Source organism: bacterium (assembly GCA_023150945.1).
In the GTDB taxonomy this organism is placed as follows: domain Bacteria; phylum Zhuqueibacterota; class Zhuqueibacteria; order Zhuqueibacterales; family Zhuqueibacteraceae; genus Coneutiohabitans.
Genome location: JAKLJX010000003.1, coordinates 57,672 through 100,504 on the forward strand (window position 1 = coordinate 57,672; position 42,833 = coordinate 100,504).

At 60.2% G+C, this 42,833-nt stretch carries 35 protein-coding genes (1 of these 35 only partly in view); 27 read left to right on the top strand and 8 right to left on the bottom strand.

What is annotated here, in order from left to right; translation table 11 throughout:
- A protein-coding gene (locus tag L6R21_05545; GenBank protein ID MCK6558644.1) for a DEAD/DEAH box helicase crosses the window boundary here: on the bottom strand, window positions 1-635 show its 5' portion. It extends 616 nt beyond the left edge of the window; only the first 635 of its 1,251 coding nucleotides appear in the window; it begins with the start codon at window positions 633-635; its stop codon lies beyond the left edge, outside the window.
- A 694-nt stretch (window positions 636-1,329) separates the two neighbouring features.
- Between L6R21_05545 and L6R21_05550 the strand changes: the two genes are divergently transcribed.
- The gene (locus tag L6R21_05550) at window positions 1,330-3,645 is read left to right on the top strand and encodes a hypothetical protein (protein ID MCK6558645.1); all 2,316 of its coding nucleotides are present in this window, start codon (window positions 1,330-1,332) and stop codon (window positions 3,643-3,645) included.
- 377 nt (window positions 3,646-4,022) lie between these two features.
- Here L6R21_05550 and L6R21_05555 read toward each other — a convergent pair whose 3' ends face one another.
- Window positions 4,023-7,118 carry a T9SS type A sorting domain-containing protein gene (locus L6R21_05555; protein MCK6558646.1) on the bottom strand — a complete coding sequence of 1,032 codons (3,096 nt, stop codon included), beginning with the start codon at window positions 7,116-7,118 and terminating at the stop codon, window positions 4,023-4,025.
- A 328-nt stretch (window positions 7,119-7,446) separates the two neighbouring features.
- Between L6R21_05555 and L6R21_05560 the strand changes: the two genes are divergently transcribed.
- Window positions 7,447-7,788, top strand: a complete 342-nt coding sequence (locus tag L6R21_05560) for an MGMT family protein (GenBank protein MCK6558647.1) — start codon at window positions 7,447-7,449, stop codon at window positions 7,786-7,788.
- Window positions 7,789-7,800: 12 nt separating this feature from the next.
- On the opposite strand, the gene L6R21_05565 is transcribed toward L6R21_05560, so the two are convergent.
- The gene (locus L6R21_05565) at window positions 7,801-8,532 is read right to left on the bottom strand and encodes a hypothetical protein (protein MCK6558648.1); all 732 of its coding nucleotides are present in this window, start codon (window positions 8,530-8,532) and stop codon (window positions 7,801-7,803) included.
- Window positions 8,533-8,587: 55 nt separating this feature from the next.
- Window positions 8,588-9,523 carry a DMT family transporter gene (locus L6R21_05570; GenBank protein MCK6558649.1) on the bottom strand — a complete coding sequence of 312 codons (936 nt, stop codon included), beginning with the start codon at window positions 9,521-9,523 and terminating at the stop codon, window positions 8,588-8,590.
- A 546-nt stretch (window positions 9,524-10,069) separates the two neighbouring features.
- On the opposite strand from L6R21_05570, the gene L6R21_05575 reads away from it, so the two are divergent.
- The 5 genes from L6R21_05575 to L6R21_05595 are packed head-to-tail and all read left to right on the top strand — an operon-like array spanning window position 10,070 to window position 13,893.
- Window positions 10,070-11,026, top strand: coding sequence for a cysteine synthase family protein (locus L6R21_05575; protein MCK6558650.1), 957 nt, complete (start codon window positions 10,070-10,072; stop codon window positions 11,024-11,026).
- Entirely contained in the window at window positions 11,016-11,468 is a 453-nt protein-coding gene (locus L6R21_05580; protein ID MCK6558651.1) for a M67 family metallopeptidase, read from the top strand. The genes L6R21_05575 and L6R21_05580 overlap by 11 nt, the downstream gene beginning before the upstream one ends.
- A gap of 2 nt (window positions 11,469-11,470) precedes the next feature.
- Window positions 11,471-11,749 (top strand): MoaD/ThiS family protein, encoded by a 279-nt coding sequence (locus L6R21_05585; protein ID MCK6558652.1) that lies wholly within the window; start codon window positions 11,471-11,473, stop codon window positions 11,747-11,749.
- Entirely contained in the window at window positions 11,746-12,906 is a 1,161-nt protein-coding gene (moeB, locus tag L6R21_05590; protein MCK6558653.1) for a molybdopterin-synthase adenylyltransferase MoeB, read from the top strand. The genes L6R21_05585 and moeB overlap by 4 nt, the downstream gene beginning before the upstream one ends.
- A gap of 57 nt (window positions 12,907-12,963) precedes the next feature.
- Window positions 12,964-13,893, top strand: a complete 930-nt coding sequence (locus tag L6R21_05595) for an alpha/beta hydrolase (protein MCK6558654.1) — start codon at window positions 12,964-12,966, stop codon at window positions 13,891-13,893.
- A 58-nt stretch (window positions 13,894-13,951) separates the two neighbouring features.
- Here the strand turns inward: L6R21_05595 and L6R21_05600 are convergent, their stop codons facing one another.
- The 3 genes from L6R21_05600 to L6R21_05610 form a co-directional block, all read right to left on the bottom strand.
- The gene (locus L6R21_05600) at window positions 13,952-15,379 is read right to left on the bottom strand and encodes a UDPGP type 1 family protein (protein ID MCK6558655.1); all 1,428 of its coding nucleotides are present in this window, start codon (window positions 15,377-15,379) and stop codon (window positions 13,952-13,954) included.
- 397 nt (window positions 15,380-15,776) lie between these two features.
- Window positions 15,777-16,448 (bottom strand): hypothetical protein, encoded by a 672-nt coding sequence (locus L6R21_05605; protein ID MCK6558656.1) that lies wholly within the window; start codon window positions 16,446-16,448, stop codon window positions 15,777-15,779.
- Window positions 16,449-16,609: 161 nt separating this feature from the next.
- On the bottom strand, window positions 16,610-16,810 hold the full coding sequence (locus L6R21_05610; protein MCK6558657.1) for a hypothetical protein: 201 nt from the start codon (window positions 16,808-16,810) through the stop codon (window positions 16,610-16,612).
- Window positions 16,811-17,350: 540 nt separating this feature from the next.
- Between L6R21_05610 and L6R21_05615 the strand changes: the two genes are divergently transcribed.
- From L6R21_05615 to L6R21_05690, 16 genes are all read left to right on the top strand, one after another.
- Window positions 17,351-18,130 carry a class II aldolase/adducin family protein gene (locus tag L6R21_05615; GenBank protein ID MCK6558658.1) on the top strand — a complete coding sequence of 260 codons (780 nt, stop codon included), beginning with the start codon at window positions 17,351-17,353 and terminating at the stop codon, window positions 18,128-18,130.
- Between the two features lie 325 nt (window positions 18,131-18,455).
- Window positions 18,456-20,525 carry a protein translocase subunit SecD gene (secD, locus tag L6R21_05620; GenBank protein ID MCK6558659.1) on the top strand — a complete coding sequence of 690 codons (2,070 nt, stop codon included), beginning with the start codon at window positions 18,456-18,458 and terminating at the stop codon, window positions 20,523-20,525.
- A gap of 40 nt (window positions 20,526-20,565) precedes the next feature.
- On the top strand, window positions 20,566-21,495 hold the full coding sequence (secF, locus tag L6R21_05625) for a protein translocase subunit SecF (protein MCK6558660.1): 930 nt from the start codon (window positions 20,566-20,568) through the stop codon (window positions 21,493-21,495).
- Window positions 21,496-21,545: 50 nt separating this feature from the next.
- Entirely contained in the window at window positions 21,546-21,884 is a 339-nt protein-coding gene (locus tag L6R21_05630; GenBank protein ID MCK6558661.1) for an STAS domain-containing protein, read from the top strand.
- Window positions 21,885-22,010: 126 nt separating this feature from the next.
- Window positions 22,011-23,285 carry an adenylosuccinate synthase gene (locus L6R21_05635; GenBank protein MCK6558662.1) on the top strand — a complete coding sequence of 425 codons (1,275 nt, stop codon included), beginning with the start codon at window positions 22,011-22,013 and terminating at the stop codon, window positions 23,283-23,285.
- A gap of 58 nt (window positions 23,286-23,343) precedes the next feature.
- Window positions 23,344-23,664 carry a heavy metal-binding domain-containing protein gene (locus L6R21_05640; GenBank protein ID MCK6558663.1) on the top strand — a complete coding sequence of 107 codons (321 nt, stop codon included), beginning with the start codon at window positions 23,344-23,346 and terminating at the stop codon, window positions 23,662-23,664.
- A gap of 85 nt (window positions 23,665-23,749) precedes the next feature.
- A complete protein-coding gene (locus tag L6R21_05645; GenBank protein MCK6558664.1) occupies window positions 23,750-24,316 on the top strand; it encodes an HD domain-containing protein in 567 nt (188 codons plus the stop codon).
- A 372-nt stretch (window positions 24,317-24,688) separates the two neighbouring features.
- The gene (locus L6R21_05650) at window positions 24,689-24,958 is read left to right on the top strand and encodes a hypothetical protein (protein MCK6558665.1); all 270 of its coding nucleotides are present in this window, start codon (window positions 24,689-24,691) and stop codon (window positions 24,956-24,958) included.
- Complete coding sequence (locus tag L6R21_05655) at window positions 24,939-25,346, top strand: type II toxin-antitoxin system VapC family toxin (GenBank protein ID MCK6558666.1); 408 nt, start codon at window positions 24,939-24,941, stop codon at window positions 25,344-25,346. The genes L6R21_05650 and L6R21_05655 overlap by 20 nt, the downstream gene beginning before the upstream one ends.
- A 246-nt stretch (window positions 25,347-25,592) precedes the next feature.
- Complete coding sequence (locus L6R21_05660) at window positions 25,593-27,554, top strand: tetratricopeptide repeat protein (GenBank protein ID MCK6558667.1); 1,962 nt, start codon at window positions 25,593-25,595, stop codon at window positions 27,552-27,554.
- Window positions 27,551-28,405 (top strand): DUF4292 domain-containing protein, encoded by an 855-nt coding sequence (locus tag L6R21_05665; protein ID MCK6558668.1) that lies wholly within the window; start codon window positions 27,551-27,553, stop codon window positions 28,403-28,405. Before L6R21_05660 ends, L6R21_05665 begins: the two co-directional genes overlap by 4 nt.
- Window positions 28,402-29,559: a glycosyltransferase family 2 protein gene (locus L6R21_05670; GenBank protein ID MCK6558669.1), complete on the top strand. Its 1,158-nt coding sequence runs from the start codon at window positions 28,402-28,404 to the stop codon at window positions 29,557-29,559. Before L6R21_05665 ends, L6R21_05670 begins: the two co-directional genes overlap by 4 nt.
- Before the next feature lie 54 nt (window positions 29,560-29,613).
- On the top strand, window positions 29,614-30,558 hold the full coding sequence (locus L6R21_05675; GenBank protein ID MCK6558670.1) for a glycosyltransferase family 2 protein: 945 nt from the start codon (window positions 29,614-29,616) through the stop codon (window positions 30,556-30,558).
- Window positions 30,559-30,654: 96 nt separating this feature from the next.
- A complete protein-coding gene (locus L6R21_05680; protein MCK6558671.1) occupies window positions 30,655-31,263 on the top strand; it encodes a sigma-70 family RNA polymerase sigma factor in 609 nt (202 codons plus the stop codon).
- The gene (locus L6R21_05685; protein ID MCK6558672.1) at window positions 31,253-31,933 is read left to right on the top strand and encodes a zf-HC2 domain-containing protein; all 681 of its coding nucleotides are present in this window, start codon (window positions 31,253-31,255) and stop codon (window positions 31,931-31,933) included. The genes L6R21_05680 and L6R21_05685 overlap by 11 nt, the downstream gene beginning before the upstream one ends.
- A gap of 150 nt (window positions 31,934-32,083) precedes the next feature.
- The gene (locus L6R21_05690; GenBank protein ID MCK6558673.1) at window positions 32,084-33,259 is read left to right on the top strand and encodes a hypothetical protein; all 1,176 of its coding nucleotides are present in this window, start codon (window positions 32,084-32,086) and stop codon (window positions 33,257-33,259) included.
- A gap of 37 nt (window positions 33,260-33,296) precedes the next feature.
- Here the strand turns inward: L6R21_05690 and L6R21_05695 are convergent, their stop codons facing one another.
- Complete coding sequence (locus tag L6R21_05695; protein ID MCK6558674.1) at window positions 33,297-33,668, bottom strand: DUF4430 domain-containing protein; 372 nt, start codon at window positions 33,666-33,668, stop codon at window positions 33,297-33,299.
- A gap of 294 nt (window positions 33,669-33,962) precedes the next feature.
- Here L6R21_05695 and L6R21_05700 point away from each other — a divergent pair, with 294 nt between their 5' ends.
- From L6R21_05700 to L6R21_05715, 4 genes are all read left to right on the top strand, one after another.
- Complete coding sequence (locus L6R21_05700; protein MCK6558675.1) at window positions 33,963-34,568, top strand: biotin transporter BioY; 606 nt, start codon at window positions 33,963-33,965, stop codon at window positions 34,566-34,568.
- A gap of 11 nt (window positions 34,569-34,579) precedes the next feature.
- Window positions 34,580-35,569: a hypothetical protein gene (locus L6R21_05705; GenBank protein ID MCK6558676.1), complete on the top strand. Its 990-nt coding sequence runs from the start codon at window positions 34,580-34,582 to the stop codon at window positions 35,567-35,569.
- A gap of 627 nt (window positions 35,570-36,196) precedes the next feature.
- A complete protein-coding gene (locus tag L6R21_05710; GenBank protein MCK6558677.1) occupies window positions 36,197-40,855 on the top strand; it encodes a S8 family serine peptidase in 4,659 nt (1,552 codons plus the stop codon).
- 266 nt (window positions 40,856-41,121) lie between these two features.
- On the top strand, window positions 41,122-42,327 hold the full coding sequence (locus L6R21_05715; protein MCK6558678.1) for an anhydro-N-acetylmuramic acid kinase: 1,206 nt from the start codon (window positions 41,122-41,124) through the stop codon (window positions 42,325-42,327).
- Window positions 42,328-42,833: the final 506 nt, after the last annotated feature.

A 42,833-nucleotide genomic window follows, 5' to 3' on the forward strand; every position in this document is an offset into this window, starting at 1 on the left:
GCAGGCGCTGCCTGCCGGCCGACCTGCACCGTGGCCGGGTCGCGCAAAATCTTGCGGCTGAGCTCGAGAATTTCTCTGGGCATGGTGGCGGAAAACATCATGGTCTGGCGCTGCTGCGGCAGGCGGGCGATGATGCGGTTGACATCGGGCAGAAAGCCCATGTCGAGCATGCGATCGGCCTCGTCGAGCACGAGCACTTCTAGGCCGTCAAACCGGCCCACGCCGTTCTTCATGTGATCCAGCAGCCGGCCGGGCGTGGCCACGATGACGTCGGTGGCCAGGCGCAAAGCGCGCTGTTGCGGCGGAATGCCGACGCCGCCGTAGATCGCGGCCGTGTAGAGTTTGGTGTACTGAATAAGGCCTTGCATGACTTCATTGATCTGCGCCGCCAGCTCGCGCGTGGGCGTCAGAATCAGCGCGCGGATTTTGCCGCTCATGATGGGATGCAGCCGGTTCAAGATCGGCAGGGCAAAGGCCGCGGTCTTGCCGGTGCCGGTTTGCGCGCAGCCGATGAGATCCTGGCCGGTGAGGGCAACGGGAATTGCCTGTTCTTGAATCGGAGTCGGCTCATGATAGCCCAACTGGTCGAGCGCTTTGAGCAGATCGGCATGCAAGCCGAAACGGTGAAACGACATGATTGTCCTTGAAAATTGGTCGCGGCGGGAAAGTGCAAAGAGATCACTCTCTTCCGGAAGCGATTGAATGGAGAAATGTTACCGTGGCCCGGGAATCTCTTTGTCTTCAAGTCAGCTCTTGACTTCTTCCACCAATGCCAACGGCAGCAGGGCAGGGGGCTGTGCGGAATGCAGCAGCACAGAAGAGATGAATGCGAAGAATTTCGGCAATAACCACTGAGTGTTTGGGGTGGGATCACGCGCGGATCGACGACAACCGAGGCTCATCACCACCTGTGTTGCGTATCAACTCTATGCCGCCGCTCTGAGGCGAACCTTTTGATCTTCGCCTTTCGCAGCCCGTTTGTGATACGCGGGGCCAACATACGAATAACTTGCGCCGAATACAAGCACGAATATGATTATTTCCAACTTGTCAAACACTGTCACTCTGATCACCCCGTTCGCTCCTCCAGCGACCTGCTCTCGCACGCGATAGCGGCAAAAACTGCGGCCGGGAGGTTTGCCGTGTGAGTATTGCCTGCCGAATCCAATCGGTGCGACCGCTTTTCAGCCGCACGCCTCATCGCACTTCTGGGGAAGCGATATCCCTGAGCTCGTGGATTTGGAGTTGATTTTCTGCGCTGAAACGCATTCATTGCGAATCAAAAATCTGGTTGCAAACCAACGCCGGCGCATGCCGCTGCGCTTTCCTATGAAAACAATTCGCCTGACTCATATTCTTCCTTTGATCATCCTGCTGTCCAGCTTCTACTATCTCGGCAACACTCCCCGCCAACAGGAGGATCGCCACCGCTGGCCCGCGCGCGAGCAAATTCTCGACAATCTCTTTTCCGGCCGGCGGCTGCTTTTCGTCTACGGCACCGGACGGCCGGAGCGGGTGGCGCAATATCGCGCCTGGGCCGCAGAGTACCAGAAGCGCACGCGCCGGCTGCAAATCTCCATCAAAAGCGATCGCGAGGTGACGCACGCGGAACTTGCCTCACAAGCCGTCTATCTCGCCGGCACCGTCGCTTCCAACTCCTGGCTGGCCTATTTCTCACCGCAACTGCCGGTGAAATTCAATCGAGACGGGTTTCAGTTCTTGGGCAAGGACTACCGCGAACCCGGCGATCTCATCGCGCTGTTCTACCCCAATCCGGCAAACCCGCAACAGCCGTTGTTGCTGCTGGCCGGCAATCGTGATGAAGAAGTGTTGCGCTCGGAGCTGTTTCGGCCGGGCGGCGATTATCGCGTCTTCCGCAACGGCGAATGCCTGGTGTTCGGCAATTTCTCACAGGCCGCGGATCGGCGCTGGGCTTTCGATTCCGCCGGCCACCATGACTTTGCCGCGGAAATGCGGCTGGCGAAGGAAACCGAACACTTTCGCTTTTACACGCATGGCGCGGTGTTGCCGGCCGCCGAGCTGGAGCAGTTTGCGGCGGAACGTGAGCAGCACTATGAGCGTCTCACGGCATTGCTGGGCAGGCGCGCGCGCGGCATGCTGATCAACTTTCACCTCTATCCCAATTTTGAAGAAAAGGGTTTGATCACCGCCAACACCGAAATCGCGCATTGTGATCGCGAGCGCCAGGCGGTGCATGTGACGGTCAATCACTGGGTACGTGGTGAGACCGAAGGCTGCGAAGCGGATCTGGTGATTGCCCGAGCGTTGGGTGTGCCCCGGCACGCGTTGCTGGCAACCGGCTTGCGCGTGTCATTCACGGACAACTGGCGCAACCACGGCTACGAGTATTGGGCCAGCCGGCTTTATCTCTCCGGCAATGTACCGGCGCTGGCAGAGATGCTCGACAATGCCAAATTCGAGCGCGAATCCTACTTGATGATGCAGCCGCTGGCCGCGACCTTCACCAATTTTCTGGTCCAACTTTGGGGCCACGAAAAATTTCTGGCAAACTTTGCTGACTGGTCGCCGGCTGCTGCAGAGGTCCCGCGCCTGGATCAGGAATGGCGGGCCTACCTCGAGCAACTGGCGCAGAGATTCCACGCGCAAATCGCGGACGACATTACGCGCTTTCCCCAGGCGGATTCGTTTCAAAAAGGCTTCTGCCACGCCCATGAAGGTTATCAAATTTACAACGGTTATCTCTCGCGCCGCTCCGACGAAGCGCTGACCAAGTTGGCGGACCTGGGTGTGAATGCGGTCTCCATCACACCTTTTACTGCGATCACCGATCCGCAGCGACCCGAGTTTTTTGGCTTTTGGCGCAGCGCCGGCAGCGAGAACGATGAAAGCGTGATCCATGCTGCGCACACGGCGCAGCGATTGGGGATGGCCGTCATGCTCAAACCGCATATCTGGGTGGGACACGGCGGCTGGCCGGGCGACATCAAAATGGCCAGCCCGCAAGACTGGCGGCAGTTCTTTGATTTCTACTACCGTTGGATTCGCCACTATGCCCTGCTCGCGGAGATGTACGGCATGGAGCGATTCTGCATCGGTGTGGAACTGGCACAGACGACGCTCGGCCATGAGCAGGAGTGGCGCGATTTGATCGCCAAAGTGCGGCGGTTGTACAGCGGCGAGCTGGTTTATGCCGCCAATTGGGGAGAGGAGTTCGAAAACATTCGCTTCTGGGATGCGCTCGACTATCTCGGCCTCAATTGCTACTATCCGTTGAGTGACCAGGAAGAGGCGAGTGCTGCCGATCTGCGGCGCGGTGCGGCAGCGGCCATGGCAAAGGTCGCGGCGGTGGCCTGGCGTTTTCGCAAACCGGTGCTGCTCACCGAAGTCGGCTTCACCAGCACGGCCGCACCCTGGCAGCAGCCGCACGCTGAGGGCCGCGGCCGGCCGCTGAATCTGGCGGATCAAGCGCGCTGCTATGAGGCCGTGTTTCAGGCGGTTGCCGGCAAGTTTTGGTGCCGTGGCCTCTATTGGTGGAAGTGGCCGAGTGATCTCGCGCAAGGCGGACCGCTGGACACCGAATTCACGCCCAACAACAAACCGGCGGAGCAGGTGGTGGCGCGGTGGTATCGCAACGGCTTGGCGCCGGCCCTGGGTTCGCGGTAGTGAGGGAAGAGTACTCTGACAGCGCAACGAGAGTGACAGCCCTGTGCAGTGGCATCAAGATGTTTCGGCTGTTTCTTCCCGGACGATGGATCCGCCTGGTTGCCTGGCGACAGTCACCGCATTCAGTACCCACGAAACTTGCAGTATGCAATGGAAATCCTTCTTGCACCACCCAAGCAAGTCCGCGGCTCCGAAGTTGTCCTTCTGAAGCATCTTGTGAAGCACGCGGCGCCCAAATCATCACAGGATCCATTCTGGATAGCATGAGGCGGCGAGACGTCTTTCTCAGGCACTGCGCGCTTGAATTCTCCTGCCGATGAGCAGATGCCGCGCGGCAGCAGACGCGATGCGATTACTTTCATTCAGGCCAAATGACCTTATTTCGCCAGCAACATCTTCCGCACCGCCACTTCCTCGCCGGCTTCCACGCGCAGCAGATAAATGCCGGTGCTTGCCCGGCGGCCGGCGGCATCCTTGCCCTGCCACAGCAGCGTGTGCGTGCCGGCCAGCTGCAAGCCGTCAAACAGCGTCGCGACTTCGCGGCCCAGCACATCGAAAATGCGGATGATCACGCGCTCGGGCTGCGGCAGATCATAAACGATCTTCGTCGTGGGATTGAAGGGATTGGGAAAATTCTGCTGCACGGCAAACACCTGCGGCAGACCGCGGCTGGGATTCTCCGCCACCGAGGTAATCGGCGGCAACTGCAGCCGCTCCCGTTCTTGGGAGATCACGAAAATCGCCGAGCCATAAGCCGGCAGCGTGACGGCCACGGCGCCCAGGGCCGCGCCCGTCGCAGTTTGATGGGTGTCGCTGTAGAGATTGTTCAGAAAATAGGTTTGATCGCCAGCCAGCCCGCCGGTGAACTCGAGCAGATTGGCGCCGGTCAAATCCAGGGTCACGGACTTTTCCGAGGCGGCGAAGTTGACCACGGTGAGGCCGTTGTGGTCGGGATAGGGCCGCACGAAGGCATACACCAGGCCGTCGCTGGTGTTCACGCGAATGAAGTCAGGTTCGTCACTGGCGTTGACGTTGAAATCGCGGTTGGTGTCCTGCTTGTGCTGGCGAAAGGCGGGGAATTGCGCGCGGATTTGCACGATCTTTTGATAGTGCGGCAGCAGCAGGGCGCGGCCGCTGAAGTTGAAATCCACCACGCGCCGCACGCGATCTTCCTTGTCGCCCGAGATGCCCTTGCCGTAGCCCACTTCCTGGCCCTGCATGATGCCGGGGATGCCGGGCGCGGTGAACAGCACGCTCGCCATCGGCAGGGTTTTCTCGAAGGAATCGTAACGGTAGGTGATGCGATCCTCGTCCTGCGTTTCCATGAAACGGAAATAGTGGGAGTTGGTGCCGGGATAGAACTCGCCGTTGATCAGGTCATTGTGCAGATTGGTGACGGCGGTGGCGCTAAAGCCGAAATTGCGGATTTGGTTGAAATAGAGCTTGAAGTCATAAGCCGCGTCCACACCGCCGTCGCGATCGGCGTAAATCACTTCGGTGCCCGCGCCGGTGCCGTCGTCTTCACCGAGCAGCAGAATATCCGGTTTGATTTTCTTGAGCGCGGCGCGCACCGGCCGGTCGAAAAAGGCTTCCCCGTAGCGGCGATGCGGACCCCAGTAAACATCCAGGCGGTAGCCATCCAGCCCGAATTCCAGCAGCCAGTGCTGCATCACTTCGAGCATGTAGGTGCGCGCATCGATGTCGGTCCAATCCCAATTCAACAACTGCTCGCTGAAACCGCTGTAGTAGTAGAAGCCGAAGGCATCAGCCGACTGCCCCAGGCCGTTGGTGTTGTGCGGAATGTTGCTGTGCTGATAGAACGGCCAGTAGGGGGAATCAATGCCGTGCAGCCGCGCATGCTCGGCAAAGGGATGAAAGCGGCTGCTGTGATTGGGCGTGAAATCGAGAATGACTTTCAGGCCCAGCTCGTGCGCGTGGGCAATGAAGTCTTTGAAATCTTGATTGCTGCCGTATTCCGGCGCGACGTTGTAAAAGTCCACGATGTTGTAGCCGATGCCGTAGCGATTGTCGATGGTGAAGGCATTGTCCATCACCGGCAGAATCCAGAGCACGCTGAAACCCAGGGCTTTGATCCTTTCGAGAAACGGCCGGGCCGCCTTGATCGTGCCGGCGGAAGTGAGGCCTTTGAAGAACATGATGTAAATGCGGGCCTCACGCACCCAGGCGGGGTTGTTGCGCACCGTGTTCAGTGTGATCACGCCGGAGGGCGCCACCGTGACGAACTGCCGGCTCCAATCCTGGTTGCCGTCCGGGTCGCGCGCCGTGAGTGTGAAAAAGTATTCGCCCGCCAGCACCGGCCGGGCCACGGTCACCACTGCGCCGCTTTGGCCGTTGGCGCCGAGCGGCGCCGGATTGTCGGCATCTTCCTGCCAGGTGAATTGCAGCAGTGCGGCCTGGCCAGGGTCAGGATCCACGCTTTGAAAACCTTGCAGCCGCAGCTCGGTCCGGCTGGTGTCAAAGGTGATCACCGCCACGGGATCGTGATCGACTACGCGTTTGATCAACACCGGGCTTGAGACTTGGGTAACACCGCCCGGCGTGGCCTCGAAGCGGAAGCTGTTATCTCCTTCCAGCAACGCCAGGGTGGTGTCGAATTTGCCGGCGTTCACGCGCACGCGCCAGGTGAGGTCATTCTGCCGCAACACGCCGCTGGTCAGAGTGTTGTCGAGTTCGCCATCGGATTTGTAGACTTCGCCGCGCACGCGCCAGCTTGGTTTGCGGGTGGTCGCCGGCTGCGTGAGAATCTGCACCGGATCGCCCTGCACCTCGAAAGTCGTGCTGTCGGCCGAGAGGCTGCCGGCGGCATTGCGCACCGCGAGTTTCAGCGTATGCCGGCCGTTGCTGAGCGGCGTGGCCGGTGTGAAACTCAGCAGCTTGGTGTTGGGATCGTAGAAGGATTCGAGATTGGTGTAAGCCGTGCCGTCAATCTCCAGGCGCAGGCTGGCGAGATCGATGGCCTGCTGGCGCGAGGGGAAGAGGTACGCCGTGATGCGCGGCAGTTGCGCCTTGACCACGCTGGAAACCGAATTGGGCAGGAGGTAGTGAATCGTCGGGCTCTTGGTATAGAGAATCGAGTTGTTGTTGTCGGAAGGATTTTGCCGCGGGTTGAGCGGGTCCGGCCGCCATCCCGAGCTGACGCCGTTCTCGTTGAATTTGTATTGATAGGCGCCCGGCACGCGGCCGCTCACCGGTCCGCCCACGCGCAAGCGCACGGTTTTTTCCCACTGGCCGGTGGCGGCGTTGAAAGTCATGCGGGAGGGCGCGTTGGCTGAGATGCTGCCGCCGCTGTTAGGGCCCCAGTTGTTGAATTCACCGGGAAGAAAAACCGTGGTGGGATTGCCGGTGGATTTGTAGTAGAAGAAGACATCAACGCTGTCGGATTGGGCGCGGCCGGCGGCCGACAGCAACAGCAGGAAGGCGGCGGTCAGGGTCAGCAAACGAAAACGGTACATGAGTTCCTCCGAAAGGATTGGCATACCAACAAGCGCGGCAAAACACGAGATCTATCACGACAAGGCCAGGCCGGGCACCCTGCAGAAGGGCTGCTCCGGTGCTTGGCACAAATCCCACATGAGTAGAGTTAGGTTTCTGTACACTCCAGAAACGAAGAAACCGCCTGGGCGCTTTGCCCTAAAGCGTGCACAAGTGGAAGCAAAAGTAATTTCGTTCATGACGGAGCGCCCGGGCGGTGGAAACTCTGATGGTTTTTGATGCAACGGCCAAGCCGTTGCAGAACACTGGATTCACTGCCCGTCACATCGCATTCGCCGAAGTGCAACCATGCCGAAACCCAACCTCGCCTCATTCACCGCGCGCGTGAAGCAATTGCTCAAAAAAATTCCGCGCGGCAAAGTGGCCACCTACGGCCAAATCGCTGCGCTCGCCGGCATGCCGCGTGCGGCCCGCCAAGTCGCGTGGATTTTGCACGCCTCCGCAGAAAAAGAACGGCTGCCGTGGCATCGCGTCATCAACCGCAACGGCATGATTTCGCTGCCGCGCCTGCAGGGTTACGAACTGCAGCGCGAGCTGCTGCGCCGCGAAGGCGTCGCGTTCGGTCTGCGCGACGTCATCGACCTCGAACGCTTTCAATGGCGGCCGCAGCCGGCCCGATCACGCCGGTGAAAATCGGCGGGTTCACTCCGCTTGCAAGCGCACCCGGTCAAACCAAATGACGCGCTTGCCGTCGTCGGACACGCGGCGCAGCGGCAAAGTCACCGGGCCGAATGATTTGTAATCCTCCCACGAGTAACCGCCTTCGCGACCGCTTTCCAATTTATAGCGCCACCTTTGAATGCGAAAACTGGCGGGATCCACGTACAGCCAGTACTGATCGCCCGGGGTCAGGCCTACGCCCGCGAAAGAAAGATGCAGCACGCGCTGGCGCACGCCGCCCTTCTTCTCTGCCGGCATTTCCTGCAGCTTGACGCCGGGGTCGAATAGCTTGAACGGCATGATCAGCCAGTATGTGTCGTTGATGAACAGCGCGTAGCCGCGTTCGAGCATCTGCTGCGTGGTGGAATCCGACGGCGGCTGGCCGTCGATCAACACCCTGCCGGTTTTTTGATAAATGTCACTGAACTCGATGCGGTGCGCGCTGCCGTTGCGGCTGTCATTCCAGGAGAGAACGTAGCCATTGGTACGGCGATTCCACACGTGACTGCGGCGGGTCACCTCCGCGCCTTCACTGGCGACCACAAAATCAAAGGCAAGCTCGGTCGTCTTCTCCCAATTCTGCAAGCCACCCAGCGCGTTCATCACCTGCTCGGCCAGTTCACGCGCGGCGCCCGCCGGCGCTTGCGCGAAGCTCTCAGGGGCGGCCACCCAGATGGCCGCGCCGATGACAAACTGCAACACTGCTTTTTTCATAATCCGATTCTCCTCGACCAGTTCGATTTGCCGCGTTCGTTGCGGCGCGTCCGCCTCAACGGCGCCGTGCCAGCACAATGCCGGCGATGACACAGACCGCGCCGCCGGCTTGCAGCAGCGTCATGCGTTCGCCCAGAAACAAAACACCGGTGAGCACTGCTACCACCGGCACGAAATTGGAAAAGATCGCGGTCTTGTTGGCGCCGAGGCGGGCGATGCTGTGATTCCAAATCACGTAGGAAAGCGCAATGGAAAAAATGCCGGAATAGCACACGCCCAGCCAGCCGATGCCATCGATGCCCAGCCAATCCTGCCGGTACAGCGCGGGGCCGCTCCACACCAGCATCGGCGCGGTGCCGAAAACGGTCGACAACACCGTGAGCTTGAGCGGCGAGAAGCGTTTGAACGTGGGTTGCGCCAGCACGGTGTAAGCCGACCAGCAGAAAACCGCGGCCAGCGTGAGCAGATCGCCCCAGACGTTGCTGCCGGAAAATTCCAGGCCGTGGCTGCCGCCGCCGATGACGCTGGCCAAGCCGAGGAAGGCCAGGGCCACGCCGAACACGGCAGGCCGGCGCAGGCGTTCCGAGCCGCTGGCGTGGCTGGCCATCACCACCAGCGCGGGCGAGGCCGCGAGAATCATGGCGGAGTTGGCGGACGTCGTGCGCGCGATGCCTTCGATGAAGAAAATTTGATAGAGCGTGATGTAGAGCAGGCTCAAGCCCGCGATCGGCGCGGCCTCCTGCAGCGTCACGCGCAGGTCGAGGCGGCGCCGGAGTGCCAGCAGAAGCAACAGGGCGCTGGAAAGCACAAAGCGCACGGCATTGAAAGCGAGCGGCGAAAACTGGCGCAGGCTGGCTTTGATGATCGCATAGTTCGTTCCCCAAATCAAAATGACCAGCAGCAGAAGCAGCTCCGTCATGTGGGAAGCGAGGCTGGAGTGATCGGAGGGCGGGGAAACGCGGCCGATCGTCGCCGTTTGCGAGTTGTTCACGCGGGAGTAACAGCTCCTTTCCTGAAACCGGCAGAGATACTGCGGCTGCAACCCTTGCGGTCGTGTCCTGGAGAGTATTCGGCAGTGCGATGACGCCGGCGCAAGCTGCGGCCGGCCGCACTGGAATTTTCTCGCGCTGAATTGTGTTGGGCAATATAACAAGGGCCGGTAGTGGAGTCAAGGTTGGCAGCGGTTGAACTCCAGAATTTGCCGGAAAACACTGCGCGGCCGCCTTGAACAAATGTTGGCGTAAATGCGTCTTGCATTTGTGAGCGTGAGCGTTTATCTTGGCGCCAATTTCTGTGGACATCGACTATGAAAACGCCGTTCCATAAATTCCTTCCCCCGTCTTCCTGCTTGCGCTGCTTGTGTCGCAGGCGGGGAGGCTCAGTCGTGCGGTAACCTCGACCTGCCCCGCGATTTTCCGGCTTGCCTTGGCAAGCGCCGCGGCCTCCTCGCCACCCTCAACGTCCCACAATTCACGCGCAACATCATCACCTGCACCGGCCTGTTTTTGCCCGGCCGGAGCAAAGGATTTTCATACCCATGTCGAATGGATTCGCAACCTCTGCACGCCGCCGTAATCGTTTGCCGGGGCGCGCCGCCGCGCGTTCCGTCTTTGCCCTGGTGGGCAATACCCCCTTGCTTGATTTGTCGCATTACTCGCCGCGCCGCCGCGTCAAGATCTTTGCGAAGGCGGAATGGCAAAACCCCGGCCGGTCGATCAAAGACCGCGCCGCCAGCCGGATGATACGCGCGGCGCTGCGCTGCGGCCGGCTCACGCGCGATCAGATTCTGTTGGATTCCACCTCGGGCAACACCGGCGTGGCTTATGCTCTCTTCGGCGCGGCGCTGCAATTGCGCGTGCGGCTGGTGGTTCCGGAAAACGTGAGCCGCTATCAGAAAAATTTGCTGGCGGCTTATGGTGCGGAGGTGATCTGGACCAGTGCCAGCGAAGGCTCGGACGGCGCTATTCGTGTCGCGCGCGCCCTGCTGGCAGAAGCACCGTCGCGCTATTTCTACATCAACCAATACAACAATCCGGAGAACTGGCGGGCTCATTTTCTCACCACCGCGCCCGAACTCTGGCGGCAAACCCGCGGCCGCCTCACCCACTTCATCGCCGGCTTGGGCACGAGCGGCACGTTCGTCGGCACCGGCCGCCGCTTGCGGCAATTGAACCCCGCGCTGCGCCTGATCTCGGTGCAGCCGGATTCGCCGCTGCACGGTTTGGAAGGTTTGAAGCACATGCCCACCGCGATCGTGCCCGCGATTTATGATTCCGATCTCGCTGATGAAAACCTCGGCATCGCCACCGAGGAGGCGCATGAATTGGTGCGGGATGTGGCGCGGCGCCACGGCTGGCTCATTGGCCTCTCCAGCGGCGCGGTCCTGGCAGCCGCCCGCCGCGTTGCAGAAAGAATCGAACACGGCGTCATCGCCACCATCTTTCCGGACGGCGGTCACCGTTATCTCGAGGAGCGCTTTTGGCATGAAGAATGAAAAAGCAGTGATCGCTGCGGACGACCTGGCTGCCCTCGTCAAGCAGGCGGAAGTGGCTTTCCCGCAAGAATGCTGCGGCTTGCTGCTCGGCACACGCGCGGCTGACGGCTGGCACCTCGCCCGCGTGCAGGCCATGCGCAACGCCAGTCCCACGCCGGAACAAGGCTTCGAGTTTGACGCCGTCGAACAACTGCGCGCGTATCGCACCGCCGAGGCCGCGGGCTGGGAAATTCTCGGGCATTATCATTCCCACCCCAACGGCCGCCGCGGACCTTCGCCTACGGATTTGCAGCTCGCCACTGAGCGTTCGGATCATGGCCTTTGGCTGATACTAGCGGTTGCGCGCGGACGCTTTCTCGCAGCGAGTTTGTGGCAGTTGCCCGGCGAGGCCGCTGCGTTTCAACGCGTGGCAATGGAAACGAAACCATCATCAGGAGAATAGTCATGGCATACGTCGTCATTCCCTCCGCACTGCGCGGATTGACCCAACAACAATCCCGCTTTGAAGTCACCGGCAACACCGTTGGTGAAGTGCTCGCTCATCTCACCCAACGTTACCCGGATTTGCGGCGCCACTTGCTCAGTGAGCAGGGCCAACTGCGCAAGTTCGTCAACGTCTTTGTCGGTGAGGAAGACATTCGCCATCTGCAACAAGAGGCCACGCCGGTGGCGGACAGCGATGAAATCAGCATCGTGCCGGCGGTGGCGGGAGGCGAAGCATGAAGAACGGAGCACCGGTTACCTTTGACCGCGAAGAGATTCAACGCTACAGCCGGCATTTGATTCTGCCGGAAGTGGCGATGGCCGGGCAAAAGAAACTCAAGGCCGCCAGTGTGCTGCTCATCGGCACCGGCGGCTTGGGTTCGCCGCTGGCGATGTATTTGGCCGCCGCGGGCGTCGGCCGGCTGGGCCTGGTGGATTTCGACGTGGTGGATGCCTCGAATCTGCAGCGCCAGGTGATTCATTCCACCGCCTATGTCGGCCGGCCCAAATTGGAGAGCGCGAAAAACTTCATCGCCGGCATCAATCCGCACGTGCAGGTGGAAACTTATGAAACCCGCTTCAGCGCGGAAAATGCGCTGGCTATTGCCCGCGATTATGATGTTATTATCGACGGCACCGACAATTTTCCCACCCGCTATCTGGTGAATGATGTATGCGTGCTGCTGCGGAAGCCGAATGTTTACGGCAGTATCTTCCGCTTCGAGGGCCAGGCCAGCGTGTTCTGGGCGGAGCAGGGGCCCTGCTACCGCTGCCTCTATCCCGAACCGCCGCCGCCGGGTCTGGTGCCGAGTTGCGCGGAAGGCGGCGTGTTGGGCGTGTTGCCGGGCATCATCGGAACGATTCAGGCGAATGAAGCCCTCAAGCTCATTCTCGGCGCCGGCGAGCCGCTGGTGGGCCGCCTGCTGCTTTTCGATGCGCTGGCGATGCGCTTTCGCGAGATGAAGCTGCGCAAAGATCCTGATTGCCCGGTGTGCGGCGTGGCGCCCACCATCACCGCGTTGATCGACTACGAGCAATTCTGCGGCATGCCGGTGGTGAGCGATGAACGCGGCGGCAGCCACAGCTTTGACATTTCCGCCACCGAGCTGGCGCGCAAGCTGCAGACGGAAGCCATTTATTTGCTCGACGTGCGCGAGCCATATGAATTCGAGATCTGCGCGCTGCCCGGCGCTCACCTCGTGCCGCTGGCGCAGTTGCCCGAGCGTCTCGCGGAGATCGACGGCAGCCGGCCGATCGTGGCGTACTGCCGCACCGGCAAGCGCAGCGCGCAAGCCGTGACGCTGTTGCATCAGGCCGGCTATCCCTCCGCGAAAAATCTGGCCGGCGGCCTTCACGCCTGGTCGGAGGAAGTGGATGCCACCGTGCCGAAGTATTGAGCCTGAGGCCGGCACCGGTTTCTGATTGCTTGAATGAGTGAGGAAGGAGTACGCCGGATGAGTCTGCAAACCAGAGTCATCAGGTTGATCGTGCGGTTGTATCGTTTCATGGCGTTGCGGCCGGGCCGCACGATTGCCGACCAGCGCGCGGCCCTGGAGAAGTTCGCCACGCGGTTTCAGGCGCAGCCCGCCCTGACCTATCAGCGCGTTTTCGCGGATGGTGTGCCGGCGGAGTGGATCGTCCCTGCTGCGCGCGACAGCGTGGCGGTTGTGCTCTTCTTGCACGGCGGCGGCTACAACCTCGGCTCGCTCGCCACACATCGCGAGTTGGCCTCACGTCTTGCCCAAGCCTGCCGTTGCCGCGTGCTCGCGGTGGCCTATCGCCTCGCGCCCGAGCATTTGTTTCCCGCGGCATTGGAAGATGCCATGCGGGCTTATTGCTGGCTGCTTGCCGAGGGCGTGCGGCCGGAGCAAATCGCGCTGGCGGGCGATTCTGCCGGCGGCGGCCTCGCCCTCGCTGCGCTCGTTTCCTTGCGCTATCATGGCGAGCCGCTGCCGGCCGCGGCCGTGTGTCTGTCACCCTGGGTCGATTTGGAATTGACCGGCCATTCGATGATTGCCAAGGCCAGGCAGGATCCGGTGTTGACGCGCGAGGTGTTGCAGGAGTGGGCGCGAAATTACCTCGGCGGCAAAGGCCCGCGCACACCGCTGGCCTCGCCGCTGTATGCGGATTTGTCCGGTTTACCGCCGTTGTTGATTCAGGTGGGTTCCGAAGAAGTTTTGCACGATGATGCGGTGCGCCTGGCCGAGCGGGCGCAGGCTGCCGGCGTGCCGGTTGAGCTGGAGGTCAGCGCGGAGATGATGCACGGCTGGCATTTCTTTGCCGGCAAATTGCCGGAGGCGCAACGGGCGATTGCACGCCTGGCTGCCTTCATTCGCATGCGCTGCCGGGAAAACGACATGCCCGCTTCAGCCCAACGCGCTTGATCCCGTTTGCACCGCGCAGCAATCTGAAGCGAAGAGTGCAATACCAGAAAAGCGAGCTTTAACGCAGGTAAACTTCCTCTCCGATCTTGAAATCCGGCCGAATCTTTTGCGCCAGTTCGGCAGGATCCAACGCAAACAACGGGCTGATCTCGATTCTCGCCCGGGCATTCCCCTCACCGTCGCGCGGCACCGGCACGCCACATTGTTCCAGCCATCCCGCATAGAAATTGTAGAAATCGCGCCGCGCCGTTTCCGGAGAATCGACGCCGCTGGCATTCTTGATCGGACTGAATTCCTGGTGGCGATCCACTTCCAGCACCACACTGCCCCGCGCCTCACCCAACGCGTCAAAAATGAAGGTTTCGAATTTATAGCCATTGGGCTGGGAGGGATTGATCAGCTCGCCGGCCTGATTGAGGAATGGGATTTTCTTGTGCGCGATGTGCCAGGGCAGGGAGGGGCCGCTTTGCACCAGCCGTGCGACGAAATCAACCTGCAGCACGTGAATCGCAATGCTGCCGCTGTTGTACTTGAGCGTGCCGTCGGGATTGCGCATTTCCTTGTCGGCGTTGCTCATGTCGCTGTACTCGATCACGGCCAGGCGGCCGCCCTGCTTGCCGATCACGCCGATCTTTTCGTGCGCATCGCGCTTGCCGCACACCTTCGCGCTCATCTCCGCGCCGGCGGTGGCGTGATACCCGAGAAAAAGCGGATCGCACATTTTGATCAAAACATTGTCGACCTGAAAATAGAAGAGCTGCGCAATACCGCGGCGGCGCATGTCCGCCAGCGCGCCGCTTTTGGCGAGCGCGGCCAGGGTTCCGCCATGGCCGTCGGGATTCATGAAAATGTGGTCGGGCGCATCGAGAATGATTTTGCCTTCTTCATCAATCGCCGGCATCATGCCTTGTTGAAAGAAGAAAACGTCCTCCGGCGGCAGGCCAAAGAACGCTTGCGCTTGGAAGAATTCCTGCGTCGCCACGTGATTGGCTTCACTGGTCATGATGTACCACGGAATCGCAGCGCCAAAGCGCCGCGCGGTGGCCCTGATTTTCTCGGCATGCAAATGAAAAAGGCTCTTGCCGCCCGGGGTGCCGAAGACGAATATCCCCTTGGGGCCTTCGAATCCCAAACGCGAGCCTTGGCCGCCGGCGACGAGGACGGCAGCCACCATGCCGCGGCGCAACAGCTCCGCGCCCGCCGCGTTCATGGCCGCACATTCCTCGGGGTGGTCGCGTTGCTGCGTGAGTGAAATCACCTCCGCGGGTTCGAGAGACAAGCGATTGGGGGCCGCGCGGTCCTTCAGGATCAAGTCGGTATAGATGCCGGATATTTGTGGGAAATCGATTTCTGCGACTTGCGCCAACAGCCGCAGGCGGCTCTCTGCGTCGAGCTGGCGCCAGTGGCGAAAAAGATGGCCTTGCCCGGCAGCCTCGGCTGCCTGCTTGAGAGAATCAAAATTCAATGGTGGGCGCGTCATCGCCATGATGCAGAATCTCCAGTTGCAGGTCCATGTGTTCCCCGGGTTCCACGGGCACCTCCGGAAGGGCGGCTGCAACCAATCCCAGTGGCGTGACAGCAAGCCAGGGGGCAATTCAGGTTGAATGGCAAGCGGGACTTCCGGCGACGTGCCGAGCAGAGTCTATGGGTGGCGGCAATGTACGAAAAAAAAACGCGCAGGCAAAGAGGCGGCGATCACGGGAATCTTAAAAAAAAGAAATCCTGTTCTGCCGGTGGCAGGGGAAAGTGGGGGTCGGAGAGAGGCAGTGCTGGAGGGCGATGAAGTCGTTTTGAAAAAATAAACCGCCTGCGCCTCGATTACTGATGAAAAAACGAGGCGTGATTGCTGTGCAAATGGCCCGGTGATGAGCGATCCAATCTTCCTATCGAGTTGTTGTGGCCAGATAGCCACCCGCTTTTTGTTTTTCTTCCTTTCGGGGTTTCTCAACTGAAGTCGGTGCCGGTTGAGCGGTGAATTTTGCCGAAGTGGTCAGGCCGATCAAAGCCTTTTGCACCTGGTTCTCCAACTCGGCTGCCCGCCGCAGCACTTCCGGGAAGTTTTGAATCTGAATCAAAGCCAGCATGGATTCGATATCCCTGTGGTACCGCCGCAAGCGATAGACATGGATGTCATGCCGGTTTTGATCGACATAGGTTTGGCGGGGCAGGCCGGCAATGGCTTTTTCCAGAACATCGAGCTGGGAGCTGAGCAGTTGTACACGCTGCCGGCTCGCGGATTCCGCCAGCCGCCGCAATTGCAGGAATACGACGCTGCAACTGTCCAACTGTTGGCAAACGCGGAAGAGATAGGCACCGGCGCGCTCGCTGTTGTTTTGGCGAATGAACTTTTTCGCCTCTTCGATTCCTCGCCGGGCCTCGGCCAGCTCGTAAGTCAGGTATTGATCGGCGCCCTTGGACTCCAGCCCACTGAGCAACTTCTCCGCTCGAACGAGTTGCTCAGTCGGTGAAGTCGAGCAGGCGACCAGTGCCAGCGCCAAGAGAATGAACAATCCACCTGGCAACTGGCGAGCGACAACACGAAGTTTTGCTCGCATCGTTTTGACCTCCGTACCTCATGTTTGGTTTTTCCTCCATGTTCCTACCCTTTCAGTAAATGATGTTTCATATTGGCGGCCGGCACACGGCACATGCGCCGGTTTGCCATTGGTGAAACATCAGGATCCGGCACCGCGAGAGATTTCCGGCTGGCGCCCAGCTACCCTGGTTGGGCGCACCGGTTTTTTCTTCCAGAGAAACTGCGTCCTCCCTGCTTCGCCTCCGAAAGCAGGAAACGCCAGGTCGCGCCCGGCGGCAAAATAACAGTGTGAAAATGCAAAAATGAAAAATGATCCAATGAAACAGGTGTGTCGCGCAGTGGAGAAATCGGCAAGCGGGCTTTCACTTTGGGGCGAATCATACGGCCAAGCTCAATCACACGGACTTGCTTGTTCTTCGAGGGATTTGATTTGGATCATGTCTGCGCCACGCCCACGCCCCCAGCTCTTGTTGCAGCAGATACCGCCGTCCGCCCGCAAGCGGAGCGCTTCATCTTCTGCGAAATCGAGTTTTGAACAATTGGAGAATGACAGCTCGGTTGGAGGGAACGGGGTCGATGTTGCGGTGCGCAATCCGTGTCACGCCTTGGCGCGGCACAGATTACTCCAACCTACGACAACATTGGGATACAACTTTGCGAAACGATTAGCGATTCGTCCTGGGAAGCGAGCAACACATCCTCGTGTTTTGAGGTCGACTCTTCCACAGAGCCAGTCCTTTTTGCGAATGGTGGGCGGAATATAATATCGTCGCAGCCTAAACGCAAACAAAATGTTGCAGCACTTCCACATTTTTGAAAAAAATGTTGCGAAAGTTGCTGCCGCGCGGCCATATTGTCCCTGTCAACTCCCCAAATGCGAAGGTGAACCTTTGCCGACCATGGGTCTTGAGGTCAATGTTCATGGATGAAGAGAGCAGATACCGGTATCGTCTCTGTGAAATCGGGAAGCGAATCTATGCGCGGGGTTTCGTTGCCGCCAATGACGGCAATCTCAGCGTGCGGTTGTCCAGCGGGGCAATCCTTGCCACGCCCACCGGCGTCAGCAAGGGCCTGATGTCGCCGGAAAACATGGTGTTGGTTGATTTACAGGGCCGGCTCTTGAGCAGTGGCAAGCCTTCCAGCGAGCTGCCCATGCATTTGTTTGTTTACCGTGAACGGCCGGAGGTAAATGCCGTCGTGCATGCCCATCCGGTTTACGCCACCGGTTTTGCCTCTGCCGGCCTTTCGCTGGAATCCTGCGTTGCGGCGGAGATCATTGCGACGCTGGGTTCGATCCCGCTGGCGGAATACGGCACGCCCTCCACCGCGGAGCTGCCGGAATCTCTGCGGCCGCTGATTCACCGGAGCGATGCCATTCTGCTGGCCAATCACGGCGTGGTGACGGTGGGAAGGGAACTGGACGAGGCCTATGACCGGCTCGAGCGGGTGGAGCACTATGCGCACATTGTGTTTGTGGCCCGGCAGCTTGGCGGTGAGCGGCTGCTGCCGCGGGAACAGGTCGAGAAGCTCTTCGCATTGCGCGGAAAGTACGGACAAACCGGCCTCAATCCCGGCTGCGCCACGTGTGAAGGCGAGTGCCTCGAGGGCACCTGCCCGAACTATGCGGAGAAATTCGATGCCGGCGGCACGGATCACTTCGGCATGGTAGTCGATCGCGTGCTGGCGCGCTTGCGCCACTGAAAACCGGCGTGCCGAACGGTGAGAACCTCCCAGCGAACGGCGTGGAGGCGCTTTGATAAAGGACTTAAGCCGACCTTTCGCTTGACTTTCAAGGGCAAATCATCTATATTGGCAGCCGTTTCAATTTTTCAAACGCCATCGGACACAATATTTGCGCGCCCTTGCTCATCGCCTGGACACGCCGCACTCCCGCCTGGAAGCACTTGATCCAGCCAGCAACGGGAGCTGCCGGCCGAAGTCGGGAGCGGGCTGAACGCATCACTTTATTGGCAAAAACCAAATCCTCGCGACGCGAGCAGATCACTTTTTGGAGGCAGAGCCGTTCATGAGGCGCAATAACACGCTGCGCACGATCATCATTGCCGTGGCGATTCTTTGGGCGATCTATGAGCTGTATCCGACCTTTGTCGTCACCTCGCTCAAAGGCAAGGCTGACGCCCATGCCAATGCATTGACCAAGCTGACCAATATTCAATACGACGACATCAATCAGGCGCTGACCAAAGGCGTGCTGGAGCAGAGAGTCCGCCAGGCGCTGCACGACCGCAACGGCGAACTGACCACTGCTTTGCGGGAGGTTGAAGCGCTGGTCAAGCTCAATGATGAGCTGGCCAAACACGAAGGCCGGGCGATCAAGCGCGGCCTGGATTTGCAGGGCGGGTCTTACCTGGTCTATGAAGTCGACCTTCCCAAGATGGCACGCGATGTGGCGAAAAACAAGGACGCGCGCTTCGATGAGATCATGCGCGAAGTCGAATCCGAAGCCGCCAAGCCCAACATCGATTTCTTCGAAGTGCTGCGACAGCGTTTGGCCGACCGGCAGATCCGCTTGAATCGCTATTTCGGCGAGCGCTCGCAGACGGACAACGAAGTCATCGACAACCTGCGCAAGAACGCCACCGACGCAGTCGATCGCAACCTGGAAATCCTGCGCAACCGCATCGACCAGTTTGGGGTGTCCGAGCCTTCCATCACGCGCCAGGGCGACCGCCGCATCGTGATCGAGCTGGCCGGCATCTCCGACGTCGCCCGCGCCAAGAACATCATCGGCCAGACCGCCTTGCTGGAGTTCCAACTGGTTTATGATCCCGAAGTCGTCAACGACGTTTTCACCAAGATCGATGCGGCGGTGAAACGTGACCTGGCCGGCAGCACAGACAGCAGCGCGCTCGCCAGCACCGCGGCCGACACCGCGGCGCAGGCCGCCAAAGTGCGCGAGGAACAGGAGGTCAGCGTCAAGGATTTGTTCAGCGGTTCTTCGATTTTGAGCGGCGACACCACCGCAGAGCAAGCGGCCGGCACGGATTCCACTGTAGCCGTGGACAAGGAAATTTTCGGCGAAAAGCCGTTTCTGTCCTTGGGCGCCGCGCTTGGCCCTGATTTCGCCTTCCCGTCCAAGAACCAGCGTGTGGTGGAACGCATCATCAACAGCCCGGAAGTAAGGCGCGTTATCCCGCCGGATGCCGAACTGGCGTGGTCCAGCAAATTCGAGCCGGTAGCCGACAATGAATACTACCGCCTTTATCTGCTCAAGAAAGAGGCGGAGCTGACCGGCACCTATCTCACCGAGGCGCAGGCCACCATCAGCAGCGGCTCGGGGGTCGTGCGGCAGGGCGACTGGCAGGTCAACATGAGCATGAATGACCAGGGCGCCAAGATTTTCTCGCGCGTGACCGCGGCCAACGTCAACAAGCGCCTGGCCATCGTGCTGGACGGCAAAGTGGTGATGGCGCCCAACATCGATGAACGCATTCCCAGCGGTTCGGCCGTGATTCGCGGCAGCATGAACGCGGATGAGGCGCAGGATCTCGCCATCGTGTTGCGCGCCGGCGCGCTGCAGGTGCCGATGAAAGTCATCGAAGAGCGCACCGTCGGGCCTTCCCTCGGCCGTGATTCCATTGCCAAGGGCCAATATTCCGCCATTCTCGGCTTTGTCCTGGTCGTCATCTTCATGGTGATCTATTACAAGTTCTCCGGGCTGATCGCCACGACGGCTTTGCTGTTGAACGTGATTTTGGTGATGGCGGCCCTGGCCTTCTTCAAAGCCACGCTGACGCTGCCGGGGGTGGCCGGCATCATCCTGACCATCGGCATGGCGGTGGATGCCAACGTACTCATTTTCGAGCGCATTCGGGAAGAGCTGCGCACCGGCAAGACCGTGCGCGCGGCCATCGAAGCCGGCTATAACCGCGCCTTCTGGACGATCTTCGACTCGAACATCACCACGCTGCTCACCGCCCTGGTGCTCTATCAATTCGGCACGGGCCCGATTCGCGGCTTTGCGGTGACGCTTTCCATCGGCATTATTGCCAGCATGTTTACGGCCATCGTCGTGACGCGGTTGATCTTCGATTTCATCACCACCCGCCGGCGCGTGGCGACCCTGAGCATTTGATCCGGCAGATCCATCATTCTGTGAAGGAGTAGAATCGTCAATGGAATTCTTTCGGCAAACGAGTATCGACTTCCTGGGAAGGCTCAAATTCGCCCTCGCCTTTTCAATGACCATGATCCTGGCAGGCATCGTTTCCCTGCTGATCAAAGGCGGCCCGCTCTACGGCATCGATTTCCTGGGCGGCACCGAAGTGAATGTCAAATTCCAAAACCCCCAGCAAACGGCGGTGGTGCGGCAGGCGCTGTCGGCGCAGGGAATCAACAAGGCGGAAATCAAGCAGTTCGGTGACCGCACGGATTTCCTCATCCGCGTGCAGCAGCAGGAGAGCGGCACCCAGGTGTCGGATGCCATCGTTGCCGCCCTGCAGAAGACCTTCCCCAATGACGCGCCCACCTTGCAGTCCGTGGACAGTGTGGGCCCGAAAATTGGGCAAGAGCTGCGCGACGCCGCGATTTGGGCCATCATCATCGCCCTCGGGCTGATTCTGATCTACATCAGCATCCGCTTCGAATTCGTTTTTGCGGTGGGCGCGGTGGTCGCGCTCGTGCACGACGTGGTGATCACCCTGGGATTGTTTTCCCTCTTCAACATGGAAATCAATCTGGCCATTGTCGCCGCCTTCCTCACGCTGGTGGGCTACTCTTTGAATGACACGATTGTGGTTTACGATCGCATTCGTGAGAATATGGTGCTGCTGCGCCGCGAAGCCATGAGCATCGAGAAGGTCATCAATCTGAGCATCAACCAGACGCTGAGCCGCACGATCTTGACCTCCGGCACGACGCTGGTCGTGGTGGTGATCCTGTTCCTCTTCGGCGGTGAAGTCATTCGCGGCTTTTCATTCTGCATGCTGGCCGGCATCATCATCGGAACGTATTCCTCGATTTTTATCGCGGCGCCGCTGGTGGTGGAGTGGTACCACCGCCATCAAACTGCCAAGATCAAGATGAAACCGGTGGGAGTCCGGTAAGCCCGCGTGGATCGCCGGCGGCTCAACCCTGAACACATGAGAGGTGTGACATGAATGTGCAGGAAAAGCAGGTGGGTGATATCGTGGTGCTGGAATTGTCCGGCAAGATCATGGGAGGCCCGGACGCCAGTCTGCTCAATGACAAGCTGCATGAGTTGATCGACAAGGGCAAAATCCACATCGTCGCCGATATCGGCGGCGTGGAGTGGATGAACAGCTCGGGCTTGGGTATTCTGATCAGCGGCCTGACCACGATGCGCAACAACCAGGGTGAACTCAAACTCGCCAACGTCACCGAGCGTATTCAAAACCTGCTGATGATCACCAAGCTGCTGACGGTTTTTGAAACCTATGAATCGCTCGAGCAGGCGATTGCCAGTTTCAATTGAGGCCGCGTGAGGCCGCGCGCCAGCCGGCGTGCGGCCAGCGCCTCGCGGTTGCCCGGCCTGCAGCAGCTCCATCTCCACCAGTGGCTCGCTTGAATTCACCTACTCATCCTTGACTTCCCCGTTACCATGCCCGTTCAAGTCGTGATTGGCGCCCAGTGGGGTGATGAAGGCAAAGGCAAGATTATCGACTTGCTGAGCGAAACCGCCGCGGTGGTGGCGCGTTATCAAGGCGGTGCCAATGCCGGCCACACCGTGGTGCACCGCGGCGAGAAATTCGTTCTGCATCTCATCCCCTCCGGCATTCTCCATCCCCACACCACCTGTCTGCTGGGCAACGGCGTGGTGATTGACCCAGTGGCCTTTCTCGCCGAAGTGAATCTGCTGCAGCAGCGCGGCCTCACCCTGCCCGGCCGCTTGTTTCTCAGCCATCGCGCCCATCTCGTGATGCCCTATCACAAATTGCTCGACCAAAGCCGCGAATCGGCGAGCGAGCTCGAGAAAATCGGCACCACCGGCCGCGGCATTGGCCCGGCTTACGTGGACAAGGCGCTGCGCCTGGGCATTCGCCTGGTGGATTTACTCGAGGCCGGTCTGCTGCGCAAGAAGATCGAGCAGAATCTGCAGGAGAAGAACGCGCTGCTGAGCACGCTCTACGGCCGCAGTCCCCTCGACCCGGATGACATTTTGCGCGAGTATCAACGCTTCGACGAGCTGCTCGATCCCTACATCACCGACGTGACGCGGCTGCTGCAACAAAGCATTGCCGACGGCCAGTCCATTTTGTGCGAAGGCGCACAAGGCACGCTGCTGGATCTCGATTTTGGCACGTATCCTTATGTCACCTCCTCCAGCCCCGCTGCCGGCGGCGCCTGCACCGGCTTGGGCATTGGCCCCACGCAGATCGACGAAGTGCTGGGCGTGGTCAAGGCCTATACCACGCGGGTCGGCATGGGACCGCTGCCCACGGAAATCCCCGAAGACAGCGGCATCGACTTGCGCAGTTTGGGCGCGGAGTTTGGCGCCACCACCGGCCGGCCGCGGCGTTGCGGCTGGTTCGACGCCGTGGTGGCAAACTACGCCGTGCAAATCAACGGCCTTGCCGCCTGGGCAGTGACCAAGCTGGACGTGCTCGACACTTTGCCTGCCATCAACGTGTGCGTGGCCTACCGTTATCGCGGCAAAGAATTGCGGCATTTTCCCGCGGACTTGCAGATCCTGGAGAATTGTGAGCCGGTTTATGAAACGCTGCCGGGTTGGTGCACGCCCACCGGCGGCGCGCGCGCGTTTGAACAACTGCCGGCGCGGGCACAGGATTATCTGCGCTGCCTCGAAAGCCTGACCAACACGCCGGTGCGCATCGTCTCGGTGGGCGCGGAGCGTGAACAGACCCTCTGGCGCTGAGTCCTGCTTCCGGCAGCGTGCCGATTTCGCTGCGTTTCATCCTTGGGAGATAGGCGTGATGATGATTACGACGACTGACACCATCGCAGGCCGGAAGATCGTTCGCTATCTCGGCATTGTCACCGGTGAAGCGGTCATCGGCTCGAATTTGGTGGATGATCTGTTTCGCGGCTTGCGCGGCATTGTCGGCGGCCGCACCAGCAAATATGAAAAAAACCTCGTCACGGCACGCGGCCTGGCGCTCAAAGACATGCAGACCAATGCCGAGCAACTCGGCGCCAATGCCGTCGTGGGCGTGGATCTGGATTATGAAGTCTTCAGCGTCGGCGAAACCATGATGATCGTGATTGCCAACGGCACCGCGGTGCAGGTGGAGTAGGCCGCGCGCGGATGGCCGTCGTTCACCGCGGGCAGCAACCGCCTGGGGCACGGCAATTTTGCAAAATCTCCACAGTGAGCGTAACATGACCCGTGAACAAGCCTATCAGTTGATGTGCGAGTGGACCGCCTCTGACAGTCTGCGCAAACACATGCTGGCCGTGGAGGCCGCGATGCGATTCTACGCCCGCAAATTCAACGAAGATGAACAAACCTGGGCGGTGGTCGGCCTCTTGCACGACATGGATTACGAGCGGCATCCCTCCAAAGAAGAGCATCCCTATCAAACGGTAAAGCTGCTGCGCGAACGCGGCGAGCCGGAAGCCCTCTGCCGCGCCATTCTCGCGCACGCGGACTACACCGGCGTGCAGCCCGAGACGCTGATGGAAAAAACGATTCTGGCGGTGGACGAGCTATGCGGCTTTCTCACCGCCGTGGCCCTGGTGCGGCCCAACAAAAGCCTGCTCGAGGTCGAAGTCAGCTCGGTGAAGAAAAAAATGAAAGACAAGGCCTTCGCGCGTCAGGTCAGCCGGGAAGACATCACGCGCGGCGCGGCGCTGCTCAATCTCACCCTGGATGAGCATATCGCCAACTGTCTCGAAGCGATGCAGAGCGTTGCTGCAACGCTGGGGCTGCAGGGGGAAGCAAAATAGCCGGTCCCGTCCGTTGCCCTCCTGGCCCGGGGTTGGCCTTGTGACTTGGAAAAGCTTCATGAACCGCGGCGTGGTTCATCTGTCGTCGCCTGGGCGGTGGGGTCTCGGATCGTCGCGTTCGACTCGCTTCGGGCCAACCTCCTCGTCCACCAGCTTGCGGCCTGTCGCTCCCTCGCCGCCACCTCACCCGAAAACCGTAGCAATTCCCCTGCGGAATTTCTTGTTAGCCGTGGCAGAGCTGAAATTGCAGAACCAACATTCGGTACCCATCAAAGCCATCGACTAATAAACTATTGCTGAAGAAGAATACTTTCAATATCTTCTTGCGGAGATATTGAGAAACACCACGGCACTGCAATAAGGAACGGAGTTATGGAAATGAAAGCCAATACAGTACGCGAGCTAGTTTTGGAAGAGATCAGACTGCTTCCAGAAGAAGAGCTGCCGGCAATCTTGAGTTTTATTCATTCTTTCCGGTCGGGTAGCCAAATATTGAATAAGAGATCGAATCAAGTGATGCGTTTTGCCGGCAGTTGGCGGGATCTGCCCGAAGAAACCTACAATGAGTTTATTGGCGACATAGCCAAGCGTCGGCAAGCAGCGTTTTCGAGGAGACGAGACCGTGAAGCCGACATTAGTTGATGCCGATATACTGGCAATGTATTTCCGCGGGACCGAGAAGTTGGAGGAGAGATTTGAAAGGTATCTCGAAGAATACGGCAAAATAAATATCAGCATCATAACGTACTACGAGATTGTCAGTGGATTAGAGTACAAAGATGCGAATAAACAGCTTGAATCCTTCTTTGAATTTGCCCACCAAAATACCATCATCCCAGTTACGCAAGATTCAGCGGCGATCTCGGCCGGGATATACGCACGCTTGCGCAAGAGTGGACAACCCCTGGATGATATTGATTTGCGCATTGCTGGAATAGCGATCTCAAATGGCCTTGCGCTGGCCACGAACAATGAAAGTCACTTCGCAAGAATTGAAGGCTTGGAAATACAAAACTGGAATAGATCGTGAGTTACGCGTTCACAGCTAACGATGCTTCAATCGGCCGCGCGCGTGTGCGGCATGATGAAGGCGCTCTCGTGTGCCCGCGCCGGTTATGCCGGTGTTATTCGCCGGCACGTGCGCCATATTTTGCGGCACGCAAAATGCACGAGATCACACCCGCTCGGTTTTTTTGACCAAGCTCGCTTTTCGCCGCGGAGGTGAAAGGCCGGGAACACGTAAGGCAGAAATCTCCGCCATTTTCCGGAAAGATACATGAAGCAATTTTTTGTTGTCTGGTTGTTGCCGCTGGTGTTGGGAGCCGCCTGGCTCGGGTGCACGCCGTCCGCGACCAAAAAGACGGGCGAAAAGAGCGTACGCCACGAGCGTACCGTGGCCGAGGCCGATCCCCGCGCCGCCGAGCTGGTCATCCGCGGCGCGCTCGCCGAGTTGCAGGATGATTACACCGCTGCGCTCAACGCCTATCAGGAAGCGGCGGTGTATGATACCGCCTCGGCTTCCCTGATGAACGCCATCGGTGAAGCCTATCTGGCGCTCGCCAATTTGCCCACCGCCGAGCAATCCTTCAAGCGCGCGCTTCGCCTCGATCCTGCCTACATTCCTCCCCGGGAGAATTTGGCGCATCTCTACCAACGGCAGGGCAAGGGCAGCGCGGCCGCCCGCGAATATGAAGCGATCCTGGCGATCGATCCGGAAAATGCCTCCGCCTTGTTCAATCTTGCCGCGCTCAGCATGGGGCAGCGCGATTCCCGCCGCGCCATCGAGATGCTGCAGCGGCTGGTCGATCTCGGCAAGGCCGGCCCGCGCGAATGGCTTGCGCTCGGCACGCTCTATCTCAGCGAGAAAAACTACGACGAGGCCGAGGCCGCCTTTGCTTATTTCATCAAGGATGCGCCCGGCGACGAGCAGGGCTATCTCGCCGTGTCCTCGGTGTACGCCGCCCAGCACGACACACTGCGCCTGATCGACTGGTACGAAAAGGCGCTCGCCAAGAATGCCGAATTCGACCGCGTGCGCGACAGCCTCAAAGAAATTTTCCTCGCGCGCGGCGACCGCCGCCGTGCCATTGCGCTGATCGAGCAGCGCGCCGCGCTGGACAGTACGGACCTGGAGGCACGCGTCGAACTGCATCAGCTCTATCTCGACAACGGCGACACCCTGGCCGCGCGCGCCAGCCTCGACCAGGTCGTGCGCTCGCTGCATCAGCGCTGGCAGCGCGATTCCAGCGACGTCCGCCTGACGCTGCAATTGAGCGAGCTTTACCGCCTGCGCAATGATTCCCTGCAGGCAGCAGCAATGACCAACCGCGCCATCGCCGCGCTGCAGAGCAAAGTGACGGACGATTCCTCCGACATCGATGACACGGAGTTGCTCGGCCGCCTGTACCTCAGCCGCGGCGACACCGCCGGGGCGCAGGCAACCTACGAACGCTGGGTCAAGCACGCGCCCGCGGATTTTCGCGGCTACTTGCTGCTCGGCCGGTTGTCCTACAACAGCCGGCGTTGGGAACAGGCGGTCGGTTATCTCGATCAGGCGCTCAAGATCGAAAACGAGCTGCCCGAGGCCTGGATGATGCACGGTCATTCCAATCTGCTGCTGAATCGCACGGCGGAGGCGCAGCGAAGCTTCGAAAACGCAGTCGAGCTCGACCCCGGCAACCCGCTGGCGAATTTCTTTCTGGGTTTCTGCCTGAGCCAGTTGCAGCAGCATGAGCAGGCGGTGACTTATCTGCGGCGGGCGGTGGCGCGCAATCCCGCTGACGCGAGTTGGTGGGGCACTCTGGCGGCAACGTTGGATGAGCTGGGCCGCCATGCCGAGTCGGATTCCGCCTATCAACATGCGCTCAAGCTCGCGCCCGATGACGCGACGCTGCTCAACAACTACAGCTATTCGCTCTCCGAGCGCGGCGAACGCCTCGAGGAGGCGCTGGCCATGGTGAAGCAGGCGCTGGTGAAGGAACCGCAAAACGGCGCTTTTCTCGACACCATCGGCTGGGTGTATTATCAGATGGGAAAATACGAGCTTGCTTTAGAGTACATTCAAAAGTCCATTGCGGTGCGCGACAACTCCGCGGAAGTGCTGGAGCATCTCGGCGACGTGTATGACAAACTCGGACAGCCTGCGCGTGCGCGGGAATATTGGCAAAAGGCGCTCGAGCTGGACGGCAACCGCGCCAGCGTGAAGCAAAAGCTGGGCGCCAGCCGGGATAAGCCATGAGCCGGTGTCATTTCCCGGCACGCGGGCTACGCCGCGCCGGCGCCGTCCTGCTGTTGTGCGGCCTGGTGCTGCAGGGGTGCGCGGCCTTCTCCAAATCCCGCAAACTGCCTGCCGACGCCACGGCCGAAGAAGTCTATTTGCAGGTGGTGGAAAACTATCGCCGGGTCAAGTCCTTTCGCGGCACCGGCCGTTTGATCATCGACACACCCGAGCTGCAAACGCATGCGCCCGCCACTGTGCTGGTGCACAAACCGGATTCGATGTTCATCAAGCTCGAAGCGGTGTTCGGCATCGATGTCGGTTTCTTCTTTGCAGACGGCCGGCGTTTCGAAACCTATTCGCCGCTGGAAAATACCTACTTCTATGGCGACCTCAGCCAGATGCAGGCGCTGCTGTTGTTTCAAATGGAAGTCTCCTACGACGAATTGATGAGCAGCGCGGTGGGCACCATCCTGCCGCCCTTCGACAGCACCTTCACGATGACGCCGGCGGAAGGCGCCTATCGCTTTGACGGCCGGCGTGAGCAATGGCAGGTGACATACTGGGTCGACGGCAGCCGCGGCGCCGTGACCAGGGCCGAACAGCGCGACGAAAACGGCTTGTATGCGCAGCAGACGTTCCGCAGTTTTCGCAAAGTGGGCGGCGTCTGGCTGCCGCGCCTGATTCAAATCGACAAGCCGCGGTTGCGCGAGCGCCTGACCATCTTTTATGACAATGTCACGCTCAACCGCAATCTGGCGCAGGCAGACTTCAGCATGCGCGTGCCGGCTTCGGCCAAACGCATCAAGTTGGCCCCACCTGCCCATGATTCGAGCGGCCACGAAGCCGCCCAACCGGACAGCAGACCATGAATGATTCCCCCGATACTGGCGCGCAGCCTTCCCCGCGGCGCCGGCGCGCCTCGCGCAATCGCCGCCGCCCGCCGAAACAGAATCAGCCGGCCGCGGCAGGGAATGCCTCGGCCAATCTCCGGCAGCAAGATTCTTCCGCCGCGGCGGCCGAATACAACAGAGGCCGGCAGCCGCGCCGCCGTGATTTCTCTCGCGATCATGCCGGGCAACCCGCGCTTTCCATCGTGGTGCCATTGTACAATGAGGCACCGTCGCTTCCGGAGTTGCATGAAAGAATCGCCGCGGCCTTGCAGGAACTCAAGCTGGCGGCCGAGATGATCTTCGTGGATGATGGCTCGACGGATGATTCGTTCGAGACGCTGCAGAATCTGCGGCGCCGGGATGCGCGTGTGCGCGTGCTGCAGTTTCGCCGCAACTATGGCAAATCCGCGGCGCTGGCGGCGGCCTTCAGCCGGGCGCGTGGCCGCTTTCTCATTACCATGGATGCCGACTTGCAGGACGATCCTGCCGAGATGAAAGCGCTGTTGGAGAAACTCGAAGCCGGTTATGATCTCATCTCCGGCTGGAAACGCCGGCGCTATGATTCCTTCATCAAACGGTTCACCTCGAAGATCTTCAATCGCGTCACCAGCAGCCTCACCGGTTTGCGCATTCACGACATCAACTGCGGCTTGAAGGCCTATCGCCGCGAAGTCACGCAGACCATTCCGGTGTACGGCGAGCTGCATCGCTATCTCGCGGTGCTGGCGCATCGCGAAGGCTTCCGCGTCGGTGAAATCGAGGTCAAGCACCATCCGCGCAAATACGGCAAGAGCAAGTTTGGGCCTTCACGTTTCACCAAGGGCTTTTTGGATTTGATGACGGTGTTGTTTCTCACGCGCTACACCAAACGGCCGCTGCATCTGTTCGGACTGGCCGGCATCATTTCCTTCTTGCTGGGCTTTGGCGTGACCGCCTACCTGGCGGTCGAGCGGCTGTTCTGGTCGGTCTATCTCACCAACCGGCCGCTGTTGTTTCTCGGCATTCTGTTGATGATCATCGGCGTGCAGATGTTTTCCATCGGCTTGATCGGCGAGATGATCACCGCCACCAGCGCGCCCGCGACGGCTTATTCCATCAAGGCCGAACTGGGCTTTGCGTCAAAGCAGGAGTGAAGCGCCGGCGGTGCCATGCCCCCGCCGGCCGGCCTTCCGAATGACCCGCGATCCATGCTTCCACCCGTTACGACTGCCCCGCACCACTCCGAACCGGAGTCTTCCAAACCCCTGGTCTGGATTCTCATCGTTAATTGGAACGGCAAGGCCGACACGCTCAACTGCCTGGCCTCGTTGCGCAAGATCAACTATCATCCACATCAAGTGCTGGTGATCGACAACGCTTCGACCGACGGCAGCGTGGAGGCCATCCGGCGGGCCTTCCCCGAGGCGCGGATTCTGGTGAATGCACGCAACGAGCGCTTTGCCCGCGCCAACAATCAAGGCATGCAGATGGCGCTGGCAGCGGGCGCGGAATTCGTGCTGCTGCTTAACAACGACACCGAAGTCGCGCCGGATTTCCTTGATCATCTCGTGCTGGCGGCGCTGTTTCGCCGGGAGGTCGGCATGGTCGGCCCCAAGATTTATTATCATCAGCAGCCGCAGCTCATTTGGTTTGCCGGCGGCAAGATCAATTGGTGGAGCGGCCGCATCTCTCATCTCGGCTTGCGCCAGATCGATCACGCCTCGCTGGCAACCGCGCAGCCGATGGACTATCTCACCGGCTGTGCCCTGCTGGTGCGCCGCGCCTGTCTGGAAAAGATCGGCCTGCTCGATGAGTCCTATCACATGTATGCCGAAGACGCGGATTGGTGCCAACGCGCGCGGCAGGCCGGCTTCCTTTGCCTGTTTCAACCGCAGGCCAAGGTCTGGCACAAGATCAGCGCCAGCGCCGGCGCGAGTTACAAAGCCTACCACAAGGTGCTCGGCAACTTCCGGTTCTACTGGAAATACGCCCGTTGGTATCACTGGCTGACGATTCCATTCGGCGTGAGCTACGGCGCGGCGCGTGAAATCGTCCGGATGGCCTTCACCCAACCCCGCCAAGCCGGCGAGTTGGCCCGTGCCCTGGCGCGAGGCTTCCGCGATTTGCTCCTGCGGCGGCAATTACCCAACTAAAACTTTTTCCATTTCACATTCGTCCTATCCGGTGGACCAAACAAGCGCTTGTCCGCTGCGGGCGGGAGCGCCTCACGCAGCAAAACGGCGGTTCTTATGACAGATGCGGACCTGATTGGCAAATTCGTCAAAGGTGACGTCAATGCATTCAACACCCTGGTGTGGCGTTGGCAGAAGACGATCTATAATTTCGTGCTCCGGTATGTCGGCAACCGCGAAGAAGCGCATGACCTGACCCAGCAAGTCTTCATGCGTGTCTATCGCAGCCTGCCCCGGCTCAACAAGCCCGCGAGCTTCTCGACCTGGATTCATCAGATCGCGGCTAATCTCTGCCGGGATTGGATCAAGCAGCGCCGCCGCCGGCCGGCGGTGTCGCTCGAAAATTTGCAGGAAACCGGTTCCGCTGACCTGCACAAGAATCCGGCGCTCACGCTGTTTCCGGAAGCCAGCCAGCATCCCGACCGGATCGTGAGCCGCAATGAACTGCGCGAGCTAATCGAGAAAGCTCTGCAGGAGATTCCGGAAGAGCAGCGTGTCGTTGTGATCATGAAAGAATACCAGGGCCTGAAATTCACCGAAATCGCCGAAGCCCTGGGCGCGCCGGTGAACACCGTCAAATCGCGGCTGTATTACGGACTGTCAGCCTTGCGAAAAATCCTAACTCGTTGGCAACTTGATGACGAGGTGCTGCAATATGAAATGTGATGATACCAAACTTGCGATGATGGACCTGCTCCACGACGAAATCGACGTCGAAACCGGGCGGCTGCTCCGCACGCATCTTGCTCACTGCGAGCCCTGCCGCCGGGAATACGAGGAGCTGAACCGCGCCAGCTTGGCCTTGCACGCCTGGCCGGAGGAGGCGCCGCCGGCCGACCTGGTCTTCGTCCAGCCGCGCACCAATTGGCTGGCCAGCCTCAAGAATCTCATTCTGCCGGAAGGCGCGCCGCTGGGCGCACGGCTGGCAGTGGGCCTCACCGGCGCAATTGCCGCCGCACTGGTAACCAGCGCGCTGTTCAATCTCGAAGTCAATTATCGCGGCGGTGAATTCACGTTGCGCAGCAGTCTGGCGCCGCGCGCCAAGGTGGAATTGACGGAGCAATTCAAGACGGAAGTGGCCGAGCAGTTGCGCCAGGAAAACCGTGAGCTGGTTGCCCAACTGGTGCAGGCGCGCTATCAGGAACAGCAGGCTGAAATCGATCGCACGCTGGTGAATCTGGCCACGGAAATCAACCGCCAGCGCCAGCAGGATATTTTGCTGCTGGGCCGCGGCCTCGAAAAGGTCGAACAAAACACCGCCAACCGCTTGCGGCAAACCGACCGCATGTTGGATCAACTGCTGCTGCGCGTCGGCAATCCCTCGCCGCATCCCTGAGCCGCAACTCGTTTGGCCGGAGGCGGCGGACTGCCGGAGATTGCCGCATGTAACGGCTGATTATTCCGCAAGAACAGACCGGCATGAGGTCGAATCGCGCCTGATTGTTTCCAGCAAACGACATTCAATTCTGGCAAGATCGCAATGCTTATGAGAGGGAAAGGACTGCTTTCACTACTGATTCCAGCCGTGCTGGCGCTACGTCCGGAGGGCGCATTGCAGGCGCAGACTGCGGCGGCCATGCCGGCGCGCTTGCAGCGCGATTTGGAAATTCTGGAATTGGTGCTCGACCGGTTGCTGGACGTGCAATCGGCGCGCACGCTGCATTGGCGCGAGCCTGCCACGCGGGCCACCTACCTGCCCGGCTTCGGCGTGCTGTTCAAAGTCCCGGCGCCCCCCAGCAGTTTTGCTTTCTTCGAATTGGAAAACGAGCAGAGCTCCGGCGTTGCGCGCGGCAGGGAGTATTATGCTTCGGAGGCCGGTACCCCAATGAAGAACGACCGTGCCGCGATCACTGCCACCGGCGAAGATGCCCTGATTGATTTCTTCACCGATTGGGCTGATGCACTCAATCAGTTGGGCGAGCAGGAACAGATAGCGGTTTACCGGGAAGGAGGACCGGCGTGGTCCGCATTGTTCAGCCTTGGTGGAGGGCCGGTTCGCCAATTCGAGAGTCAGCCCGAGGAACTGCTCGCGCGGGTCCGCAAGCCGGATCTCGAGGCGCTGCGTGCCGGCGCGTTGAGCCGTGCACAATTTCGCAGCCGCATCCTGCAGCAGCGTCTACGCGACCCTGAGCCGGCGCTCGCCACCATTGCCGCGGCGATTGATCGAACGCTCGCCAACCGACCGGGCGAGGCGCGCAGCGTTTATTTGGAGAACTATGGCGTGGTGGTTTTCGCGAATGCCCACCTGGGGCGAAGCTTTGACGATGATTTTTGGCAGGATTTTGGACCGCCCGCGGAAGAACCGCCCGCGGCTTTCGAAGAGTTCAAAACCGCGGCGCAAGTGATGGCCGAGCTGAAACGCCGCATGGAACGCCACGCGCAAAGGATGCAAGGGCTGGTCGCCGAGCGCCGGCAAAGCTGGCTGGCAGAATATTCCCGGCTGCGCGCGCGGCTGGCAGAGACGCTGGCCGATCAGAGCAGCGCTTTGCCCCAACTCAAGCCGCAAGAATGGCTGGTCATTGCCGCTGACTTGCCCGATGCGCCACCCGATGCTCCCAACCAGTTGATCTGCCGGCTGCGCAAGCAGGACGCCGATGATTTCGCCGTGCGAAAGATCTCGCGCGAGCAATTGCTGAAGAAAATCGCCTACTCCGAAAACTGACGCCCCGCACGGCTTGCTTTTCAAATCCGGCGCTGTGCTAGTAGGTCGCCAGACTCCAGCGCAGCCGCACCGGCTTCTGGATGACCACTTCGGCAATCCCCACCATTGCTGCCTCGCCATCGATTTCAAGCTTCCAAAACTGGCGCTGGCGCGATTCGGCTCTAAAGCCGGCGATGCCTGTGACAAACCGGCGGGAGAAGCTGGCGTATTCCATTTTGAATATCCGGTCCATCAGATCGCGGCCATTGGTGCCGGCGGGAACTTGCAGCCGCGCCTCCAAATGATTGGCGGAGTCGGCGACAATTTCCACCACCAACGCCACGCGAGTGCCGGTTTGTGCGCCGGTCGCATGACTGCTCAGCAGCAGCAACCCCAGTCCCAGCCACACGCAACCTGCGAGTTTTCTCATCTGCTCTCCTTTTCTTTGTTTGAATGCGAAGCGCCAAGATAGCCGAACCCGCCGCCAGTTGCAACCTTTGACTTTGCGCAGCCGCGGTTGTATATTGCCGCCGGCTTCTCATCGGCAAAACAGATTCGTGTCTGTCCGAAAACGTTCCAACCTCGGCTGTGCCGAGGTTTCCAAAACGCCGGGCGTCGTGAAAACGCCTGGGATTTTGATGCAACGGCCAGGCCGATGCAGGAGCACTTTGTTCAAAAGACGACGATTTCGGATGGGCACCAGACTATCGCACACGAGGCATGGATGCCCCCGACCCTGGCGGCCGGCAGCCGGCGCGCGAAATTGCGCGCGATGATTCTGACCAGCTTGTTCACTGCGCTCACTGTGTTCGGCGCCTTCGTCCGCATTCCGCTGCCGCTGGTGCCGTTGAGCTTGCAGGATTTCTTCGTCTTGCTTTCCGGCAGCATTCTTGGACCGTTTTTCGGCAGCCTCAGCCAATTGCTTTATCTCGGCCTGGGCCTCGCCGGCCTGCCGGTGTTCACGCAGGGTGGCGGCCCAGCCTACGTGCTGCAACCGACGTTTGGCTATCTGCTCGGCTTCCCAATTGCCAGTTTCATCACCGGCGTCTTGGTTCACGGCCGGTCTTGGCGCGGACTGCAGCTCCCACCGTTGCCCACCGCGCGTTTGATACTGGCTTATGCCGCCGGCCTGGCAGCGATTTTCACTTTCGGTGTCGTTTACCTGTGGTTGCATGCCAATTTCGTTTTGGGGAGCAGCCTCACTTTCCAGCAGGCGCTGTGGGCCGGCTGTCTGGTTTTTTTGCCGGGTAGCGTCATCAAGCTCATCGTGCTCGCCATGCTCTATCGGGTGTTGCAGGCGCGTCTGGCAATTGCCACACCTCATCACTGAGGAGTCCTCTTATGAGTCCCAGCAAAGCAGAATTCATTCTCGGCATTGAAGGCGGCGGCACCGCGTTGAGCGGGTGTCTGCTGCGCGGCGACGGCGTGATGGTGGCTTATGCGCAGGCGGAACCGGTGGTCTATGCGCAAGTGCGCGGCGGCATCAGCGAGCCGATTTTGCAATTGTTGCGGCGTTTGCAGCAGCAGGCGCAGGTTCCGCCGCAAACGGTTGACTATGCCGGCGTGTGCTCGACCGGCATCGGCCGCGCGGCTGACCGCAAGATCGTGACCGAGGCGCTCGCTGCGGCCGGCCTCGCCCGCCACCTGACGGTGGACAGCGATGCCATGAGCGCGCTCACCGGCGCGTTTGCCGGCAGCCCCGGCATCATCGTGGGTGCGGGCACCGGCTCCTTTGCCTTTGCCCGCGCCGAGAACGGCGAGCTTGTGCGCGTGGGCGGCTGGGGTTATCTGCTGGGGGATGAAGGCAGCGGTTTCGCATTGGCGCGCAATGCCGTCAATGCGGCCCTGCAGGATTGGGACGGCCGCGGCGAGGCCACGAGTCTCCGCGGCGTGTTCGAACGGCATTTTGAAGTCGAGAGCATCGAGCTGGTCATCAGCAAGATTTATCAACCCGGCTTTGATCGCGGCCACATGGCAAAGCTGGCGCCGCTGGTTTTTGCCGAAGCCGAGGCCGGCGACGCGGTGGCGCAACGCCTGATCGCCGAGACCGGCTTTGCGCTCGGCCGGCATGCCCGCGCTGCGCTGGCGAAATTCACGACGCAGCCGACCATTCCACTGGCGCTGCTCGGCGGACTTTTTCGGCGGCAGGACATGCTGCTGCCCTCCTTTTGGCAGGCACTGGGCGAGGCGAAAGAGCGCCTGCGGCTGGTCGAACCGCGCTTCCCGCCGGTGATCGGCGGCGCTTTGCTCGCGCTCTTGCAGGCCGGCCGCACGCTGGATGAGCCTTTTCTCAGCAGCCTGGATCAATCCCGCCGCAGTTTCAAGATGTGAGGGCCGCGCAGCGGCTGTCATGTCGAAAGGGATCTTGTGAAAACCTTGACATCACGCCAGGTACATCAATAGACTCCGAGGAACAACATGCAAACAAATCGCCTCGCCAAATCAGTGTAACAACCCACCGATGAGTCCCCGCGCAAGAATCTTCAGGCAAAGCCTTGGCTCGGCCCGCGTCCATTGTTCCCGCCCATCAGGAATACTGCAACTCCATCGCAAATTCTCTGAGAATTGCCGCAGCAATCGGGTTCTGTTACCAGTACGAGCGCTCCGCAAGATTCAGCTAGTGTCTGTCTGAGATTGTTCCAAGCTCGGCTGAGCCGAAGTTTCCAAAACCTCGAGCGTCGTGGACACTCTGAGGCTTTTGAGGCAATGGCAAAAACCGTTGCAGGAACTCCATTCTTGTAGTCCCGATCCCTTGATTGCGAGTGTCATTCAGAGGGGATCTTGTGAAATACTTGGCACCATGCTCAACTCTTCACAGGATCCTTGCAGGATGACATTGGTGGTGGCGATACATTTCAAGGTGACAGACCACTAGTAACCGGCAACCAGCCAGCCAGTTGCCGCACTCTTTCACCCCTTCATTTTCAACAGGAGAGCACAATGGCAAGGAACGTGACCATGACGCGATGGGTCCTGGTGAGCTTGTTCACGCTGGTGGCGAGCAGTGCCTTGATTCTCACCGCGACCCGCAGCGGCCGCACGCAAAGCCCGAGCGACTACTCTTTCACCGACAAGCTGTTCGGCAAACACTTCTCTTTCACGCCCAAGCCGGATGAAGTCATGATCCGGTTTGCCGCTCAGCCGAAAAAGCTGGACCAGAACACAGTGCAGGCTGCAACGGCGCAAGCCGGCCTCACCCTGCTGCACGAGGCCATCGCCCAACATCATTTCGGGGTCTTCCGCCTGCCCGCCGGCAGCGATTTCGAATCTGCCACCGCGCGGCTGCGCGCCAGCGGCGTCGTGCAAGCCGTTTGTCCGGTGATGATCGATCAAGACGGTTACACGCGCTATTTCATGCCGGATGAATTCACCGTGCAATTCGACCCGCGTCTGCCCGAGGCCGAAATGCTGGCGATCATCCGCGACTTCGGCAGCAGCATCGTGAAAGAGCAATGGACGCCGGGCTATTACACGCTTGCTCTGCCGCCCGAGATGGAGTTGTTCGAGACCATCCGCGAGTTCATGCGGCTGCCGCAGGTACAATTCGCCGAACCCAGCTACATCGGCTTCAATGATTTTGCTTTTGATCCCAACGACGCCTCCTATGCCCAGCAATGGGCACTGCGCAACACCGGCGCCACCGGCGGCACTGTTGATGCCGACATCGACGCGCGCGAAGCCTGGGATATCGAGCGCGGCGACGCCAATGTCGTGGTGGTGATTATCGACACCGGCGTGGATTGGGACCATCCCGATCTGCGTCCCAACATCTTGCAGAATCTCGGTGAAGATGCGGACGGCGACGGCCAGACCATGGCATTGGTGGCCGGCAACTGGGTGCTCGATCCGGGTGATCTCGACGGGATCGACAACGACGGCAACGGTCTCGATGACGATTTGCTCGGCTGGGATTTTGACGATGATGACAACAACCCCAATGATGAAGGCAACCACGGCACCGCCTGCGCCGGCATCGCCGCCGCAGTGACCAACAATGCCACGGGTGTGGCCGGTGTGGCTCATAATTGCCGCATCATGCCGCTGCGCATCAATCTCTCGGCGGGCATGAATCAAAACCGCGCCGATGCGATCAACTATGCCGCCGCCATGTCAGCCAACTATGACGGCATGGTGTTGAGCTGCAGTTGGATCGCCAGCGGCGACGTCACCGCGCTGCGCAGTGCCATTGTCAACGCCAAGAACGACGGCGTGGTCGTGTGCTTTGCCTCCGGCAATTTTGACGAAACCTCAGTGCGGTTTCCGGCCCGCGTGGAAGCAGCGATTGCCGTGGGCGCCACCAGTGAGTGCGACGAGCGCAAGAGCCCCACGAGCTGTGATGGCGAGACCGCGTGGGGCAGCAATCGCGGCGACAGCCTGGACATTGCCGCGCCCGGCGTGCACATCTTCACCACCGACCGCGCCGGCGCCGACGGTTACGATCCCACCGACTACGTCAGCGATTTCAACGGCACCTCCTCCGCCACGCCGCACGTGGCCGGCGCAGCCGCCCTGCTGCTCTCCTATGATCCTTCACTCACGCCCGATGAAGTGCAGGATATTCTGCAAGTCAGTGCCGATCGCGTGGGCGGATACAATTACAACCATGACGCCACCCGGCTGGGCCATTCGCTGGAGTTGGGCTATGGCCGGCTGAACATCAATCGCGCGCTGCAGGAGCTGATTGCCCGCAAAGTCATCATCCTGCAACCTGAACCGGTGGACATTGCCCTTTCCATCGACCGCTCCGGCAGCATGACGCCGCCCAAGCTGAGCGCGGCCCGTAACGCTGCCGCGCAAGTGGTGCGTCTCATGAACATCGGCGACCGCGTGACCGTTACCAGCTATGATCACAACGTGTTCGTCAATTTCAATCTCGCCAACATTACTTCGGAAGCGGTGAAAGACAATGCCATCACCGCCATCAATGCCATCACTGCCGGCGGGGCCACTTCGATCGGCGGCGGTTTGGTCACCGCGCAAGGCCAGTTTCTGCTCGCGGTGCCGCCGCATTACCCGCAGGCCATCATTCTGATGTCGGACGGCATGAGCAACACTGCGCCGTGGGTGCGGCAGGTGACGCCGCTGCTGCCGGGAACCACGGATGTTTATGCCATCGGATTTGCCACCTCCGGCGTGGACATCGATGAAGACTCGCTGCAGTACATGGCCAGCACGACCGGCGGGCAGTATTTCTTTGCCGGCGCCGATGGTCTTGGTGCCGCGCCGGGTCCGCAGGGCAAACAAGAGGATCCCAATCTCATCACCAGTGTTACCGGCGGTTTGGAGTTGATCAAGAGCTATCAAGCCTCCTTGAATATCGCCTCCGGCCGGCAGATGATGCGGCATGTTTCCAGAAAATACCAGGACCAGTACAGCGACAGTGTGTTCGTCGATGCTTCGGTGGATGAAATGCGCTTCAGTTTTCTACTCGACAGCAAACCGGCGACTCTGTTGTTCGAGCTGCGCACGCCCAGCGGCAAGACGATTGATCCCGGCGTCGCCGCGGGTGATCCTTTGATTGATTATCTCGAAGACGCCACGCTCGCCTCCTACACCGTGCGCAAGCCCGAGCGCGGTCTGTGGCTGGTGGTGGCCCGCGCGGCAAGGGTGGAGAAAATGTATCTCTCCGCCTCCGGTTATTCTCATCTGCAGGGCGTGCTCTCAATTGAAGAGTTTGGCTTGGGCGTGCCGATGGTGGTACAATTGCGGCTGATCGAGCGCGGCCTACCGGTGCTGAAATCGAATGTCACTGCCAAGCTGGCTTTGCCCAACAACCAATACCTGTCGTTTGCGCTGTTCGACGACGGCAAGCACCGCGACGGCCTGCCCAACGACGGCATCTACGCCAACACGACCGAGCGCATCGGGCAAGGCGGCAGTTACACCGTCGAGACTACGGCCAGCGGCTTCAGTAACCTCAGCGGCGATTTCTATTCGCGCTACAACGTGGCTTCGACGTTCGTGCAGTTCAAGCAGGACCGCAAGCCGATCAGAGTGTCATTGCCGAACAGCCTCGCGCTGCCGGGACGGTTGGTGCGGATTCCGATCTTCGTAAACAGCGACGTGTTTGGCCGTGACCTCGGCGCGTTTGCCGCCGTCCTCAGGTTCAATCCCAAGATTCTCCGGCCGACCGGCAAGCTCGAAGTTGACAACACAATGAGCGCCGGCTGGAACGTCGATGTCAATCTCCCGGCCGCTGAACTTGTGGAACTGAAGGCTTCCGGCCCGGCGCTGCAAGGCAATGGCATTCTGCTCAATGTCTTGTTCGAAGCCGTGGGCAACGTCGGCGAGAGCTCGCCGCTCGAGTTCGGTCATTTCGAATTCAACGGCGGGTCGGTGCCGGTTGAAACCAGCAGCGGCTTCTTCACCGTGGGCTCGACTTTCCTGGAACGCACGGTGACGCTGAACAAACCCAAAGGCTGGAGTCTCGCTTCACTGCCGGTGGAAAGCATCGAGCCGGCGCTGCGCGGGGTGTTCCCGAAAGCGCAGGCAGCATTCAAGTTCGTGCCCGGCGAAGGATACAAAGCCATCGACCAGCTCGAGCCGGGCATGGGTTTCTGGCTGAGTTTGTCCGAAGCCGGCGCCGCCACTGTTACAGGATTGCCGGTGGCGGAAGCGAGCTACCGGTTGGCCAAGGGCTGGAACTTGATCGGCGGACTTCATGATCAGGCGGCCAAGCCGCAGACCAAGCCGGCCAATGCCATTCAAGCGATGTTCCGCTTCGATCCTCAAACCGGCTACGTCGCGGCCAACGAGGTGCGTCCCGGTGAGGCCGTGTGGGTGAGCTGCGCGCAGCCCTGCAGTCTGTGGCTCGCGCAAGCAAGCCAAGCAGCGCAGGCGCAACCGACTGCTGCCGGAGAACTGGCGTGGGAGGCAACGATTACTTCCACCGGCGAGGAAGTGGGCGTGGCGGCCAACGTCAGCAGTGTGGTGATCGGCGCCGGCCCGAGCGGCCCCACGGCTCTGCCCGCGCCGCCGACTGTTCCGCAATTCACCACCAATCTGCAGTTGTGGGAGTTGAACTTTACCAACGGCCCGTTTGCGAAGGACACGCGTGGGATCAACACTCCGGAATCGAAATGGGTGCTGGAAGTCGATCCGCATGGCAACGTGCCGCCGCCCACTCCGCGCAGCGCCACGGTGAGCTGGGAAGCGAGCAAGCTGGGCGCCGGCACGTGGGAGCTGCGCGACGGCTTCGACGGCAGTGGTGTGATTCGCATTGCCGACATGAAAAGCACCACTTCGTTTGTGGTGACCGGCAACAGCGCGCAGTATTTCACCATCATCTACAAACCGGTGATCACCGGCGTGCAGGAGAAGAACGAAGGCGGTTTGCCTGACCGCTTTGCACTCCATCAGAACTATCCCAATCCTTTCAATCCCGAGACTTCAATTCGTTACGACTTGCCGGCTGCGACGCAAGTCACGATTCAGCTTTACAACCTCACCGGCCAGCTTGTGCGCACTTTGGTGTCCGGTGAGTTCGCCGCGGGTGTGCACGTGGTGCGCTGGGATGGCCGCGACGACCACGGCCAGCGCGTTGCCGCCGGCGTGTACTTCTACAGCCTGAAAACGGAGGCTTTTCAGCAACGCAAGAAGATGGTGCTCTTGCCGTGAGCGGCTGATGAGACCCGGACTGTCTCCCGGCCGGCCTCTGAACCAGGGCCGGCCTGACCCTCCGGGAGAAACGGAGTTCCCTGCGAGGCATTGCGAGCACAAGGAGAGGAGCTCCCAGAACGGCGGCATTCGGAGAGTGCCGCCGTTTTTGCTTCCCCGCCGCACGGCCGCGAATGTCTTTGCATTTCTGCACGCTTCCCGCTATTTTCCCGCCATCCTTACGCGCTTTGCCAATGCAACGGCATGATCACACATTTTGGGAGAACATGAAGACGTTGGGCCAGCCCATGCAGCGCTTGCTGCGGATCGCGCAGCGACCCGAACGAATCATCATCGGACTGAATTCCGGTACTTCGGCGGATGGTATCGACGCGGCGTTGGTGCGGTTCAGCGGCAGCGGGCCGGGCCTGCAATTCAAGCTGCTGGCGTTCGAGCATTATTCCTATCCTGCGGAAATTCGTGCGCAGCTTCTGCGCGCCTCTCTGCCGGGGCAGGGCACGGTCGATCAAATCTGCCGGTTGAACGTTGCGGTGGGGGAATGCTTTGCGCAGGCTGCGCTCGCGCTGGCGGCAGCCGCGGGAATTGCGGCCGCAGAAATCGATGTGATCGGTTCGCACGGCCAGACCATTCATCATCTTCCCAATGCCGAGGCGATTACCGGCGTGACGACGCGCGGCACGCTGCAAATCGGCGAGCCCAGCGTGATCGCGCAGCGCACCGGCATTCTCACCGTCGCGGATTTTCGGCCGGCCGACATGGCGCTCGGCGGCCAGGGCGCGCCGCTGGTGCCGCTGCTGGATTTCTTGCTGCTGCGCTCGCCGGAAAAAACGCGCGGCATTCTGAATCTCGGCGGCATCGCCAATTTGACTTTGTTGCAGAAAGAGGGCAGTCTGGAGGAGGTGGTGGCCTGCGATACCGGCCCGGCCAACATGGTGATCGACGGCTTGATGCAGAAGCTGTTCGCGCGCGAGTTCGATGCCGGCGGTGCGGTCGCGGCAGCCGGCAGGGTTTCACCGGAGTTGCTGCAGCAATTGTTGCAGCATCCTTATTTTGACCGGCCGCTGCCGAAATCCACCGGCCGCGAGGAGTTTGGCCAGGCGTTTGTCGAACAAGTGATCTTTGGTGGATTGCAGCATTTCCTCTCGCATGAGGACATGGTGGCAACCGCCACGGCATTGACGGTCGAGACGATCTGGCGGGGCGCACAGCTTTTAGAGGAACAGGCCGGCCGCATTGAAGAGCTGGTGGTGAGCGGCGGGGGCGCGCAGAATCCCGTCATCATGCAGGGCTTGCGCGGGAAGTTTGCCGGCGCAAGCGTGACCACTTCCAGCGCGCTGGGCATGCCCAGCGAGGCCAAGGAGGCGATTTTGTTTGCGCTGCTGGCGAACGAAACCGTGTCGGGCCATGCCGGGAATGTGCCGGCGGTGACCGGCGCGGCGGCGGCGACGGTGTTGGGGAAGATTTGTTTGTGAGAGAGAGCTGCGATTCAAATCGCAGCCTGATAGCAAAAGCCGGCAGAAGCCGGCTGGGGTTGTAGCGGGGAGAAATGGCGATGGTGTTGAGTTCTTTTCATGTGTTTCGTCTGTTTCGTCTGCGATTCAAATTGTAGCTGCGATTCAAATCGCAGCCTGATCGCAAAAGCCGGCTGAAGCCGGCTGGGGTTGTTGTGGGGAGAAATGGCGATGGTGTTGAGTTCTTTTCATGTGTTTCGTCTGTTTCGTCTGTTTCGTCTGCGATTCAAATTGTAGCTGCGATTCAAATCGCAGCCTGCTAGCAAAAGCTGGCAGAAGCCGGCTGAGGTTGTTGCGGGGGAAATGGCGATGGTGTTGAGCTCTTTTCATGTGTTTCGTCTGTTTCGTCTGCGATTCAAATTGTAGCTGCGATTCAAATCGCAGCCTGCTAGCAAAAGCCGGCAGAAGCCGGCTGGGGTTGTAGCGGGGAGAAATGGCGATGGTGTTGAGTTCTTTTCATGTGTTTC

Bases quoted from the DNA above. Each gene is read 5' to 3' on its own strand.
- L6R21_05565 (MCK6558648.1), bottom strand. From the start codon at position 8,532: ATGAAAAAAGCAGTGTTGCAGTTTGTCATCGGCGCGGCCATCTGGGTG.
- L6R21_05680 (MCK6558671.1), top strand. From the start codon at position 30,655: ATGACAGATGCGGACCTGATTGGCAAATTCGTCAAAGGTGACGTCAAT.
- L6R21_05700 (MCK6558675.1), top strand. From the start codon at position 33,963: ATGCCCCCGACCCTGGCGGCCGGCAGCCGGCGCGCGAAATTGCGCGCG.
- L6R21_05685 (MCK6558672.1), top strand. From the start codon at position 31,253: ATGAAATGTGATGATACCAAACTTGCGATGATGGACCTGCTCCACGAC.
- L6R21_05660 (MCK6558667.1), top strand. From the start codon at position 25,593: ATGAAGCAATTTTTTGTTGTCTGGTTGTTGCCGCTGGTGTTGGGAGCC.
- L6R21_05670 (MCK6558669.1), top strand. From the start codon at position 28,402: ATGAATGATTCCCCCGATACTGGCGCGCAGCCTTCCCCGCGGCGCCGG.
- secD (MCK6558659.1), top strand. From the start codon at position 18,456: ATGAGGCGCAATAACACGCTGCGCACGATCATCATTGCCGTGGCGATT.
- L6R21_05710 (MCK6558677.1), top strand. From the start codon at position 36,197: ATGACGCGATGGGTCCTGGTGAGCTTGTTCACGCTGGTGGCGAGCAGT.
- L6R21_05595 (MCK6558654.1), top strand. From the start codon at position 12,964: ATGAGTCTGCAAACCAGAGTCATCAGGTTGATCGTGCGGTTGTATCGT.
- L6R21_05665 (MCK6558668.1), top strand. From the start codon at position 27,551: ATGAGCCGGTGTCATTTCCCGGCACGCGGGCTACGCCGCGCCGGCGCC.
- L6R21_05605 (MCK6558656.1), bottom strand. From the start codon at position 16,448: ATGCGAGCAAAACTTCGTGTTGTCGCTCGCCAGTTGCCAGGTGGATTG.
- L6R21_05600 (MCK6558655.1), bottom strand. From the start codon at position 15,379: ATGGCGATGACGCGCCCACCATTGAATTTTGATTCTCTCAAGCAGGCA.
- L6R21_05635 (MCK6558662.1), top strand. From the start codon at position 22,011: ATGCCCGTTCAAGTCGTGATTGGCGCCCAGTGGGGTGATGAAGGCAAA.
- L6R21_05610 (MCK6558657.1), bottom strand. From the start codon at position 16,810: ATGATTCGCCCCAAAGTGAAAGCCCGCTTGCCGATTTCTCCACTGCGC.
- L6R21_05550 (MCK6558645.1), top strand. From the start codon at position 1,330: ATGAAAACAATTCGCCTGACTCATATTCTTCCTTTGATCATCCTGCTG.
- L6R21_05580 (MCK6558651.1), top strand. From the start codon at position 11,016: ATGAAGAATGAAAAAGCAGTGATCGCTGCGGACGACCTGGCTGCCCTC.
- L6R21_05615 (MCK6558658.1), top strand. From the start codon at position 17,351: ATGGATGAAGAGAGCAGATACCGGTATCGTCTCTGTGAAATCGGGAAG.
- L6R21_05640 (MCK6558663.1), top strand. From the start codon at position 23,344: ATGATGATTACGACGACTGACACCATCGCAGGCCGGAAGATCGTTCGC.
- secF (MCK6558660.1), top strand. From the start codon at position 20,566: ATGGAATTCTTTCGGCAAACGAGTATCGACTTCCTGGGAAGGCTCAAA.
- L6R21_05690 (MCK6558673.1), top strand. From the start codon at position 32,084: ATGAGAGGGAAAGGACTGCTTTCACTACTGATTCCAGCCGTGCTGGCG.
- L6R21_05695 (MCK6558674.1), bottom strand. From the start codon at position 33,668: ATGAGAAAACTCGCAGGTTGCGTGTGGCTGGGACTGGGGTTGCTGCTG.
- L6R21_05560 (MCK6558647.1), top strand. From the start codon at position 7,447: ATGCCGAAACCCAACCTCGCCTCATTCACCGCGCGCGTGAAGCAATTG.
- L6R21_05645 (MCK6558664.1), top strand. From the start codon at position 23,750: ATGACCCGTGAACAAGCCTATCAGTTGATGTGCGAGTGGACCGCCTCT.
- L6R21_05630 (MCK6558661.1), top strand. From the start codon at position 21,546: ATGAATGTGCAGGAAAAGCAGGTGGGTGATATCGTGGTGCTGGAATTG.
- moeB (MCK6558653.1), top strand. From the start codon at position 11,746: ATGAAGAACGGAGCACCGGTTACCTTTGACCGCGAAGAGATTCAACGC.
- L6R21_05675 (MCK6558670.1), top strand. From the start codon at position 29,614: ATGCTTCCACCCGTTACGACTGCCCCGCACCACTCCGAACCGGAGTCT.
- L6R21_05715 (MCK6558678.1), top strand. From the start codon at position 41,122: ATGAAGACGTTGGGCCAGCCCATGCAGCGCTTGCTGCGGATCGCGCAG.
- L6R21_05575 (MCK6558650.1), top strand. From the start codon at position 10,070: ATGTCGAATGGATTCGCAACCTCTGCACGCCGCCGTAATCGTTTGCCG.
- L6R21_05705 (MCK6558676.1), top strand. From the start codon at position 34,580: ATGAGTCCCAGCAAAGCAGAATTCATTCTCGGCATTGAAGGCGGCGGC.
- L6R21_05650 (MCK6558665.1), top strand. From the start codon at position 24,689: ATGGAAATGAAAGCCAATACAGTACGCGAGCTAGTTTTGGAAGAGATC.
- L6R21_05585 (MCK6558652.1), top strand. From the start codon at position 11,471: ATGGCATACGTCGTCATTCCCTCCGCACTGCGCGGATTGACCCAACAA.
- L6R21_05555 (MCK6558646.1), bottom strand. From the start codon at position 7,118: ATGTACCGTTTTCGTTTGCTGACCCTGACCGCCGCCTTCCTGCTGTTG.